Below are 57671 nucleotides of genomic sequence, written 5' to 3'. Positions count from 1 at the left end.
CAATCACCTACGGGCTCCGGGACAACTCATGAACAACTGTCTGACCCGGCTCTCGGTCGGAGGATGGATTCGAGGGCTCGAGCCTGATGAAACCGACAGCCAGGAAGAAATCCGCTTCCAACCTTCCTTCCCGCTCGAGAACCGCTCCATGGAGGATTTCCACAACGCTTTCATCTCAGACGGAAACAATCAGGGAGCCGAAATTCTCACTGAAGTAGAACCCGCTATCGGCAAATTTCAAAAGGGACTCTTAGTCGAAGACAGTCTAAAGATGCCATTCTCGGAGTTACTCCGCAAAAAACCAAAAGCTTAAGGTCAGCGGAACAACCCCTTCCGCAACCCAGTCCCGACAGCCAAACCACCCCAGTCAGCCCCACTCATCGCATGCGCCCGCTTGGGACGCTTGCCTCCAGAACTCTCGGTCTGAACATGCTCTTCCACAAAAGCAGCCGATCCCAGCACCATCCCGTCCGTAAAATACCGCACCCGGCACCGCAAAACCACAGACAGAGGCAATTTCCCCTTCTCCTCTTCCAACACCCGCACCGCTTCTTCCCGAGAGATCGACTTCTTCTCATCCTTCTCCCCAGCACCCGCGCCATACAAAGTCTGACGATACACAGCCAAATCCTTATCGACCACAGAAAGCCCAACCCGAGCCATCCGACTCCCTCCCAGTGCCTCGGCATACCCACAAAACCGATAATCCTTAGGATCCTCAACCAGCCCCGCCCGAACCGCATTCAGGTCAATATAGGCAGCCACCGTCCGCAAAGCCCAACGATCCCCTTCCACAAGGACACTCTTAAATCGCTCCGCCCACAGATGCCCAAAACGATCCCGCGACCGGTTAAACCACATTGCAAAACGCTGCTTAAGAGTCTTCATCATCCAGGAAACATCCCCCATCCGACGCAAAAGACTCTTCCGCAAATCCCTCCCTTCCGAAGTATTCTCCCGAAGATGCCCCTCTAACACCTCTGCCGGCATCGGATTCCAAGGAGTAGGCTGAGGGTAAAGCCGACGATACCTTCGCACCAACTCCTCATCCGAAATACTAACCTCCGCCGGCACCTCCACCAAAACATGAAAGTGGTTCTTCATCACCGCATAAGTAACCACCCGGATCCCCGAGAAATCAGCCACCTGCCAAATCATCTTCCGCAAAACCTCCCTCTCCCAATCTCCAAAGAGAGCCTCCCCATTCACCGTCCGACTCATTACATGGTAGTAACTCGTCTGCCCCTTGATAATCATCCGTTTCCGTCTCATGCTCAAAGTAGATAGATATATATTATTTCGGTCAAACATTAATGGGTCTGGTTTATAAAATTAGTTTGAGACCCTATATAACTGATTGGATTCACTATTTCCTCTTAATTTCGACAGCTACGTCGAGGTTCTGCTGGGTCACTCCTCGAAATGTTCCCCGAAAAGGAGCTACGTCGTGGTAATCTCTCCCAGCAGCTACCTTGATGTGCCGCTCACCGACGACTTGATTGTTGGTCGGATCCAGGCCCCACCATCGGTCTCCTGGGAGATTGATTTCTACCCAGGCGTGGCTGGCAGCGGCGCCGACTAGTTCGGAGTTGGGCTGGGTGGGATCGACGTGCTCGATGTATCCGCTGACATACCGAGCGGGAATTCCTCCTGTCCGAAGAATGGAGAGCATGACGTGCGCAAAATCCTGGCAGACCCCTTTTCTCATCTCCAAAACCTTCTCCAGGGGAGTGCTAACATCCGTCGCCCCCGGGACGTATTCAAAGTTTTTATAGATCCACTCGTTTAGAGAGAGCGCTGTTTCGATGATGTAGGCATTTGACGAGATAAATCGACGATTGAGGCAGCGGAGCACCTTTCCTACTGGAACCAGCCTGGTTGGGCGGCGGTAGTCGATCGCTTTCAAAGACGAGCGGGCAATGATTTGCCGGGCCTCGGCTACGGTGACGTCTTCACAGTATTCGACGGATTCCTGCGGAGAGGTTTCCACCATCGACGAGGAGGCTATTTTCAAGGTCGTGTGGCGAAAAGGGATCGCGAAATATTCCACGGAATTTCCCCAATAATCCTCGAACGATCCAACAGGCACCTCCGGCTCGACCAAGAGCTTTCGCGATTGAACGATCTGGCAGGGCCCGGACATGGGACACAAACGTAGTTCAGCCACGGACTCTGAAGCGGGCTGCGCATACTTATAAAAGGTCTTGTGGGACACCGAGAATCTCACTGGTGGAAGAGTGGAATTAGGCATCTCCAGTTGGCAACACGAATCAACGCGATTTCACACGAGTTCCTGATTCCGCTGTCCTTTTCTGTGCTTCGAAGATTCCCCCTCGATTCGTCAATTGATTATAGGTCTGATTGATAATCTGCAAAGAAATCTGCACTGACGTCTTGCCACTTTAGGCATGCCCGCCAAAGGTGCCTGCAATGCTGACCGTCAACGAACGTCCTTTTCTCAACCGCGAGCGCCCTGTCGATTGGTCGACTCTTACGCCCAACTGTCTAGTCGCGGACATACAGGAAGCGATTCAGATCGCTGAAGAGAAACTTGCTGCTATCGAGAACCTCTCATTGGAAGATTCTACTTATGAATCTGTGATCGCCGGGATTGATCGGGCTCTCCGTGATCTTTCGGACAGTTGGAGTCTTGCCGGTCACTTGAGCAGCGTTCGCACGAGTCCCGAGTTTCGGGAAGCCTATAACGAGGTGCTTCCTACCGTGAGTCATTTCTTTGCAGGGCTCTGTCTCCGCGAAAAGCTCTGGGAACGGGTGCGCAAAGTCGCCGAGTCCGGGCCGTTGCCGGAGGATGCCGTCGAGCTGCGCCATTTGCAGGAAACCCGACGTGATTTTGAGGAAGCGGGGGCACAACTCGATGAGGAGGGGAAAGAAAAACTTCGCTCCTTGGAGTCCAAACTCGCGGCGGTGACCCAAAAATTTACTGAGAACGTATTGGACTCTACCGAGAATTGGGAACTCATCGTGACCGACCGTTCGCGTCTCGACGGGATTCCGGAATCGGCTCTGCAAGCCGCTGAGCACGATGCCAAGAATCATGGCCACGGCTCCGGGGGAACGCCGGCCTGGCGTTTCTCTCTGCAAGCGCCTTCTTACCTCCCGATTTTGCAATACGCCCACTCGGACGATCTCCGCAAAGAAATTTGGGAAGCTGCCAGCCAGATTGGCAATGACGGTAAATTCGACAATCCATCCCGCGTTCTCGAGATTTTGAAACTCCGGAATGAGAAAGTGAATCTTCTCAATTTCCCAAGCTTTGCCGACTACACCACCAGCCGCCGGATGGTGAAAAAGGGCTCTGCCGCGATTGAGTTTGTCGAGGAGATGCACGAGAAAGTGCTCCCCTACTTCAAGAAGGAGATCGAGGAACTGGAAAAATTCCGCGCGGATGAAACGGATTCCGACATTCGTAAGCTCGAACCTTGGGAGGTTTCCTATTGGGGCGAGCGGATGCGTAAGAAGCTCTTCGATTTTGATGAGGAAGAACTCCGCCAATGGTTCCCGATTCGCTCCGTGCAAAACGGCCTTTTCGCTCTCGCAGAGAAAGTCTTCGCCGTCCGTATCGTTCCCAAAGAAGCGCCCACCTCGGAGTTGGTCTGGCATCCCGACGTCGAATTCTACGATCTTGAGGATTCCAGCGGCCACACGCTGGGGTCCTTCTACGCCGACTGGTATCCCCGCAAGGGCAAACGCGACGGGGCCTGGATGAATCCCCTCTTTACCGGCTCGCCTTTTGATCCGGACCAGCCCTCACCCCACTACGGAGTCATCTGCGGAAACCTCACGCCTCCTTCCGGCGACCGCCCGGCGCTCCTGACCCACCGTGAGGTCGAAACCATTTTCCACGAGTTTGGCCATCTCCTGCACCACCTTTGCAGCAAAGTGAAAGTCCGCGGGCTTTCGGGGACCAGTGTCGCTTGGGACTTTGTCGAACTGCCTTCGCAGATCATGGAAAACTGGTGTTGGGAACGCGAGAGCCTCGATCTCTTTGCCCTGCATTACGAAACCGGCGAGACTCTTCCTGAGGATCTTTATCAGAAGATGCGGCGCGCCCGTAATTTCCAGAGCGCGATTCAGACGATGCGCCAGCTTTCCTTTGCGAAAATGGACCTCGAGCTGCACAACAATCGCAGTTTCGCCGATGAAACGGAGCTATTCGCCTTCATCAACGAGACCTTGGCCGACTACCAGATTCCTCTCCAGACCAAGCCTCCGAGCATTCTTCCCCGCTTCACCCACCTCTTCGGCTCCCCGACTGGATACGCGGCCGGATACTACAGCTACAAGTACGCCGAGATGCTCGATGCCGATGCCTTCAGCCGCTTCCTCGATGAAGGGATCCTCAACTCCGACACGGGCAAGGAATTCCGCGAGAAGATTCTGGCAAAAGGGAATAGCGAACCGCCCGCCCAACTCTTCTCCAACTTCATGGGACGCGATCCCGACCCCGACGCCCTTCTGCGACGGGCAGGATTGCTCAATTCTGCGACGGATTGAGACGAACTGTCCCGCTCAAGCGAGCACGATCGTTCCTCCTGAGGGGCGAAAAGAGAAGAATGCAGTTTATAAGGCACTGTTTCCAAGTGCCTTGTGAAATCGTCCAAAATTCGACCGGCTCCTATTGAGCGGGGAACCGAATCTGCTAGAGTACGAAACAATCTTCAGAAACTGATCTCACTCTATGAACGTCCAACTCTATCTTTTCCTCATCATTCCGACCTTCATCCTGGCGTTTTGGGCCCAGCAACGAGTGGTGAGCACCTACCGTAAGTATTCTCAAATTCGTTCGCGAAGCGGAATTACTGGCGCGGAAGCAGCGAGCTATGTGATGCGTCAAGCGGGGATCAATGATGTGGAAATCGTGCCAATTCAGGGCGAGCTGACAGACCACTACGATCCCACTCGAAAACGCCTTTGCCTGAGTCAGCACAACTTTGGGGGGACTAGCCTCGCCGCCCTCGGTGTCGCCGCCCATGAAGCGGGTCATGCCATTCAGCACAAAGTGGGCTATTCGATGCTACAAACCCGCATGGCCTTGGGACCGATCACAAACATCGCTTCGCGAATGCTGCCACTGGTTGTCTTCGGCGGTCTTTTCTTTCACTTCAGTGGATTCATTCTTCTCGGAGTGGTGGTCTATGCCATCCTCACTGTATTTCAACTCATCACTCTCCCGGTCGAATTTGATGCGAGCCGACGAGCAACGGTCCAATTGGACAGCTTGGGCATCATCGAAAGCGATGAACTACCCGGCGTAAAGAAGACCTTGAACGCTGCGGGCTGGACTTACATTGCCGCCTTTGTGTCGTCGCTCAGCTGGCTGCTCTACTTCTTGGCCGCTTCGAGGCGGTAAGAATTATCGGGGACAGGGCAAGGCCTCTCATGGTTTGCCCCTGCCCGCTTCGAGGGTTCCGTCGGGGCGGAATCAATGCCGCGGTCCCTTAGGTCCACCCGAAGGATTGCGGTCGACGGCCGATCACCCGTAGAAAAGGGAATGAATTTTTCTACCCTCGGGGCTCTTTGTAATAAAACGTCGAACTTGTTGATCATCGGCTTGTCCGTTCTCCCTCTCTGGTCCGGCGGGCGGGAGTTAATGGAAGAATCTGCCACCCTCTCCATTGAAGAGCTGCCCGGCGCCGCCTACCGTGTTTCCATCATCGACCCGATCCAACCGTCGCAGAGCCTCGAATACGAACTCATCCCCAAAGGAGAGGCCAAAAATGAAAACACCGCGACTCGGACCATTCCGATTCCCGCGGAAAAAATCGTCTCCCTCTCCACGACCTACATCGGGCCCCTGAATGCGATTGGGGCTCTCGAGCAAGTCATCGCAGTCGACGATGTAGACTATGTTTTCTCGGAGCGAATCGGCGAAATGCATGCCAACGGAGAGGTAATCGAAGTCGGTGCTGGGAACAATCTGGATCTGGAGTCAGTGATCGCGGCGAAGCCCGACCTCGTCATTCTCACCCGGATCAATTCGGGGCAAGAGGCTCTGGAGACCCGCCTGCGAGACGCAGGCATTCCGGTTCTCGTCACCGCCTCCTGGAAAGAAACAGAGCCATTGGGCCGCAGCGAATGGATCAAGCTCTTCGGAATCATCACCGGGCATCGCGAGGAAGCCTTCGCCCTCTTTGAAGAAACCCAGGAGCGCTACCACGAGCTCGAAGAGATCGTATCCGCGGCTTCCCCGGATCAACCGAAAGTCCTGCTCTCAGCCCCCTTCGGCGGGATCTGGTATATGCCGGGAGGGGCTAGTTTCACGGCAGCATTCCTGGAGGACGCGGGAGCGCAATCGCTTTGGAAGGACAATTCCTCGACTGGAAGCTTCCCGATCGATTTCGAGTCCGCCTTGGCCAAAGGCTTCACGGCCGACTTTTGGCTCAACCCTGGGCGCTATGCCACGCTCAACGAATTGGCTACCTCCGACGAACGTTTCCGCTCCCTTCCCGTCTTCCAAGCTGGCGAAGTTTACAACCGCAACCTTCGCGTTCGCCCGAGCGGGGCAAACGACTTCTGGGAATCGGGCAGCGTCTACCCCGACCGTGTGCTGGCCGACCTCATTGCGATATTCCATCCCGAGCTCCTGCCCGGGCACGAATTCACCTACTACCAGAGACTGCCCTGAACACGGGGCATCTTCCGACAAAGAGAGAACACCTGCGCTTCGCAGCGCAAGATAGCGTCCCACCCCCTCGGGACGGAATGTGAATCCCGCCAGCCGAAGGGGCTGACTCAGAGTGGGCCTTAGGCTTGGCCGATTTCGGAGAGCAGTTCCTTGAACCAAGAAGCTTCGACGTCGAAAGGCTTGCCGCCCTTGATCCGGTCGAACTCGATGGCGCGCAGAACATTGTTCTGATCCTCGTCGTGACCAATCACGCCGCCCTCTTTCCGGAAGGCGCATTCAACGGCGAGATCGACGCAGCTCTTGATGAGACGAAGGTCTTCGATGTTAGCGGCCGCCGCACGGGCGTAGTAACCGCTCTTTTGAACGAGAACCTTTTCCGCTCCGAGAGCTTCCGCGAACTTTTCCCCGAAATATTTGCCCGGATTAACGGCATCGAGCTTCACGTGACCGAAGGCGTCGCGAGGGACTTCCTCACCCGCTTCTTCCATCTGGGCAACGATGCTTTCGACTCCGGCCCCTTCACTGATGAAAAGATTCACGCAGTCCTGATCGTCCATGACCATCTTCAGGCGAGCGGCTTCGGCTTTGAGGTCGAGATCCATTTCCGGGATAAAGACCCCGTGCACCTCGTGACGTTCGCGGCTCAATCCAAGACCCGGAACCCACTCTTTGCGATCAAGGATCTTGCGATACTCGGCAGCGGTGGCCGCGGTCAACCAGCCGCAGTTGCGACCCATGACCTCGTGGATGATGAGCATGCGGGGATTCGCATTGTGCTCGGCCACTACGTTTTCGAAATACTTGGCACCCTCTTCGGCCGCCGTCCAGGCACCCAGGCTCTGCGCGATCGGCACGACGTCGTTGTCGATCGTCTTCGGCAGACCAATGACGGTGAGGCTGTAATCATTTTCCTTGAGGAAAGCAGCGAGATCGGCGGCAGCGGTATTGGTGTCATCTCCTCCGATGGTGTGGAGGATGTCGACGCCATCGGCGATCAGCTGATCCGCCGCCTTCTTTTGGGGATCTTCCCCTTCCGCGACAAGGCCGCGCTTCACACAATCCTTCACATTGGTGAGCTTGACCCGGCTATTGCCGATAGGGCTCCCTCCGAAACGATGGAGAACCCCGGCATTTTTCCGCATCTCTGCATCAACGACCACGGAATCTCCGAGGAGAAGCCCCTTGTATCCGCTCCGGTAGTAAATGAGCTCGATCGACGGATCCATCTCCGTGTATCGCTCGATCAGTCCGCCCACAGCGGAAGAGAGACAAGGCGCGAGACCACCCGCGGTAAGGAAGGCTACTTTCTTAGGCTTCATATACCCTCGGGATAGCTAGAACCGGGCCTACTGTCGAGACTCGGTGTCGCAAAAAGAAAAAAAGAGAAGAAGTGTTACATCCCAGTATCTTTTGACCTTATCGCTTGCCGAAAACCCCGAGATTCGCTGGTTTTGTTCTTGAACCCGCACCCCCAACCCCTAGTTTTTATCGTTTCGTTTCAAGACTAACATCAAGAAGTACAACCAAGAAAACCTGATTTCTCCCCGTTTCTGGGGCTTTGAACCATGAACATCACACCAAAAGATCTCCTCGACGCAGGCGTACACTTCGGACACCAAGTCCGCCGCTGGAACCCGAACTTCAAGCCATACCTTTTCGACCACCGGAATGGTATCTCCATCATTGATCTGGAGAAGACCTACAACCAGCTCGAGAAAGCTTGCCAGTTCGTGACCGACACAGTCCGCACCGGGAAGAACATCCTTTTCGTCGGCACCAAGCGCCAGGCTCAAGAAATCGTTCGCGAAGCAGCTGCGGAAACCCGCATGCCCTTCACCGTAAACCGCTGGATGGGTGGCACGCTGACCAATTTCGCAACCATCAAGACCAGCTTGCAGAAGTATCGTCGTTTCCTCGCTATGGAAAAGGACGGTTCGCTGAACGACCTTCCCAAGAAGGAAGGCGCTGCAATCCGCCGCCAAATGGTCCGGATGAACCGCAACTTCGAAGGGATCATCGACATCAACGAAGTTCCTTCCGCTCTTTTCATCATCGACGTCAACAACGAAGAAATCGCTGTTGAAGAAGCCCGTCGTCTCGGCATCCCTGTGATCGCCCTCGTAGACACCAACTCAAACCCATCCTTCGTCGATTACCCGATTCCGGGCAATGACGACGCAGCCAAGTCGATCCGCATCATCGTGGAAGCGATCGTGGAAGCGATTCAGGACGGCCTCGAAAGCCGCGAGTCGGTTTCCATGCCGAAGTCCTCGGGTCCGGTCATCTCCCGCAACGTTTTCTCCGATGTGGAGAACGAAGGGGAAGTCACCCTTCCGGAAGGTTTCTCCTCTGAGGAAGGTTCGAAAGAATCGAAGGAGTCTTAAACCATCCCACTTTTTTATCTAAAAACCCAATTCTCATGAGTCAGATTAGCGCAAAACTCGTTGCCGACCTCCGTGCACAAACCGGAGCCGGACTAATGGACTGCAAGAAGGCCCTCCTCGAAGCGGCCGGAGACGCCGAACAGGCCATCGCGATCCTTCGCAAGAAAGGCGTCGCAACTGCGGCCAAGAAGGCAGGACGCGATGCAAGCGAAGGAATCGTCGAATCCTACATCCACCTCGGTGGTAAGGTGGGCGTCCTCGTCGAACTGAAGTGCGAAACCGACTTCGTGGCCAAGAACGATGACTTCAAGGCCATCGCCAAGGACCTCGCCATGCACGTGGCCGCAGCCTCCCCTCTCTACGTCAACCGGGAAGATGTTCCGGAAGAAGTGGTTGAGAAGGAACGCGAAATCGCCGTTTCTCAAGCCGAAGGCAAGCCACCGCAAGCCATTCAGAAGATCGTGGAAGGCAAGCTCGACAAGTACTTCTCCACCATCTGCCTGATGGAACAGCCATTCGTCAAGAACCCGGACCAAAGCATCCGCGACCTCCTCACCGAAAACGTTTCGAAGATGGGTGAGAACCTCGTGATCGGACGCTTCGCTCGGTTCCAACTCGGAGAATAAGTTTCGAACAGAACTTTCCGGCCGGCTTCCTCTGGGAGCCGGCCTTTTTTTGGGTAAGTTCCCGGGTCTCGCAGTCGATTAAAAACCGTCGAGGCTATCGGGAGCTTCCTCTTTGGCTCTCTCGAGATTCAACTCATTGATCCGTTGATCCAGCCGAGGGTCGTAGATAAGAACAGAATCCCCTTCGACATTGGCATAGACCCCCATGTCTTCCCGATAATGGTTTGCCGGAAAGACCTCGGGAGCGATAACCGAATCGTCATCGGTAGGAATCCTACCCTTCACCCAGCGTTTCCCCTCCGCATTTCGTAATAAAATCCCATCCTTCTCCAGTTCCGTAAGAGACTTGGAACGATTGTAGAGCTCGAGGACAGAGGTTCCGTTGTAGTAGACAACGTGAAGCATCCAGCCGGGAGGGTTCTGTTCGGGGCGATCACTGCGGCGCCCTTTGGAATCTTCTTTCCAGAGACGATTGCTGGACGGGACCAGATCGCCACTGACCTTGTAATAGATCACGTAGTCAATCCCCTCCTCCTCGTCAAGGATCTGAACCTTTTCAAAAACGGGGAATCTGGACCGATAAAACTCCTCAAGGTCGTTATCGGTCACCTCGAGACCACGATCGCTCTCACGCAAGAGTCTCCTCTCAAGATCACTCCGGGATTCTCCGATCCGAGCCGAAAGCGGCGATATCATTCCGAAAAGAAGGCAACTCAAAGTGAGGACACAAAAAAAGCGGGGAAGCTTCATAAACTGAAGCTACCCCGCTCAAATTGTCTCAACAATAAAAATCTAAAGAATCTTAGATCGTCATCGATGCGTAACCGCCATCGACGATGGTTTCCGTTCCGGTCATGAATGACCCGGCCGCAGATGCAAGAAGCAGAGTCGCTCCAACGAGCTCATCGGAGTTCCCGAATCGCTTCATCGGCGTATGACCCATAATCTGTGCGACGCGCTCCTCGGAGAGAATCTTACGATTCTGCTCTGCTGGGAAAAAGCCTGGCACGAGAGTATTCACCCGGATTCCCGAAGGCGCCCACTCGCGAGCGAGATTCTTCGAGAGATTGTGAACCGCCGCCTTGGTCGCCGAGTAAGTGAAGACCCGCGAAAGAGGAATCACCCCGGACATCGAGCCCACATTAATAATCGACGCAGGTTTATCCGCCTCAACCATCTTGGCCCCGAAAACCTGGCAAGTGCGGAAGACCGCTTTGAAATTCACATCAAAGATGCGATCCAATTCTTCGTCTTCGATCTCGAGGAACGGAGTGGCTGAATTGACTCCGGCACCGTTGACCAGGACGTCGACCTTGCCATGAGAGGCGAAGAGCGATTCGGCCAACTGACTGATCGACGACCGACTGCCCACGTCACAGGCCCGGAATTCCGCTTGCCCGCCCGCCGACTCGATCTTGCGAATGCGGCTTTCCGCCTTCTCTTGACTGCGTCCGACCAGGATCACCTTGGCACCTGCCGTGGCGATTCCTTCGGCCATCGCTCCACAGAGCTCGCCGGTGCCGCCGATAATGACGGCAACCTTGCCAGAGAGATCGAACGGAGTTCCCGCGTAGAGGTTTTTATCAGAAGACACTCTCTTATGCCTCCAATTGCGGACGACCGTCTACAGGCCAATCGATGTGGTAGAATTTGCCGCGTGGCTGATCGACGCGCTCATAAGTGTGGGCACCGAAGAAGTCGCGCTGCGCCTGCAGAAGGTTCTGCGGGAGGCGGGCCGAGCGGTAGCCATCATAGTAAGAGAGCGCGGAGCTAAACGTCGGAGCGGAAACACCGTGTGTCGCAGCGAGGGCAACGACCTTACGCCAAGCCGTCTGCCCCTTGGTGATCGCGTCGCAGAAGTACGGATCGAGCAAGAGATTGGCGAGCTTCGGATCGCGGTCGTAGGCTTCGGTGATCTTCTGGAGGAAACGTGCACGGATGATGCAGCCACCCCGCCAGATCTGAGCGATCTTCCCGAAATCGAGTTCCCAGTCATATTCTTCCTGCGCGTGGCGCATGAGCTGGAAGCCCTGTGCATACGAGCAAATCTTCGAGCAGTAAAGCGCGTCCCGAATCGCCGGAATAAGCTCGTCGGCCGAAGGAGCTTCGGATGCATCCGGTCCAGGGAGAATCTCCGAAGCGGCCACGCGTTCTTCTTTCACTGCGCTGAGGCAGCGGGCGAAGACGGCTTCGGCAACGGTCGGAGCCGGCGTGCCCATGTCGAGAGCGTTAATGCTCGTCCACTTCCCGGTGCCTTTCTGGCCAGCGGCGTCGAGGACAATGTCGACAAAGTCTTTTCCGGTGGCCGGATCCTTCTGCTGAAGAACGTCAGCGGTAATTTCAACGAGGAAGGAATCGAGGTCACCCGAATTCCACTCTTCGAAGACCTTCCCAATCGAAGGCGCATCCATACCGAGGATGTTCTTCATGAGATCGTACGATTCGCAGATCATCTGCATATCGCCGTACTCAATACCGTTATGGACCATCTTCACGTAGTGACCGGCACCGTTCGGCCCGATATAAGTGGTGCAGGTCACCCCCCCCTCAACTGGCTTACCCGGAGCAGCGCCCTCGAGAGGCTTGCCAGTCTCGTGGTCGACCTTGGCGGCCACGGCTTCCCAGATGGGTTGGAGCTCGCGGTAGGCACTTTCTTTACCGCCGGGCATGAGTGACGGACCAAAGCGTGCGCCTTCTTCCCCACCGGAAACACCACTGCCGATGAAGCGGAGTCCCTTGGCAGTCAGATCCTTTTCGCGGCGGATTGTGTCCGTCCACTTGGCGTTACCGCCGTCGATGATAATGTCGTCTTCATCGAGAAGCGGGACGAGTTCGTCGATCACCGCGTCGGTGCCGGCACCGGCCTTGACGAGGATGACGATCTTACGTGGCTTCCGGAGGGAATCGACGAAGTCCTTCAGCTCTGCTTTTCCAACGAGACCTCCCGGAGTGTCCGGGTGCTTGGAAACAAACGCTTCCATTTTCGAGGTCGTCCGGTTGTAAACGGAGATCTTAAAGCCGTGGTCGGCAATGTTCAGAGCGAGATTCTGGCCCATGACGGCGAGGCCGATCAGACCAATTTCAGAGAGTTCTTCAGACATAATTTGGTGATTCGAGTTAAGTAAGTGCTGGCGAAAGAAAAATCGGCGGACCGATGTTAGACATTCAGCGTCGTGAGCCCCGAGGTTTCAACCTTCAAGTTCGGCCCTGTGGCAAGGCTGTCACAGAGATTTCGTCCTTCGCACAGTCTTCTTCAAAATAGGATTGGTTAGCGGACGACGCGGGCTCCACCGCCACCCATGATCTTTTCGACTTCCTTGACGGTGACCATCGAAGTGTCCCCCGGAGTGGTCATGGCGAGCGCTCCGTGAGCGGCACCGTAATTGACCGCGGCATCAGCACCGGCGTCGGAAAGGAATCCGTAAATGAGTCCGGAAGCGAAACTGTCCCCCCCACCGACGCGGTCCATGATTTCCAAGCCCGGATATTCGCGGGAACGGTGGAACTTGCCGTCGCACCAGACGATGGCACTCCAGTCGTTGACGGTGGCCGTCTTCACACCACGCAGAGTGGTTGCAGTCACCTTGAAATTCGGAAACTCCTTCACCGCTTGGGTGATCATCTTTTCGAAGGCCCCGACGTCGATCTCGGAAATGTTCTCGTCCACACCCTCAACCTCAAAACCGAGACAAGCGGTGAAGTCTTCCTCGTTACCGATCATCACGTCGACGTATTTGGCGATCTCGCGATTGACTTCTTGAGCCTTGGCCAAGCCACCGATCGACTTCCAGAGAGACGGGCGATAGTTCAAATCAAAGGAAACAATCGTGCCGTGCTTCTTCGCAGCCTTAACCGCTTCGATCACCACCTCGGCCGTAGAATCGGACAGGGCAGCGTAAATCCCACCCGTATGGAACCACCGGGTACCCTCTTCACCGAAGAGCTTTTCCCAGTCGACATCGCCAGCTTTGAGCTGCGAAGCGGCAGTGTTCCCACGATCCGGAACCCCGACCGCGCCGCGGATTCCGAAACCACGCTCGGTGAAATTCAAACCGTTGCGAACCGTGCGGCCGATGCCGTCGTATTCTTTCCACTGAACCCAAGAAGTATCGACTCCCCCCTGGAGGATGAAGTCCTCGACGAGACGACCGACTTCGTTATCGGCAAAAGCTGTGACGACGGCCGTGTTTAGGCCAAAGCAGCGACGGAGTCCGCGGGTGACATTATACTCACCGCCGCCCTCCCAGGCCTGGAACTGGCGAGTCGTGCGCACGCGGCCTTCGCCGGGATCGAGGCGAAGCATGATTTCGCCAAGCGAAACGCAGTCGTATTTACATTCGGAAGCGGGACGGAGGGTGAGTTCACTCATAAGTCTTTCTGAAACAATATTTGGGTTTGATGGATTTGAGGTTGGCCTGCGCCCCAACGGGGACGACGAGCTTAGTTTCCAGCTTGCGGAAAGCTCTCGGGATTCCAAGAACCATCCCCACATTCTTCGGCAATTTCACTGAAGGCATCCAGTTCTGCCTTGGAGAACAGAAGGCCGCCGGCCTTCTCGGAAGCGTTCGCCGCGTTCGCCTCGATCTGCCCCGGAAGGAGACATCCTTCATTTCCGTTGCCGAGGATATCACCGAGGACTTCGCGCACGTTTTCACTCTGAGTCTTTCCGCCGGCAAAAAGTCCGGAAGAAATCGCCTCGGGGTGAATGACCTGGAAGAAGAAATTCGGGCTATGTTTTTCACCCGGCTCGGACCAGCGGGAACGAATCGTCGGCAGCGAACCTCCGATGAAGGCGCCAACAATCTCGTTAATCAAAGAAAGTCCGTAGCCCTTGTGAGCACCGAACGGAAGAAGAGCGACCGCCTTCTTGGGATCGGTCGTCGGATTGCCTTCAGAATCGACAGCGGCGTTGGCCGGCAGAGTCAATCCCTCGCGGGCAAACTGCTGAACCCGCCCCATGGCCACAACACTTGTTGCCCAGTCAACGACGATCGGGAAGCCCACGGAATCAACGGTCGGGAATCCCCACGAGTGAGGATTCGTTCCGAGAGTCGGAGTCTTGCCCATGAAGGGAACGACCTCGGCAAGAGCCGCCGTACAATTGGTGTAGGCGATATAACCACGACGGGCGGCGTCCATGACATACCCCCCACCCCACAGGTAGTGAAAGGCCCGGTCGACTGAAACCACACCCACGCCGTATTTATCGGCCAACTCAATGGCCCGATCAATGGCGTCAAAAGCGACGGCTTGACCGAGTTTCAAATTCGCATTCCAGACCTCGGTCGCTTCGAAGCGGGAAGGAATTTTTTCAATTTCGGCACCGGGAACGCATCCGCCGGACGCACTCCCGAACAAATGGTCGAGGTGCAGGGCCTTGATCGCGTTGTGAGTGCGGATCCCGTGACGGGAAGCCAGAGCCGCAAAACGGGCACCCGCATCGGCTTCGTCCTGGGTGAAACCGCGGTGCTGATAAGCCGCCGAAACCAGCGCGTTGTGCGCTTCTTCGGGGACGACGAAAAACTGTTCTTGATTACTCATGGAAATAATAGGGTTCGAGTTCGTGACTCGTTTGGAATGATTTATTCGGAGGCCGATTCAGCCGAGGCGACCCAATCAAATTTCGACGCGAGATCTTCAGCCGCAGCCGAAGGCTTGATCGCAGCCTTGTTCACTTGGGCCCGGGGCTTCTTCCCGGCGAGAGCGAGGATGAGATTCTCCACCGACTTCGTCCCCTGACGGACAACCGACTCATAGGTGCGCGATCCGATGTGCGGGGTGACCACGCAATTCGGGGCGCTGAGCAACGGGTGATCTGCGGGGGGCGGCTCCTCGTCGAGAACGTCCGTTCCATAACCTCCGAGTTCGCCAGCCTCCAACGCTTCGGCAACTGCCTTGGCATCGACCAGCTCGCCTCGGGCGCAGTTAATCAAAAGAGCTCCCGGCTTCATCGTCTTGATCCGGTCGGCATTAATCAGGTCGCGCGTGTCCTCGGTGAGGAAGAGGTGGAGAGAAACCACATCCGCTTTCTTCAAAACTTCCTCCGCCGACTCACAACGGGTGACGCCATGCTCGTTGGCAAAGGCTTCATCCCAGTAGGGGTCAAAGGCGATCACCGGCATCCCGAAAGCACGGGCACGAATCGTCACCTCCTTACCAATCCGGCCGAGACCGAGGATTCCAATCGTCTTCCCCATGAGCTCATGGCCGGTCTTGCGTTTCCACTCGCCGCGGCGTGCCGCAGTTGCCGCCTCCGGCAGGTCCTTGCTCAAGCAGAGCATCAGGCCGAAAGCGTGCTCAGCCACGGTGGTGTGATTCACACCCGGCGTAAAGAGGACGGGAATCTCTTTGGCCGAAGCGTGGTCTACGTCGATCTTATCAATCCCGATCCCGTACTTCGAAATCAGCTGGAGACGCGGGAGCGACTTATCAATGACCTCGGCCGTAATGGCGTCATCCCCACAAAGAAAAGCATCGAACTCGCCAGCGAGCTCCAGCATCCGTGATTCCGGCAGCGGTCCCCGCTCGCAGTGAACCTCAAAGCCAGCGGCTTCGAGGAGTTCTTGGTGCCCTCCGGGCGTGTCCTGAAAAGAGGTAGTCGTGAGGAGTATCTTCAACATAAGTGCCTCCCACTCCAAAACCCAACACGCGTTAGGTCAAGCCGAAAGATCAGACTCTCCGCTACCTTCCCTTAGTTTCCGACCGCCTGACCAGCCTCATGCGTTCGCCCAAGACCTCAGTAAAACTCGAGGACAACCACCGACAAGGAATCCATCCGCCACACAGTTCTCCCTTCGACCGGCGGACGCCGAAAAGGGTTCACAGGTGGACGACGATGCGACCACTGCGAAAGAACCGGAGGCAAAACGAACGCCGCGATTCGGCATCAAACTTCCGACATCGGTGGAGGACCGGAAACGAAAACGAACGACTCCCCTTCCCGATGAGACCGCTCAAAATTTCCACGATCCTTATTTTCCACAAACTCAAAACCGATCCTCATTCGGCTTCCAGCGGCCTCCCAAGTCGCTATTCCATTGACAGTCTGCGAGACAGCTATTTCCTCAACCCTTTTCCCACCTCGGAGAAACAGCCTTTCAGAAACCCAACACATACCAGTATGTCAGCAAAAAAAGCCACAAAAAAGACGGCCCGTAAAGGGGCCCGCAAAACGGCGAAGCGCGCAAAACGCGTAGCCACGCCCAAGAAGAGCATCTACGAGTTCGGCAAGAAGACCGACGGCAGCTCCAAGCTCCGTAACCTTCTGGGCGGCAAGGGTGCCAACCTGGCCGAGATGGCCCGCATTGGTCTCCCTGTTCCTCCGGGCTTCACCATCACCACCGAGGTTTGCACCTTTTTCTATGAAAACGGTCGTAAGTACCCCACTACGCTAGACAAGGAAATGCGCCAGTCGGTTGCTTCGATCGAGAAGCAGCTCGGCAAGAAGTTCGGCGCTTCCAAGAAGCCTCTCCTCCTTTCCGTTCGTTCCGGCGCCCGCGAATCGATGCCGGGCATGATGGACACGATCCTCAACCTCGGGCTCAACGACAAAACCGTCGAAGCCTTGGCGGAAGAATCCGGCAACGCCGCATTCGCCTACGACTGCTACCGTCGCTTCATCGGCATGTACGGAGACGTCGTCATGGGTGTACAGCCGCAGCACGAAAACGATCACGAACCTTTCGACGCATGCCTCGATGAGTTGAAGAAGGAAGTCGGCGTCGAGCTCGACAACCAGCTGACCGCGGACGACCTCAAGGAACTGATCAAGCGCTACAAGGCTCTGATCAAGTCCCGCACCAAGAGCGCTTTCCCGCAGGATGTTTACGAACAACTCTGGGGCGCAGTCGGAGCCGTCTTTAGCTCCTGGCAGAACGAACGCGCGATCCTTTACCGCCAGAAGTACAACATTCCGGCTGAATGGGGCACCGCGGTCAACGTTCAGGCAATGGTCTTCGGGAACATGGGCGACACCTGCGCAACGGGCGTGGCCTTCACTCGTGACCCCGCCAACGGTGAGAAGGTTTTCTACGGTGAATACCTGATCAACGCTCAAGGGGAAGACGTCGTCGCCGGTATCCGCACTCCGAACCCGATTGCCAAGCTGAAGGAAGAGATGCCCGCCGCTCACGCCGAACTCGAAAAGGTTCGCAAGCAGCTCGAGCGTCACTTCAAGGACATGCAGGACTTCGAGTTCACCGTTGAGGAAGGCAAGCTCTACATGCTGCAGACCCGCAACGGTAAACGCACCGGTTTGGCTGCGGTCCGCATCGCCGTCGAGCTCGTGAAGGAACGCCTCATCAACCAGAAGGTCGCCCTCACCAAGATTCCGGCCGACTCCATCTCGAGTCTTCTCGTGGCCGTCTTCGACGAAAAAGCCATTAAGAAAGCCAAGCTCCTCGCCACCGGTCTTCCGGCAGGCCCTGGAGCTGCCTCCGGTAAGATCTGCTTCACCGCTGAAAAGGCGGAAGGCGTTGCCAAGAGCGGCGGTCACGCTGTCCTCTGCCGCGTCGAAACCACACCGGAAGACCTTCGTGGCATGATCGCTGCCGACGGGATCCTCACCTCTCGCGGTGGGGTTAGCTCGCACGCAGCTCTCGTTGCCCGTCAGATGAACAAGGTTTGCGTCTGCGGTGCATCCGACGTCGTCATCAACTACGGCGCTCGCACCCTGACTGTTGGCAAGACCGTTCTGAAGGAAGGGGATGACATCTCCATCGACGGAACGACTGGTGAAATCTACGCCGGCCACGTCGACACCGCTCCTTCGGAAGTCGATCAGGTTCTCAGCGGCAAGAAGAAGCCTGAGTCCAGCTACACCTACCAGCTCTTCGACCAAGTCATGAGCTGGGCCGACAAGGCTCGTAAGCTCGGAGTCCGCACCAACGCCGACTCGCCAGAGCAGGCCAAGAACGCTGTTGCACTCGGAGCGGAAGGCATCGGCCTCTGCCGCACGGAGCACATGTTCTTCGAAGGCGACCGCATCACCTACATGCGTCAGATGATTCTCTCCTCGGACGAGAACGAACGCCGCGCCGCCCTCAAGAAGCTCCTGCCCTTCCAGCGTCGGGACTTCACGGGTCTCTTCAAGGCCATGGGTGGACGTCCGGTTACGATCCGCCTCCTGGATCCTCCTCTGCACGAATTCCTCCCGCACGACGAATCGGCCAAGCGTGAGCTGGCGAACTCTCTCGGAGTCGACATCGACATCATCACCGAGCGCGTTCATGCCCTTCACGAAGCCAACCCGATGCTCGGTCACCGCGGTTGCCGTCTCGGAATTTCCTACCCGGAAATCACCGAGATGCAGGCCCGTGCGATCTTCGAAGCGGCTGCAGCTTGCTACAAGCTCAAGAAGCCGATCAAGGTCGTCCCGGAAGTCATGGTTCCCCTCGTTGGTTTCGCCGACGAGCTCAAGAATCAGGCCGCCGTCATCCACCGCGTGGCTGAAGAAGTCATGACCGCCAAGAAGGTGAAATTCAAGTACCTCGTTGGAACGATGATCGAAGTCCCACGGGGCGCCGTCACCGCCGACGAGATCGCGGAAACCGCGGAATTCTTCAGCTTCGGCACAAACGACCTGACCCAGACTGGTCTGGGAATGAGCCGCGACGACGCAGGTTCCTTCCTCGGCAAGTACAAGGAGACGGAAATCATGCCGCAGAACCCGTTTGCTTCGATCGACACCAAGGGTGTTGGCAAGCTCGTCGAACTCGGCGTCAAGGGTGGTCGTTCGACCAAGAAAGACCTGAAGCTCGGCATCTGCGGAGAACACGGCGGGGATCCTTCCTCGATTGAGTTCTTCCACAATGTTGGTCTCGACTACGTCAGCTGCTCGCCACCTCGCGTGCCAGTAGCCCGACTCGCAGCCGCCCAAGCGGCTCTGAAGTAGTCCGCCTGAGACTCTTTCCTGCACCAAGCCCCCGGGATCTTCCCGGGGGCTTTTTTGTGTCTGCAGGGAAGCGCTTCGAAGCAACTCCCCAGTTTCCGTGCGGAATCCCCGACACGCCCCCTTCACAAACGACGAAAGGTTTGCCTTGTCCTTCTGCACTCCTTTCGGCAAATTCTCCAGTCCTGTGGAAAAAGAAGGTTCCTGTACGTCCGAATCGGACGGCGATCGAGAGAGTCGATCTCCGTTCCATTCACATGCAACAATATCAGCCGAACGGATCTCCGTGAGTCGAAGTCACTTCGACCGAGATCCTCGTGAATCCGGGGGCATCCGATGATGGGCGACGATCTAGTCTACCTCGTTCTCGCCGTTGGCTTCACCGTGTGCATTTCGGCCCTTTGTTCCGTGCTCGAGGCCATGATCCTCAGCACCACAACCACCGAGATCGAAGGCTTGAAACAACGCCATCCGCTCATTGGAGCCCGTCTCGAGCGTTTTAAGATCGAGATCGAGGAGACCACTTCGGCCATCCTCAGTCTGAACACGATTGCCAACACTGCCGGCGCCAGCGTCAGCGGGGCTCTGGCTGCGACCGCCCTCGGAGAAGAGAACGTAGTCTTCTTTTCGGCCGCCTTGGTCATGGGGATCCTGATTTTCTCGGAGGTCATCCCGAAAAACATCGGCGTCCTCTATCGCCCCGCCCTGCAGCCGATCCTTATTTATCCCCTGCACTGGATTCGCATCATTATGCTCCCGGTGTCATTCCTGTGCAAAATTGCGGTTCGCTTCTTCGTCAAACCGCAACCCTCGAATGAAACCCCAGACGAGGAAATCCTTCTGCTGGCGGAGAAGAGCGCGAAAGATGGTGATCTCACCGAGAGCGAAAGACGCATGATCTCCAATGCCCTGAGCCTCGACACGATCCCCGTCAGCGAAATCATGACTCCGCGGACGGTGGTCACTGCTTTGGAAAAAGACACCCCGGTCGAAGAAGTCATTCGCGATTTCAAGAACATCCCCTTCGCCCGAATCCCCGTCTACCACGACAACATTGATGAAATGATTGGAGTCGTGCGGCGCCGGGATCTCCTTGCGAAAATGGCAGACGGGGAAGGCGAATCGACAACCGTCGGCGACCTTATGTACGAGACCGTCTTTATCCCCGAAAACGCCACCGCTTCCGATGCTCTGCAGATTTTCCTCAAAAACCACCAGCAACTCGGAGTCGTCGTCGACGAATACGGTTCGGTCGCTGGAGTTTTGACCATGGAAGATGTGATGGAATCCATCCTCGGCCAGGAAATCTTCGAACACGACGATGTCGCGATCGATATGCGTGAACTCGCCCGCAAAAAGAGCGAAGCCCGAAAACTGCGGCGCACTTCCGATGCAGCCAAAGACAGCGTCGCCAAGAAACAATCTCGAGGCCAATGAGTAACGCCAAGTCGTTCGGAGACTGGGTCTGGCTAATCATTCGCTGGGCGGGGATCTTCCTCTACTACACTCTGGGCATGGTCCTCATCGGGGCGACCACCGGTTGCCTCGTCTTTCTAATTCTGGGACCCCTCTTCCTCAAGGATGAGACGACCTGGAATATCGCTCTTTACGGACTGAAGACGGGCACCATCCTCTCGGGAATTTGGGCTCCCGGAGTCGCCATCGTGAAGTGTTTCATGCGTGGAGCGAAGGAGCGGAAGGAGCGAAAGCAACCATGAAACAGTCACAACGAGTCCGAGTATTCGCCGGAGGATTCTTCATCGGCTGCGTCATTGCCGCCGGAATCGCGTTTCTCCGGAGCGCCTCCGATCACTCCAACGATCCGGCTCCCCTTTCCACCTTCGAGCGATCCGCAGAAGCCATCCCTCTCCCGGATTTGCCCTTCGAGCACGAGAAAGCCTTTTCGATCTGGGTCTCTCCGGAGACCGGGGAAACCCGCTGGCTCGTCCAAGACGATTCCAAAAATCTTTGGAGAGTTTCCCGCCTCGATGAGCAAGTCGAGATCCTCCGCGCCAACGAAATTCGAGTCGACGGGAACCCGGGTATAGAGACGCCAGCCCTCCGCGCAGGACTTGAGCACAACGAATTCGAGATCCTCACCTTCGATCCGCTGACCAAAGTAATCACGGTCAAGATCTCCCCTTTCCAACCGAATGCGATCGAAGAGAGCGTCCAACTGCTGATCAGCCGGGACCCCTATATTCTGGATGCCGGTCCGATTCCCTACGAGGAAACAAATTCTGAGGAATCACCCCCCAATTAGAATTGATTTCCCAGTCGGCAGTCCCAACATCCCCCTATGCCTTCGCTAAAACAGTTTGCCTTTGGTGGCGCGGGACCCGCTTCGACTGGATCCGAACTCGGACTCCTCGGACTCCGCGTCTTCACCGGGCTCGCCTTGGCCCTTGCTCATGGCGTCGGAAAATTTCCCATTTCCGGCGGATTTATTGACGGTGTCGAAGATCTCGGATTCCCTGCTCCCGTAGTATTTGCATGGGCAGCGGCTCTCTCCGAACTCGTCGGGGGCCTTTTCCTCGCTGCCGGTTTCTTGACTCGAATCTCCGCATTTCTCATTCTCGCAACCATGCTGGTTGCCGCCTTCGGAGTACACGGAGGTGACGGATTTGCCGATCAGGAAAAGGCTTTCCTCTATGCCGCCGCCACTCTCCCTTTCGTCCTCGCAGGTTGCGGGCGAGTGGGAGTCGATCAGCTCTTTCGCCAAAACTAATTCAAATCCAATCCAGTAATCATCCAACCATCCGGACCACCGATCTGCCTTCATGAAAATCATCTCCCTTCCGACACTTGTCATTTCGACTCTTACTTTTTCCGTCTGCGGCGCTTCCGCAGGTGCTTACATACAGGGCATTGTCCAATGGCTGGACACGGACTTTGACAACTCCACCGGCGTCGGGGCACGCCTCGGTTACGCCTTCGATGAAATGAATGCGATCGAGTTGGAGTTTACCCAAACCGACCTTCGCTCGATCAACACCTCCTACACCTACCAAGGAACCGACGTCGGCGTGGACGGAAAAGCCGATCTCAGCATCATCCTGGTCAACTACCGATTCACCTATCCCCTGACCGAACGCTTCCGCCTCCTCGCAGGCGCAGGCATTGGCGGAACAGTGGCCCAAGTCGATATTTCAACGAGATACGGTGACGGAGATGGCACCAACGGAGTCTTCACCGCCCAAGGCTTTGCCGGGGTTGAGTTTTTCATCCTCCCACAACTTTCGGTTCACGGGGCCTACCGCTTCATGATGTTCGACGACTTCACCTATAAGGGTGACGACTACTCAGTAACCATCGATCCGGGCAACGCCCAGATCTTTGAAGCCGGTGTGACCTTCTACTTCTGATCGGTCAGCTCAGAGCGTTCACGAAACCTTTTTTTTTTTGCGGGGATCGAGAGCTGGAAGCTCTCGCTACTTTGGCTCTTCCGTTGTCGCATGACTTTAGTCGTGCGATTCATCGAACGGACGCGGGGACTGACAATCTCGACAGTATCCTCATGGGTAAGTAGATCTGCATCGGCCAGGACGCAAATCGAGAGCTGGAAGCTCTCGCTACTTTGGCTTCTCCCGTTCTCGCATGACTTTAGTCGTGCGATTCATCGACGGGACGTGGAGGACTGACATTCTCGACAGTATCCTCTTGGGTAAGTAGATCTGCATCGGCCAGGACGCAAATCGAGAGCTGGAAGCTCTCGCTACTTTGGCTTCTCCCGTTCTCGCATGACTTTAGTCGTGCGATTCATCGAACGGACGCGGGGACTGACAATCTCGACAGTATCCTCATGGGTAAGTAGATCTGCATCGGCCAGGACGCAAATCGAGAGCTGGAAGCTCTCGCTACTCTGGCTCCTCCGTTGTCGCATGACTTTAGTCGTGCGATTCATCGACCGGACGTGGGGGCTGACATTCTCGACAGCCTCCCATTGGGTAAGTAGATCTGCACTGCGCAGGACGCAAATCGAGAGCTGGAAGCTCTCGCTACTTTGGCTCTCCCGTTCTCGCATGACTTTAGTCGTGCGATTCATCGACGAAGAATGGGGCTCCGTTTTCCGCCGATTTCGCAGAAGGTCCAAATCGGAGGGGAGAATCCCCCTTATCTCCCCCTCCCCCAAAAAAAGAAGCCGCTCCCGAAAAGGAAGCGGCTTCTTGCAAAGTTTAAGTGGCCTGGAGTCTTAGAAGGACTCGCTATCGACTTTTTCCGGGAGGTCGTTGTGGAACTCGGATCCCTTGGTGGTCTCGTTCACGTATCCGTTGCGGATGGTGAAGTCACCGAAGTGTTCGCCCTCTTCGCGATCCTTGGCGTAGGCCTCAATGATCGGCGAGATGACCTTCACCAGATTGGCTTCCGGGACATCGCGACGATAGAGCTTGTTTAGACGAGCTCCGTCAAATCCGGCACCTAGGTAAATGTTGTAAACTCCGGGTCCACGACCCACAAAACCGATCTCTCCAAGATACGGACGGCCGCAACCATTCGGGCAACCGGTCATCCGAATCTTGATGTCTTCATTGCGAAGACCGTTGGCTTCAATGATCTGCTCCAGGTTGCCAACCAGCTCTGGTAGGTAGCGCTCACTCTCAGCGAGTGCCAAACCACAGGTTGGGAGGGCCACACACGCCATTGAGTTGTAGCGCAGACCGGTACGGATGCGATCATTCGAAATTCCGTACTCCTCAAGGAGAGCTTCGATCTTCTCCTTGTTCTCGGGCTTCACACTTCCGATAACGAGGTTCTGATTCGCGGTCAGGCGGAAATCACCATCATGCACTTCGGCAATCTTGCGCAACCCGGTCATCATGCGAACGCCGGGTACGTCTTTGACCCGACCATTTTCCACGTAGAGTCCGTAGTGGAAGTTGCCGTCTGAACCTTCACACCAGCCGTAGCGATCGCCCGTGCCGGTGAACTTGAACGGACGCGCTTCCTCCAGCGAATAGCCCAAACGTTTTTCGACCTCGCCACGGAACCAGTCGAGACCGCGATCATCAATCGTGTACTTCAGGCGAGCGTGGGCCCGGTTCGAACGATCTCCGTAATCGCGCTGGACGAGAACCACCTTCTCGGCGACATCGACCGCCTGCTCCGGGGTGCAGAAGCCCATGACTTCGGCGAGACGAGGGAAAGTATCTTCCTTACCATGGGTCATGCCCATGCCGCCACCAACGGTCACGTTGTAACCGACGACCTTGTCGTCTTCGACGATGGCGATGAAACCGAGGCAGTGCGCGTAAATATCGACGTCGTTCATCGGCGGAACCGCGACGACGATCTTGAACTTACGTGGGAGGTAGGTCTTGCCGTAGATCGGCTCCACTTCTTCTTCCGAATCCGCCACCTTTTCGCCATCGAGCCAAATCTCATGGTAGGCTCGTGTTGCGGGAGTCAGGTGATCAGAAATTTTCTGCGCCATATCCTGAACCACTTCATGGTGCTTCGACTCATAGGGGTTCGGGTTGCACATCACGTTGCGGTTTACGTCCCCACAAGCAGCAATGGTATCGAGCAACGAATCGTTGATCTCCTTCATCGTGCGCTTGAGCACACTCTTGATCACCCCGTGAAACTGGAAGGCTTGGCGAGTCGTCAACTTCAGAGTGCCGTTGGCGTAGTCATTGGCCAGACGATCCATCTCCAACCACTGCTTCGGAGTGCACAGGCCTCCGGGCACCCGGACACGAATCATGAAACTGAAAGCCTTCTCCAGCTTCTTGCGACGGCGCTCTGCACGCACATCGCGGTCATCCTGCATGTAGGTGCCGTGGAACTTGGTCAACTGGGTGTCATCGGCTGAAATCGCGCCCGTCACCTCGTCGGCCAATCCCTCTAGAATCGTACCACGTAAGTAGTTACTCGATTCCTTAATGGATTCGTTCTGATGGAAATTATCTCCCTCGAAAAGATTACTCATGTTTGTCCCTATCTATGTACGCGATACCCCTCAGTAAACGTCCTGCTGGTAACGCTTGTCCTTCTTCAACTGCTTGACGTAGGCCGCAGCGTCTTCTTCCGACTTTCCGCCCTGCTCCACGACGACTTCCTGGAGAGCCTTCGCGACGTCTTTAGCCATCCGCGAGGCATCCCCGCAGACATAGAAATGTGCTCCTTCTTCAAGCCAGGCGTAGAGTTCCTTCGCCTGTTGCTTCATCTTGTGCTGAACGTAAACCTTGTCCGGAGTGTCGCGCGAAAAGGCGACATCCATCCGATCGAGAACGCCATCCTTCAGATAGTCCTGCCACTCGAGCTGATAGAGGAAGTCGGTTTGGAAATGCTGATCTCCGAAGAAGAGCCAGTTCTTCCCTTTGGCTTCGGTGGCGGCACGATCTTCGATGAACGCGCGGAACGGAGCCACGCCGGTTCCCGGACCGACCATGATGACCGGTGTATCCGGATTCTCGGGAAGGCGGAAATTCTTGTTCGCGTGGAAATAGATCGGAGAGGTGTCGCCCCGTTCAATCAAATCGGCAAAATAGGTCGAGCAGACTCCCTTGCGAGCGCGACCATGAGTGTTGTAACGCACCGCTGCCACGGTCAGGTGCACCTCATCCGGATGCTGTTTCATACTCGAAGCGATCGAGTATAGACGCGGAGGAAGCTTGCGGAAAAGATCGGCGAGGTCCTGCGGAGACAATCCCTTGATCGGGAACTCTTCGAGGATGTCGATCATCTGGCGGCCCCAGAGAAAATCCTTCAGAGCTTTGCCGCCTTCTTTCAAAACCGAACCCAGTTTCGAACTCTCAGCCTTCTCCTGATACTTCTCGAGCATCGGCTTGGAGAGATTCGTCACGTCCAAATTACGGAGAAGCGAGGCTCGCAGAGCCACTTTCTCATCATTGACCCGAACCAGCTCATCGCCGTCCAACCCAGTTACACGGAGCATTTCCCCGACGTATTGCGGGCAATTTTGCGGAAAGACTCCGAGAGCATCCCCCGCTTCGTAAGATAGACCCGAGCCTTCCAAAGAAAACTCAAGGTGCCAGGTTTCCTTGGCGGAGCTCCGGCCATTGAGATTGATTCGCTCCATGAGGGGCGCAGGAAAAGGATTCTTCTTCCCATAGGCTTCCCCAACCGGTGGGATTTGGGCTCCATCCGCCACGGCAACCTCTACGGGCCCGGGCTGGCCTACGTCCTGGAGGAGGACATCGATCGCCTCATCGAACCACTTCTGAAAGGGCTCTTCAAATTCCACATCGCAGTCGACGAGCGGGAAAAACCGATGTGCGCCGAGAGCTTCCAGCCGGTCGTCGAGGTCCTTCCCAAATTTGCAGAAGTGCTCATAGCTGGTATCTCCGAGGGCCAGGACCGAAAAGCGGGTTTTCTCGAGTTTCGGGGCTCCATCGGATTCAAACTTTTCGAAGAAACCAGTGGCACGATCGGGGGGATCGCCCTCTCCCCAAGTGCTGGCAATGACCAGAACATTCTCCATGCTGACCAGATCGGAGGGCTCAATCTCGCCCATATCGACCATTTTAGCCGCAAATCCCTTCTTCGATGCCTGCTTCTTCGCTTCATCGGCGAGGGCTTCTGCGTTGCCCGACTCGGTAGCGTAAATAATCGACAGCGGAACTTTTGCCTTCGAGGCCGCGGCGGGGGCAACCCCAGCGTTCGGAGCCGCAACGGCGCTACCCGCCGAAATGGCGCCCGCCAAATAACCGGACATCCACAAAATCTGATCATGGTTCGACGAGGCAACGAGCGAACTGAGAAGTTGCTGGTTTTCCGGAGTCAAGGGCGACTGAGGAATGGATGGTGAATTCGAATTGGTCATAAGCGGCGCTATCTTATCGGCACAAACGGTCTACGTTAGAGAAACCGATAAAGTTCATCAATGGAAAAGAGATCGTCAGGCAGAATTAGGATCTCGCAAATAAAAACACATAATTTCCAGATTCTGTGATACTTGTCATTCAGACAACTAATAGCAGTTTTCAGGCTAATTCACAGAAATTGTCTGTTCTGAATTGGTAAGATGAAAATAATGAGTATCCTCCTCAAAAGCATCCATGTTACGGCTCGTCTTCATCTCTCACGGCTCTACGGGCGATATCGTTCCGGTGATTCGTCTGGCTGAAGCCGCCGTACGGAGCGGACATGCCGCAACCCTACTGGCGAGCCATCACTGGAAGGACGCCACCGAGTCTCGCGGGATCCGCTTCCTCCCCATCCCTCCCGGAGGTCCGCAGGAAGAGCTTTCCGGACTCATGGAGCGCTACTCCTCCATCCGCAACCCCCTCAAACTCGTTGAAGCCATGTATCGTCATGTCGATGCATGGCAGGGAGAAATTCTTCCGGTTCTCGACGAGGCCCTGGATGGTGCCGACGCCCTCCTCTACTCCTACCTCTTCCCCCTCTACCAGTCGGCGGCCGACGCCCGCCAGATCCCAGCGATCTCGATTCACTTTTGCCCCAATACCTATTTTTCCCCCCTGCATCCCCCCGATAACTTACCCCAACTGCCCAGCTGGCTGCCCAAAGCCCTTCGCATCCAGTGGAACGTCCGCATGACTCATCTGGCAGATCGTTTCGTAACGCACCGCATCAACCGGATCATTTCCCGGCCTGACCAGCGAATCCGCAGTTGGCTCCGCTCTCCGTCAGACTATTCCCTGGTCTTGGCCCCCCCCGAACTACACCTCGACGAGACCGAGAACCTATCGCACCGCATCGCTTTCAGCGGTTTTGTTTCGGGAGGGTTTTCCTCCGGTGAATCTCAGACGGACTCCTCAATCGATAAGGTTCCCCTCCTCAATTTCGGGAGCGTTACGAATGATTCCATGGAAGAGGAGTTCCGAAACCTTTACCAGCATTGGCCGATTGACCAGCCCCTCGTCATTCAGCAGGGCTGGTTCACCCCACCGGCACCACCGGCCGAGAAGCAAATCCGGATGATCCCCCCTGGGCCGCATGAAGAACTCTTTCCCCAAGCCTCCGTGGTTATCCATCACGGCGGGGCGGGAACCACGACCTCAGCCTTTCTCGCCGGAACCCCTCAAATCGTGATCCCCCACTTTGCGGACCAAAAATTCTGGGGCCAAACCGTCACATCACTGAAGTGCGGCTCCTCGATCCGCAAAGCGGGCTGGGGTCGCCGGCTCTGGGGCGAGGTTCACCGCCTACGCCAAGATCCATCGATCACGAGGAACGCAGAGGCCTTCGGTGCCCGGCAACGTGCCTATCCAGGGGCACCGCAGGCCATTGAGCGCGTTGAATCGTGGCTGCAGAAATCGGATACCGAGCCAGCCTTTTCCGCCGACCCGGAGTCCGGCTCGACTGGCCTCCTCAGCCGCTAGGCCGCGTTGCGCGAGCCCTGCCCCACTCGTCGCGGAGCATTCTCCATTTTCGCGCGCCCTCGAGGTGGGTCGAGGAAGTCGACCTGTTGCGCCCGAAGCACGAGGCGTGAACGCCTTTCTCCCGACTTCGTCTCCCACTGGTCTTGACGGAGCGCTCCCGCCAAAAGGACCCGAGACCCCTTGCGAAGATACTCGGGCAGGTGTTTCTGATTCCATGCTTCGACCGGGAGGAACACCGTCGCATCCCCCTGGTTGCAAGCCACCGTGAACTTCGAGAGGTGTTTCTCCCCGACTTCCTTCACTTCGATATTCGCCGTAAGATTCCCGCTGATGACTGTCTGGTTCATTTGTTCTCCTTGGTTGCTGATTACAAGAATTGGCCTCGTTTAGCCAATTAGTAAACATATGTTCACCATTCATAAGCGAAGTCAACCCTTTTACGGAGCAACCCGCAATGCTATCGAATCAGGTTCTTGAACCGAAGAGAGCGGAACCGACGCGAATCAAGGTCGCTCCCTCCGCGATGGCCTCGGCCATATCGCCACTCATCCCCATCGAAAGCTCTGGCAATTCCTTACCGAAACGCTGCCGAAGAGACTCGGCCAATTCACGCAGCCGAGCAAATGCCTTCCGAGCCACCTCGTTCCCTCCTTCAAGAGGAGCAACCGTCATAAACCCATCAATCGAGAGATTTTCGAAAGTGAGCATTTCTTCGAATTCCTTTTCCAACCCTTCCGCAGCGAAGCCAAACTTCCGAGGATCCTCTCCAGTGTTGACCTGGATCAAGCAGGGCAAGATTAGGTCCGCTTCTCCAGCAAAGCGATCAAGCCTGCGGGCCAGCTTCACCGAATCGACCGATTGAATCCGCCCAAAGGTCGCCACTGCTTGAGCCGCTTTGTTTGACTGAAGATGCCCAATGAGCTCCCAAGTAACTGATGAATCCGGCAATTCGGCTGACTTTTCCGCCGCCTCCTGAACCCGATTCTCTCCCACTGACAGCAACCCTGCCCGCTCTGCATACTCGATCGCGTCCTTGGGGTGAGTTTTCGTCACCGGCAAAATCTGGATATCTGCCGGATCTCGACGATTTTCGACAGCGACTCGATTTACCTCATCACGAAGATTAGAAAAATTCCTAAAAAACTCATTGTAACTTATCATAATACGGATCTATTATTAGAGAAGCTTTTTTTCACCCCCATTTTAAATTGGATCATGCACATCGAGAATTTCAAAATCTTTTCAGACTTGGTTGAAAGCGAGAGTTTTTCTCGAGCGGCCAAGTTAAATGGCATCACCCAATCCGCAGTGAGCCAACAGCTGCGATCCATGGAGCGACACTTTAATGTTTTGATCGTCGACCGCAGTCAGAAACAATTCCGTCTGACCCAGGAAGGGCGCCGTCTCTACGAATCCTCCAAAGAGATTCTGCATCTCTACGAACGTCTCGACTGCGAGATTCAGGAAATGCGGAAGGTGATTAGCGGAAATATTAAGCTCTCGACCATCTATAGCGTCGGTCTTCACGAGCTGCCCAGTTATCTGAAGACCTTCATGCAGGAGTTCCCCTCGGTGAACGTCCATGTCGAATACCGCCGCTCGAACCACGTCTACGACGACGTTCTCCACAATGCTGTGGACTTGGGAGTGGTCGCCTTCCCGCTAAAAAACCGGCAGCTCGAAGTCATTCCTTTCAAAACAGACCAGCTGGTGGTCGCCGCCAGCACCGACCACCCTCTCGCGGGGCGTGAAGATGTGGCGGTCAAGGAACTCGAAGGCTTTGATTTTGTCGGATTCGACAAAGACATTCCTACCCGGAAGGCAACGGACGAGATTTTCCGTGAGGCCAAGATCTCCCTCGAGCCCAAGATGGAGTTCGACAACATCGAAACGGTGAAGCGGGCGGTGGAAATCAACGCCGGGTTCGCAATTCTCCCCGCCTCGACCGTAGCCCATGAAGGCAAGAAAGGCCTGATCTGCTCGATCCCCTTCCGCAAAAAGACTTTTACGCGTCCGATTGCCATCATTCATCGCAAAGGCCGAGTCCTCACTCCCGCGATGAAGCAGTTCGTCGCCCTGCTCACGGGCAATGAAGTCGAAAAGAGCGATTCCCAAGGAGAAGCTGCCAGCCCCTCCACGAACGGACGCAAGCCAGCAGCCAAAACCGCTTCCAAAAAATAATTTCGGCCTCGGGCGGCCCGCTCCAGCTTACGAGCGGAGGGCGAAAACGAAACGCCCCTGAGGAAACCGATTTTGCAGAATTGCCAGCCATGCTTTGGCTCCTCAAGGTTGGCCTCTTATGAATTGGGAGGTCATCTTCGTCCTCGCTCTCCTTTTGGGTGCGATCTTCAGTTTCACTCGGGAAAAGATCCCGGCGGACCTGACATCTTTGAGCGTATTCGCCTTTCTTGCCATCGGCGCAGCCTTCTTCCCCCAGTCGAAGCTTCCCTCCGTGCCGGAGCTACTGAGCGTATTTTCCAACCCAGCCCCAATCACCATTGCCAGCATGTTCATCATCAGCGCGGGCCTCGAGCGTTGCGGAGTCATCAACTCCCTCACCGTGCTGCTTCAGAAAACCACCCGCTTCGGGTATCGACGCTTCCTCCTTTTTCTGATCATCCCCGTGGCGTTGGTCTCAGCCTTCATCAACAACACGCCGGTGGTCGTGATTCTGCTACCGGTGGCCATCAGTCTGAGCGCAAACCTCGGAGTCCCCGCATCCAAGGTTCTCATCCCCCTCAGCTACGCCTCTATCTTTGGGGGGACCTGCACCCTGATGGGAACGAGCACCAATATCCTCGGCTCCTCCCTCCTCTCCTCTTCCGGCTACGAACCCTTCACCATGTTCGAGTTCGCCGCCGTCGCCGCCCCTCTTGCGATCATCGGAACTCTCTATTTAACCTTGTTCGGAAAATGGCTGCTGCCTGACCGCGAGAGCCTTGGCTCACTCATTCCGGCCGAAGCCCGCAAGGAATATCTGGCAGAGGCATTCGTCCGGGGAGATTCACCCTTGGTCGGGAAGCGCGTCGAAGAAACCAAAATCCTCAAACAGGCAGGCATTCGCCTGGTTGAGCTAATCCGTTCCGGGACCCCGATTCCGGGTGATCTCCGCAAGACCGTCCTCCGTGGCGGTGATCGCGTCGTCCTCGCCTGCCGCCCTTCTGGAATCGCCGAAGCCCGTGAGTTTGAAGGGATCATCCTCACCGCGGAGAAGGATGCCGACCTCGAACCGATCTCGGCTCGCCAAGCTTCGATCGTCGAAGCCATGGTCGCCCCAAATTCACCAGCAGCCGGCCGCACCATCGCCGAGATGAACTTCCGGCAACGCTTCCGCACCCTCATCCTCGCCGTCCACCGCGACGGAAAAAACCTCAATGCCGATTTCCAGAAAACGGTAATTTCGGCTGGGGATACCATCCTTCTCCTCGGACCAGACGAGTCTCTCGAAGCCCTGCGCCGCAGCGGAGACCTTGTCCTCCTCGACCAGCCCGCCGTGCCCGCCGATACCCGACGTCGCAAAGCCCCGATCGCCATCGGAGTTCTTGCCGGAGTCGTACTCCTCGCCACCCTCAATCTGGCACCCATCGCCGTTTCGACGATCCTCGGCGTCAGCGTCCTTTTCCTCACTGGCTGCTTGAAGCCGCAGGAGGGCTATCAATCGGTCGAGTGGAAAATCCTCATCCTCATCTATGGAATGCTGGGCTTGGGCATGGCCATGGAATCGAGTGGGGCCACCCATCTCTTTACCAACTTCACCCAACAGCTCGTCGAAGGATTTGTCGCGCCCTCTTGGCGACCATTTGTCCTTCTGGCCGTCATTTACCTCATCAGCAGCATCTTTACAGAGTTCCTTTCCAACAACGCAACCGTGGTCCTAATGGTCCCGGTTGCCATGTCTCTCGCGATCAGCATGGGAGTCGACCCCCGGCCCTTTGCCATCGCCTGCTGTATCGGCTCCTCCGCCAGTTTCGCCACCCCGATCGGTTACCAAACCAATACCTTGGTCTACGGGGTCGGTGCCTACCGGTTTACCGATTTCATGCGAATCGGACTCCCGCTCAATATTCTCTACGCGGTGGGCACCATCCTGCTCGTCCCCCTGATTTGGGGATTTTAGACCGTCCGTCCACGGAGGGCAGTCGCCCTCCGATGCTGGCGAACCATTTTTTGAGCGAGGAGCGGCGACCTGGAAAGGCCGCCACTCTCCCCTCCAAAATCAGGCAGGAAAACCGAAGTAGTCGCGAGCGTTCTCGTAACTAACCCGGCGAACAAGCCCGTCGATCAGCTCAGGATCGTTCGGGATCAGCCCCTCGTCGACATCGCGTCCAACCAAGTTGCAAAGAATCCGGCGGAAGTACTCGTGACGGGGGAAAGACAGGAAAGAACGGGAATCGGTCAGCATTCCCACAAAGCGCGAGAGCAGACCGAGATTGGAGAGGGCGTTCATCTGCGCTTCCATCCCTTCAATCTGATCATTGAACCACCAGCCGGAGCCGAACTGGATCTTCCCGGGGATCGTTCCATCCTGGAAGTTTCCAATCATCGTTCCGAAAACGTAATTATCGTTCGGATTCAGATTATAGAGGATCGTCCGAGGCAGCTTCCCCATAGTATCGAGCAAATCGAGGTGCCGACTCAAACGCTCTGCCTGTGGCCAGTCTCCAATCGAATCAAATCCGGTATCCGGACCGAGGTTCCGGAAGAGGCGGCTGCTGTTGTTCCGCATCGCCCCGAGGTGAAACTGACGGGTCCAACCCTTTTCAAAGTCCTTCTCTCCCATCCAAATCATTAGATAGGTGGCCAATCCTTCCGCCTCTTCGGCAGTCGCAGCCTCGCCCGAACGAACCTTTGCAAAGATCGCCTTGGCATCATCCGTCGAAATGTCATGCGCTGGCAACCAGCTCAACCCATGGTCGGAGAGACGGCAGCCCATCGAGTGGAAAAACTCATGACGGTCGCCAAGAGCTCGCAGAAGTGTATCCAAGGAATCGATCGGGCTGTTCACCCGCGCACTCAGCGAATCGACGAACGTATTGAAGACCTCCGGTTTATCCGCAGCCAGTACCTTGTCTGGCCGGAACGCCGGAAAAACTTTCGCCGGGAAATCCTTGCCCGCCAGCTGCTGGTGATACTCGAGGGAATCCGCCGGATCGTCCGTCGTGCAGACTATCTCCACCTTGAATTTTTTCAGAATTCCAGCGACGTCCAAATCTCCTCCTGTCAGCTGCTCGTTGGCCATCTCCCAAACCTTTGGCGCGCTCTTCTCATTGAGAATCCCGTCAAAGCCGAAATAGCGCTTCAGCTCAAGGTGAGTCCAATGATAAAGGGGATTCCGAATCGTGTGCGGAACCGTCTTCGCAAAGGCCAGAAACTTGTCATAGGGATCGGCATCACCCGTGCAGAAATCTTCAGTGACTCCATTGCTGCGCATCGCCCGCCATTTGTAGTGGTCCCCCTCGAGCCAAGCCTCGAAGAGATTGTCAAAACGGCGGTTCTCGGCCAAATCTTTCGGGGGAAGGTGGCAGTGATAATCAATGATCGGCAAGTCCTTCGCCACATCGTGGTAAAGGCGTTTTGCCGTAGGGCCCCGGAGCAAAAAGTCGTCGTGCAAGAATTCCATACCCAAAACCCTACACGAATTGGTTTTTGATTCCAACCGGATTTTCACCTCCCGCAATTTTCTCGCAAGCCCTTATCTTTAAAACCTTTAAAGGACCGAGAGCTCACCCAATCTCCCCGAAGGACACGAATGAAAGAAGCTTCGCCGGAAAAGATGGCCGCTCTCTGCAAGGCCGAAGAATGGGAGGAATTTCGGCATGACAAAGACTTTACAAAACCAGACGACTTTTCCGTTGGCTGAGAAATTGGAGGGGGATAATCTGCTACCAATTCTTTCCAGAAAATCTGCACCCGAAATAACGAAAACCTATGATTCGAAAAACCATTCCCACTCTTCTCGCAGGCTTGGCGACTCTCTCCCCTCTTACCGCGCAGACTGGCCTGACGATCTACAACGAAAATTTTGCAGTTATCCGTGACCAGGTCTCCCTCGATCTCGCCGGTGGGACTGAGGAGGTCTCCTACAGCGGAGTGACCAGTCAGCTCGAACCGCAATCCGTGGTTCTCCGCGATCAATCGGGGAAGGTCAATCTCCGGGTTTTGGAACAGAGCTATCGCGGGGATCCGGTGAATCAAGAACGTCTCCTCCAGATGTTTGAGGGCGAGACGATTCAATTCGTCCACACTCTGGGAGATTCTGAAGTGGCAGTGGACGGCAAGATCGTCCGCGCCCCGACCCGCTCTTCCTCCGGCTATCTCGAGCCGATTATTGAAGTTGACGGCCAATTGCTGATGCAACTTCCCGGCGATCCCCGCTTTCCAAGCCTCGGCGACGGGTCCATCCTCCAGCCCACCCTTTCCTGGAAAATCTATTCGGCGGATCCGGTTTCTCTTACCGCCGACCTCAGCTACTTAACGGGGGGCCTGTCCTGGGAGTCCGATTACAACCTCATCCTCCAAGAAGAAGGTGACGAAGTATCGATGAGCGGGTGGGTCTCAGTCCAGAATCGCAGCGGCAAGAATTTCGAAAAGGCAACGATCAACCTGATCGCTGGCAACGTGAATAAGGTCATTGAAAACGACGGAGGCGCTGCCAAAAACGAAATCGTCTCTCGCTCGTTTGTCGCGGCCGCCCCTCCTCCCTCGGTCGAAGAAAAGAAGTTCGACGAATTCCACCTCTACTCCCTCCCCGGCGAAATTGACCTTCGGGATCAGGAAACCAAGCAACTGGAGTTCGTCCGTGCGGATCCGGTCGCGACTACGAAAACCTATGTCTACAACGGTTCCGCCCTTCCCAACTACTGGCGAAACAACGGCGGGGCGATCGACAATCCCGGCTTTGGCCAGGGCAACCAGACGAAAGTCTCGATTTTCCGCTCTTTCAAAAACTCCGAGGAGAATAATCTCGGGATCCCCCTGCCCGCCGGAACCGTCCGATTCTACCGTGCTGATACCGACGGCCAAATCGAGTTCATCGGGGAGAACACCATCGACCACACGCCCAAAGACGAAACGGTCAAGCTCTACATCGGAGACGCCTTTGACCTTGTGGGCGAACGCAAACAAGTCGATTTCTTCCGCCACCGCACCCAAGACCTCATCCGCGAAACCTTCTCCATCGAAATCCGCAATCGCAGCGAAGAGGAAGTCACGGTTCAAGTCGTGGAGCCCCTCTACCGCTGGAACAACTGGGAAATCCTCTCCTCCAATATCGACTACAAAAAGATCGACTCAAGGACCATCGAATTCCCCGTCACCGTAGCCGCCGGCAAGACCCAAACCGTCAACTACACAGTCGAGTATACTTGGTAAATAGAGGAAGCCCGGTGGGGCATGGCTTTAGCCTTGCCCACGCAGAGCTCAACAAGGCTCCCGGCCGGGCTGAGGATTACCTCACACAAAAGTGTCTCTCTGAGACCATTCGTGGTAGGCGCTGAAGCGACCTACCCACTGTGGGGCATGGCTTTAGCCTTGCCCACGCAGGCTCAACAAAGCTCCCGACCGGGCTGAGAATTACCTCACACAATAGTGTCTCTCCAAGACCATTCGTGGTAGGCGCTGAAGCGACCTACCCACTGTGGGGCATGGCTTTAGCCTTGCCCACGCTGGCTCAACAAAGCTCCCGACCGGGCTGAGGATTACCTCACACAAAATGGCCCTCAAGACCATTCGTGGTAGGCGCTGAAGCGACCTACCCACTGTGGGGCATGGCTTTAGCCTTGCCCACGCTGGCTCAACAAAGCTCCCGACCGGGCTGAGGATTTCCTCACACAAAATGGCCCTCAAGACCAATTCGCGGTAGGCGCTGAAGCGACCCACCCACTGTGGGGCATGGCTTTAGCCTTGCCCGCGCAGAGCTCAGCAAAGCACCCGACCGGACTGAGGATTGCCACACACAAAAGTGTCCCTCCAAGACCATTCGCGGTAGGCGCTGAAGCGACCTACCCACTGTGGGGCATGGCTTTAGCCTTGCCCACGCTGGCTCAACAAAGCTCCCGACCGGGCTGAGAATTACCTCACACAAAATGGCCCTCAAGACCAATTCGCGGTAGGCGCTGAAGCGACCCACCCACTGTGGGGCATGGCTTTAGCCTTGCCCGCGCAGAGCTCAGCAAAGCTCACGACCGGACTGAGGATTGCCACACACAAAAGTGTCCCTCCAAGACCATTCGCGGTAGGCGCTGAAGCGACCCACCCACTGTGGGACATGGCTTTAGCCTTGCCCGCGCAGAGCTCAGCAAAGCACCCGACCGGGCTGAGGATTTCCTCACACAAAAGTGTCTCTCCAAGACCATCCGCAGTAGTCGCTGAAGCGACCTACCCACTGTGGGCATGGCTTCTGGCTTGCCCTGCAGCCAGAACTGCATTCCATCAATCTCAAGATGAGCCGCTCCATTTCCAGAGACAGCGCCCCTTTTGATTGGAGTACTCGTTTTCTAGGCATTTACCAAGACGACCTTCCTCATTGGGTTGTCGAACACGGGCGCTATTCCGTAACTCTCCGATGCGCAGGCAGTCTCCCCTCGACGACGATTCTTCAACTCGAGGAACAGAAACGATTTCTCCAGACCGTAGAACCGAAGAGTCCGGAGGCCGAGAAGGCTCGACGAAAGGTTTTTCTCTGTCTGGACGAATACTTAGACCGAGGATGGGGGTTCACTCCCTTTAGTAGGCTCGAGGTTTCCAAAGCCTTCGACGTATGGTTGCGAAAATACAAAGGAGACCAATTGGAACTCTCAGACTTCGTGATTATGCCTAACCATATTCACCTGCTCACTCGGCCTATCCATCTCCACAGCATTGAGGAATTCAAACGAATCTGGATGCGCTTCAAAGGACGTTCTGCTCGTTTCCTCAATCAATATTTAAATCGAAGTGGTAAATTTTGGCAGACCTACGGGTACGACCGATGGATTCGCAACGCTACGGAATACCAATCTTGGCAAAAATATCTGGCCCAGAACCCCGTGAAAGCCAACCTCTGCAGAAAGAGTGAAGACTATCCCTTCCTTCATCTAGAGACCTAGACTCTCACTGTGGGGCATGGCTTCAGCCTTGCCCGCGCAGGCTCAACAAGGCTCCCGAACGGGCTGAGGATTACCTCACACAAAAGTGTCCTTCCAAGACCATTCGCGGTAGGCGCTGAAGCGACCTAGCCCACTGTGGGGCATGGCTTTAGCCTTGCCCGCGCAGGCTCAGCAAAGCACCCGACCGGACTAAAGCTTACCACACACAAAAAAACCTCTCCAAGACCATCCGCGGTAGGCGCTGAAGCGACCTACCCACTGTGAGGCATGGCTTCAACCTTGCCCGCGCAGAGCCAGACGCAGGGCGCAGCTGAAGTTGCCGAGAGAAGCATGGGAGCCCTCCCTACTTTCGGCCCCACCGTTCTCGCATGACTTGAGTCGTGCGATTCATTGCGGCGAGAGACGCAATCCCCCGGACCACAGGCTTCCAGCCTGTGCCGCAAATCGAGAGCTGGAAGCTCTCGCTACTTTCGCGCATGGCTTTCAGCCTCGCCCGCTACACATCCTGCCCTTGGCGGTCGCGGGCGATGAGCATGTAGAGACTGGGGACGACGAAAAGAGTGAAGAGCGTTCCGATCGCCATTCCGGCGACGAGGGTGATCCCGATACTATTGCGGGCCGCGGCACCGGCACCCGTGACGAAAACCAGGGGCATGTGTCCAAAGACCGTTGCCGCGGTGGTCATGAGAATCGGGCGAAGGCGGATTTCGGAAGCCTCCTGGATCGCTTCGAGCTTTTCCTTGCCCCGCCGTTGCAGTTCATTGGCGAATTCCACCATCAGAATACCGTTTTTCGCAATCAGTCCGATCAGAGTGACCAACCCGATCTGCGAATAGATATTGATACTGGTGAAGCCGACAAAGGTGAAGAGCAGCGAGCCGGTGAGAGCGAGGGGAACTGACCCCAAAAGAATGATCAGAGGATCGCGGAAACTCTCGAACTGGGCTGCCAAAACGAGAAAGATAAAGATGATTGAAAAGAGTAGGATGTAGCTACCGCTCTTCTGCTCTTCCCGAAGCTGACGGGACTCTCCCGCGTAATTGACCTCAAATCCGCGTCCTTTCGGAAAGAGCTCCTGGGCCTGCTCTTGGAGATAATTTAAGGCATCATCATTGGAGGTTCCTGGCATGGGAGCTCCCTGAATCATCCCCGAATTCAATTGCTGGAATCGTTTCAATTGGCGGGGTTCCACCTTTTGCGAAACAGAGATGATTGTTGAAGCAGGATAAACGGAGCCATCGGCCGCGGTGAAGTAGAGGTCTCCCAACTGCTCGGGAACCAACCGCGCGATCCGCTCGACCTGAGGGATCACCTTGTAGCTCCATCCATCGATGCTGAAACGATTGACGTAGGCACCACCGAAGGCCGACCCGAGATTGTTCCCGATATCGCTCATGTTGAGGCCAAGATCCGCCGCCAATTCACGATCGACATCGACCTCGATCTGGGGGCGGTCGAACTTCAGATCCGAAAAGGCAAACATGAATTTCCCGCTGGCATTGGCCCGCTTGACCAGAGCTTCCGTGACCTCAAAAATTTCTCGCTGGGTAGCGGTGGATGTAACCACAAACTCGACCGGAAACTGACTGCCACCAGGAAGAGGCGAAGGGGTCACGGCCCGAACATCCAACCCCGCCACACCGGAAAGTTTGGCCTGAATCTCGGGAACCATCTCTTGAGTCGTCCGCGTGCGCTCACTCCAGGGGAGCGTGACCAGACCAGCAAAACCGGCCATCGGATTTCCAGGGACTCCGGCGCCTGGGAAGGAAATGGTAAAGGTCGATTCGGTCTCGGGAGCCGACTTGTAGATCTTCGCCACCTCGGGAGAATAAAGAAGCGTCTGCTCCAGAGTCCCGCTCGGCGATCCTTCCATGATTCCAAAAATAACCCCTTGGTCCTCCGGCGGTGCCAATTCCTTCTGCGAAAACATGAAGAAGGGGAAGGCTAGCAAAACGATAAGAACGGCCATGGTGATAACCACGGGGCGGGCGCCCAGAGAACTCGCCAAAACTTTACCGTATCCTCCACGGATCTTATCGAACCCCGCCTCGAGCCGAGCCACCAAGCCAGTTGACTTGAACTCTTTGGGGAGAATCTTCGAGCACATCATCGGTGACAGCGTCAGCGAAAGGATCCCGGAAACGAAAACGGCACCCGCCAAGGTGAAGGCAAATTCGCGGAAGAGTGCGCCCGTGAGCCCTCCCTGAAACCCAATAGGAACATAGACAGCCGCAAGGGTCAGGGTCATGGCAAAAATCGGCCCCACCAGCTCTCGTGCCCCGTCAATCGCGGCGTCGAAGCGACTCTTCCCCATGCGGATGTGCCGCTCGATGTTCTCCAAGACAACAATCGCATCGTCAACCACCAGCCCGACAGAAAGGACAATGGCGAGGAGGGTCAGCAAGTTGATCGTGAAGCCAAAGACCAACATCAGGAAGAAGGCCCCAATCAAGGAGAGCGGCATAACCACGACTGGAATCGTCACCGCCCGGACCGATCCGATGAAGAGGAAGATGACGACAATGACGATCGCCAGAGTTTCGGTCAGGGTCGATCCGATCTCGCTGATCGCATCCTCAATGTACTTCGTCGAGTCGTAGGGAATGCCGAGCTTCAAACTCCCCGGAAGGTTCTCCTCGATCACAGGCAGCGTCTCGCGCACCCCCGCGATCACATCCAGAGTATTCGCGGTCGGAAGAACGTGAATCCCCATGAAGATGGCACCCTTCTGGTTAAAGCGTACGTCGACATCGTAGTTCTCGGCACCGAGGACGACATTGGCCACATCGCCAAGGCGAATAATCGTTCCGTCCTGTTCCCGGACGACCAGCTTACGAAACTGCTCGGCATCCTGAAGATCGGTATTGGCAGTAATCGAGACCTGAATGAATTCACTCTTGGTCTGCCCGATTGCAGAAAGGAAGTTGTTCGCGGCCAGCGCTTGACGCACCTCTGCTGCCGTCAACTCGTAGGCTGCCATCTTATCGGGATCGAGCCAGATTCGCATCGCAAACGTCTGCCCACCGAGGATCTCCGCTTGCTGGACGCCCTGCACTGCGGAAAGGCGGGGCTGCACAACCCGAGTCAGGTAATCCGTGATTTCATTCCCCTGCAGCTCCTCCGAATAGAACCCCAAATACATTGAGGCGATGCTGCTGTCCGCCTGCTGAATATCGATAACCGGCTCCTCGGACTCAGGCGGGAGATCATTCCGCACCTGATTGATCTTCGAATTGATCTGAGTCAGGGCCTTGATCGGGTCGTAGTTCAACACCAGGTGAGCGGAGATGATGCTCACCCCGGCCGAACTCGTGGACTCAATATAGTCGATGCCCTCAGCGCTGGCGATGACCCGCTCCAAGGGAGTCGTGATGAACCCCTGCACCAGTTCCGCATCCGCCCCGACATACGTCGTGCTGACCGAAACTACCGAGACATCGGTTTGCGGATATTGTCGGACGTTCAGTCGGTAGATCGAGGCCAACCCGAGCAGGAGAACCAGAAGACTGACGACGGTCGCGAGAACCGGACGACGGATGAAAATATCCGTAAATTTCATACTTCGATCAGTGGAGCGGATTAACCTTCGGCGGGAGTCGGATGGGCTTTGGCATCGGGAAGATTCGAATTATCAATCTTCACCGGAGAACGGTCATTGAGCTTCGCAGCCCCCATAACGACGACCTGGTCCCCTTCTTCAATTCCTTTGCTGATGGCCACCAAATCACCCCGACGATCGGCGATCTCGACGAACACCTGCCGCACGCCTTTGAATTTAGTTCCATCCTCCTTTTCGAGTTCCTTCACAACATAGACCGCATTCCCGTAAGGATTGTAGCTGATAGCGGTGTCGGGGATCACGACCCAGTCATTTTCCTTCCCCAGATCCAAACGCAAGCGGGCAAACATCCCGGAACGCAGTTCCTTATCAGGGTTCGGCACAGCCACGCGGACCTTCACATTACGAGTGCGGGGATCGATCCGGGGGCTGATTGCCTCCACTTTCCCGGTAAAGGTTTTCTCTTCGTAAGCATCGACACCAAAGGAGACTTCCTGCTCGACCGCAATCCGACCGAGCTCACGTTGAGGCAACGAAAAATCGAGATAGAGAGGATCGGATGCCTCCAGAACGACGATCGCGGTATTTGCAGAAAGCAGTTCTCCAAGACTGACCTGCCGGATTCCCAATTGGCCGGAAAATGGGGCCTCGATTCGCTTCTTCTCGATGGCGGCATTGATCGCAAGCGCTTCCGCTTCCGCTCTCTGTTTCTGCGCATTGGCTGCGTCGAAATCCGCCTGCGCGATCGTGTCACGATCCAGCAGATCCTTCGATCGCTTAAAATCAACCTCGGCCAGGTCTTGGCTGGCTTTGGCCGCCGCCAGGTTAGCGGACTCCACTGCATGATCCTGGACAAGGAGGACATCGCCCTTCTTCACGTCCTGACCCGACTCAAAGTTGATCTCAACCACTCGCCCGGGGACTTCGGAAGCCAAGGTGACCCCTTCGCTCGCGGTCAGCGTTCCGATCGCCGGGATGATGATCTCCCATGCTTCCGTCTTCGCCTCGACCACCCCGACCGTTGGCGGCGGTGGGACCATAGATGCTCCCATCGCGATCGCTTTTTTGATCTGCGACGTCTTCAACACGGCCAATCCGCCCACCACGAGGAGGAAGACCACAAACAAAATAACAAACTTCACCCAGAGTTTCATGAGAATCCGCAAAATCTGATCACTCAACGGATTTCCCGCAATCGCAATTCCCGCTATTTTCAAACTTACCGTGGGGATTTTACCCATTTATTAAAATTAGTCTGCCTCTTGAGCAGTCCTGATTTGACCGCGAAGTGTCCCTGCCGTTCAAAAGATAGGGAGAAAAAAATGAAGTGAATTCGCAACCAAGACTCAATCCTTCTCATAGCAACGAGAATCCAGCTACGCGCGAGCAGGTCTCGGAAATCCTTCGTCATCGATTGGTCCCCGCTGATCGAGCGCGCCTCCTTTCACAAGAACAGGCAGAAAATTTGATTCGACGCCACCGGCGGGGAAGTGTCGGAGCCCGACTGATCCAAACCGTCGTCTGGATCTTCCTCCTCGCTGCTCTCGGCGCCATCGGCTTCTACCTATATCAAACCAAATTGGGGGGTCCGGTAGAATACTCCATCAGCACGGGGGAATGGAACCGCTACATTCAGCCTGGGCAACAGGTGTTGATACTGGATGAACTTCCCTCCGACCTCCGCAGCGGCCTGGAGCGCCAAAATGAGCTCCTCTCTCGCATCATCAATAATAACGGGAAGGACGGAAAAGACTCCCCAGCGGAAAAGCTTCAGGAGCTTAAATCCGATTTCCCCCCAAGTCACGACGTTCAAGTCAACTACCGCTACGACCGCTCGAGCTCCGACCCGACCAACTACTCCGACATTCGATCCAAAGGGGTGCAGGACTACTACGTTCGAAAATACAAGGCACGTTTCAATCAGCTAAAGCTGGCTCTTTTGCCCGAGCAGCTACCTCCTCTGGAAGATACCCTCAAACGGGATATTTCCGATTTAGCTGAACGCATCTCAAAGCAAAATAACTCCGGTCTTTCCGCCCAAAATCAAGCGACTCTGGCTTGGCTTCAGTCCAGACTTCTGCCCTACCTCGAAGAATTTGAGAGCCTCAGCGAATCCAGCGGAGTCGAAAAACCTCTCGATAGTTGGAGAGCCTTTGCCAGCAGCGAGTTGCCTGACCTTTATTCCAAGATCCATGCCCTCACTACGGACAAGATCACGGTTCCTCCCAACTCCACGATTCAGGCTCCGCGGAGCTGCGAACTCCTTTTCGCCGCAACCATGGGCTCGCAAGAGTTGATCATTCTTCCCGCCCTTCCGTGCGAAGTCCAAATCGCACGAAAAAAATAAGGTCCGCAGGATAGAACCGAAGGTATCGTTCGGAGTCTTCGAGTGGATCCGTTGGCTGGATTTCGGACGCCAAGAACCGAGGCGGGAACCGAGAACCGAGGCGGAGAGGCAACGCACTAGGCGCAGCTGAAGCTGCGGCCCTACTTCAAGTACCCGCTCAGCTTTAGCTGCGCGGCTCGGGCTGCCGACCGTCGACAATGGAACGAATTTCCTGAGCGCAAATACGCCGATCGACCAGCTCTATCGTAGAGCCCGAAAACACGAGCCGAGAGGCAACGCACAGGCGCAGCTGAAGCTGCGGCCCTACTCAATACCCTTTGACTTGAAAGAGGGAGGTGACGCTGGAATTGCCGTGAATCCGCTTGATGGCCTCTGCGAGGAGGGGGGAAACGGTGAGAACCTTGATTGGCAAATCACGGGGGTCTACTTTCACCGTATCGGTGGTGATAAGTTTGTCGATATGCCCCTGACGCAGCCGTTCGTAGCCGATTTCGTTGATGGTTCCGTGGCTCACGGCGGCCATTACGCGCCGAGCCCCCGATTCCTTGAGAAGCTTGGCGGCGGCTGTCAAAGTTCCGGCCGTTTCGGTCATGTCGTCAACAATGAGGATGTCATTGCCTTCGACATCTCCGACAATGTTGAAAGCCTCGACGGTTTCGGCGTTCATCCGGCGTTTTGCGCAGAATCCCAGCGGGCAGCCGAGGAGATCCGCATAGGCTGCGGCCATCTTCATCCCACCGACGTCGGGCGAGAAGACGGTCAGATTCTCCGTATCCATACTGCGGAGGTAATCGTATACGACCGGGGAGGCGTAGAGATGATCGACCGGGATATCGAAAAAGCCTTGGATCTGCTGAGCGTGAAGGTCCATCGCGAGAATCCGATTCGCTCCAGAAGCGGTCAGTAGATTAGCCACCAGCTTGGAGGTAATCGGCACCCGGGGCTGATCCTTGCGGTCCTGACGGGCATAGCCGTAGAATGGGATAACGGCGGTGATTCGCTTGGCCGATGCGCGACGAGCGGCATCGATCATGATCAGGAGCTCCATGATGTGATGGTTTGCCGGCACCGATGTGCTCTGGACAATGAAAACATCATCTCCGCGGATGTTTTCGTTGTACTTCACAAAAGTTTCGCCATCGGGGAAACTGGTGACCGTTGCTTCGCCGGCAGTGATGCCTAGGTAATCACAGATCTTTCTGACCAGCTCTGGATTCGAGCTTCCCGAAAATACTTTTAACTGGGTTTCTTTCATGATTCTACACGGTCTCGGGCGCTATCCTCCAAACGCTGGAAGCGAGCAAAGAAGTCGGGCAGCCGCCGTTGGAGGGCGGTGATGCGTTGGAAAAGTCGAATGTCCAGCGCCGGAGAGCCCTGAACTGCATGCCCCGGAGGGATGGACTTCGAGATTCCACTCTGGGCTCCGATGCGCACACCGGAACCAATCGTGATGTGGCCGACGATCCCCGTCTGGCCGCCGATCACGACATAATCCTCAATGGTCGTACTCCCACTAATTCCGACTTGGGCGACAATCAGGCATCCTTTGCCGATGCGGACGTTGTGGCCGATCTGAACCAAGTTATCGATCTTGGTCCCCTGCCCGATCCGGGTCTCACTGAAGCGGGCGCGGTCGATGGCCGAGTTGGCCCCCACCTCGACGTCGTCTTCGATGATGACTCTGCCAATCTGCGGCACTTTCTCATGGACCCCATTGACGGTCTCGTAGCCAAAACCGTCGGCTCCGATAACCACTCCGGGATTGAGAAAAACATTCTTCCCGATTTCGCAAAAGTCTCCCACCGTAACGTGGGTCATGATCCGGCTGCCTTCCCCGACGACCACATGGGCACCGAGGCTCACGTGCGAAGTCAACACCACTCCCGCACCAATTTGGGCACCGGAGGAAACCAGGCAATAGGGCCCGATTGTCGCTTTATCGTCGACTACGGCATCACGATCAATGACGGCGGTTGGATGGATCCCTACCGGGGGCCGAGGCCAGAAACGCTGCTCGAGGACCCCGCAAAACTGGCCCAAGGCGAAGGAGGGATTCTTCAAGCGGACATAGACCTGCCCGTCGGGTGGAGATCCCTCGAAACTTTTGGGAAGAAGGATGACCGAGGCGGCACTAGAGCGAACCTCTTGCGTGTAGCGGGAGTTTCCCAGAAAGGAAAGGTCCCCCGGCTGCGCATCTTTCAGCGTGGAGATCCCCGAAATGTCTCCGTCCCATTCACCTTCCACCTCACAGTCACCAAGGCTGCTGAGGAGCTCTGCTAGAGGAAAAGTAAACTTCATCTAAGGGCGACTCAATTTCCAGAGGTCGAATCGACCCGTTCCGGCTGGAGAGCGACGCCCTCCAACCGGCGGATCGGAAAAACGAAAGGAGACGGCAACATACGGCCCCGGGAACTTTCCTCAGAAAGCCCGGTCGAGAGGAATGATTGACTCACTCGTCCTGCCATTGCCGCTCCGCAAAAAGAAGATACCTCTACTCCTTACTCCGAAGCTTCGCTGAGCTGAGCAAGAACTTCGTCCGAGATCTCAAGGGAATCTCCGAAGTAGAGAACGATTTGATTCTGGTTGCTGAGCACCAGGTCCAATCCCATTTCTTCCGCGACCGTTGCGGTGGCACCGCGGACGTCGTCGAGAACCATCGAGAGCATGTTTTGCTCGCGCTGACCGATGGTGCGCTGGGCTTCGGCACGGAGGCGTTGGAATTCAATCGCCTTTTGCTCGAGCTCGGCCTGCAGCTGGCGGGCTTGGTTGCGTGCCTCCATCTGAGATTCTTCGCTGCTGGTCGGGTTATTGATGCGGTCGTTTACGGTTTGAATTTCCTGACGCAGGGAGTTGATGGAATCGACCATCGGACGCAATTCGGCATCCGCGCGCTCTTGCTGCTCCTTGAGCTTGGCTTTGGCGTCGTTGAACTGGTCATACTGCTGGAGGACCAAGTCGAGGTCGACGACACCCACTTTGGTAGCCTCTTGGGCGCTGAGAGTGAGGGATCCGGCCACGAGGGCGGTAAGAAGGAGGATGTGTTTTTTGATCATATGAATGTGGTTTGTGATTTTACAGTTTTTGGGAAATTTTCGACGAATGAAGGGAGCACGGTATCAGAATCGAGTTCCAAAGGAAAAATTAAACTGCATCCCGTCGTCATTGGTCGGGCTGGAGGTGATCGGGAACCCGAAATCCAGTCGCAGTGGAGCCCCGAGGATAAAGACTCGGAACCCAAATCCCCAGTCATCGTTGTAGGCGGAAGAGTTGAAATCCCAATCCTCAGAGTTCACGTACCCCCAGTCGTAGAAGAGGACGACTTCGAGCGGATCGGCCAGCTGGACCATATACTCAAAGGAAAGATATCCGAACGAGTTCCCCCCGATCGGCTCACCGGTATCATCGACCGGGCCTACATCGCGGTAACCAAAACCACGGAGGGTGTTCGGTCCACCGAGGAAGAAGCGGTCGAAGAACGGCACATCACTGTCCCCATAAGGGATAATGGTTCCGATCCGGCCATACATCGCAAATCCCTGGTTCAGGGTTTCAAAGGTTGGAATAAATTGGGAAGCCCAGATCTGATTTTTCCAGTAATCAACATCCCCACCAAGGATTCCCCCGGCGACCTGACTGTTCAGTTCGACGCGATTTCCTTTCCGGGTGATGATCAAACGGTCGCGTGTATCCCGAGTCAGGGTGCCCCCCACTTTCGAGATCAGCTTCCCCCCCTCTTCCTCTTTGATTTGGCTCGAGGCATCCTCAGAAACGTCGAAAATGTCGACATTCTCGAGACTGTAGCTCAGGCGTCCCTCGACCAACTCGAAGAGTCGCTTGCGGAGATAGACTTCGAAACCGGTCCGCAATTCGTTGTATTCCGAACTGTTGTAGTCGGTTTGCCGGCGGAAAATTTCAAAACCGAGGGCCAACTGCCGCTCGAAAAGCCAAGGTTCTTCGAAGGCGATGACGACCTCGTTACTCTTCGAACCGATCTGGAAACGAACGCGGAACTTTTGGCCGTCGCCCTGGAAGTAAGAGCGCCAGTTGAAGAGGTCAAAGTTCCCCTGGCTGATTTCGGCGAAGAAGACCGCACTTTCCAAGGAGCTGAATCCAGCCCCGAAAGTGAGGTTCCCGGTGCGCCCTTCTTGGACAGAAATGCTCAAATCCTTCTTCCCGGGAACGTTGGTCGACTCCGGACGCAGATTGACTGAATCGAAGTAGCGGGTGTTCTCCAAACGCATCTGGCTATTGCGCATCCGCCTCAGGTCGAAGGTTTCTCCCGGAGCCAAGGCCAATTCACGGATGATGACGATGCTCTTGGTCTTGGTGTTGCCCTGCAGATTGATCGATTCGACATCAAACTTCTGACTTTCGGAAATCTGATAAGTCAGGTCGATGGCCCCAGTCTCCAGGTTGGGTGTCCGCATCGCCCGCACGTATGTCTCGAGGTAGCCGTCCGATCCGTAGAAGAGGCGAATATCCTCAGTAGCCGCTGCCACTTTTGAGGGAGAGAACACATCGCCGGGCTCCAAATCGGTCTCGTCGAGGATTTCCTCTTTGCTGAACAAGGTATTTCCGGCCACGGCAACCGTCCCCACGGAATACTGTTTCCCCAGATCGACGTCAAAAGCGACGTTCACGACATTCTCTTCCGGGTAGGAGATCCGGATCCCGGTCTCCGGAATCTTTACGTCCAGATACCCTTGGTCCCGGATGTAGGCAAGGAGGGTCTGGCGGTCATCGACCAGAAGATCCGGGTCGAAGCGTCCTTTGCCAGTAAGCCAGGAGGTCCAAAAATTCCATTTCTTGAGCTGCATGACTCCCCGCAGTTTCGAAGCGGAGAGATCGCCGATCCCGGTGAAGCTGACATCCCCGACGTGAATCTTCGTCCCCTCCTGAATGAGGAAGGTGACGTCGACGAGGCCGGTGGTGTCATCGCTGACATAGTCGTAGTCAACATCGACATTTGAATATCCCTTTTTCAAATAGAGAGCGTAAATCGCATCCTCATCGGATTTCGCATTATACTCGTCGAAGAAATCCCCCTCGGAGATCGAGATTTCCTTCTTTAACCTCTTATTGCTGAGCTTGTCGTTCCCCTCGAACTTCACTTGCGAAATCCGATATTTCGGTTTCACCCGAAAAGTGACGATGACCTCGTCATTTCCGACCTCATCGATATCCGCGGCCAGGAACTCGAAAAAACCCGTCCGATACAGGGAGCGAATCGAGCGATCGATGGCAGCTTGGTCGAAAAGCTCCCCTTTCTGCACTTGAATATTTCCCCGAATCAACGCCTCACTCACCGAAGGGAACCCATCGTAGCGGACACGAACTTCGCGAACGGTGGTAGGAGTGGGTGCTTCCTGGGCGGAGAGACCAGAAACGAAGCCGAAACCCGACAAAAACAATAGCGCCGGCAGAATGGAAGTGAGGAACGAACGCATGGAAAACGGCGACATTGACGAACAGCCCCCGTCAAATCAACTCAATCCCTGTCTCTCACTCGATTTCTTTGCGAAAGCGAAACGGCGGACGCGGAAATCCCCGTCCATGAGACGGTCAGGGCTTTCGAGTCGATAACAGGAGCAAGCGGATCAGAGACTGCGGGCGGCGTAGGCGAGCGCGTCGCCCACCTTATCCAAATCCTCATCCGTGTGGCGGGCGGAGATCGCGGTCCGGACCAAGTCCTTGCCCGGCGGCACCCCAGGAGCCACTGACATCACAGTGAAGACCCCTTTTGAGAGAAGATCCTTCCAGAACGAGTAAACTTTCTCCTTGGTTCCGAGAACGATCGGCATCGCCGGAGTTTCACTCCCCCAAGTGTCGAGCCCCATGTTCTCGAGCATTTCCTTATAGCGCCGGGTATTCTTCCAGAGGCGCTCCAGGTGCTCTGGCTCTTCCTTCAACACCCGCAGCGAAGCGAGTGCACAAGCTGCCTGAGAAGGTGAAATCGCCGCGCTGAAGATCGTCTGTTTCGAGTGCGTCCGCAGGTAATCAATCATCGCCCGCGAACCAGCGACATAACCACCCGTGCTAGAGAGAGCCTTCGAAAAACTACCGGAAATGACGTCGATCTCGGACTCGAGCCCGAAATGAGCTGCCGTTCCCCGGCCTCCCGGCCCCATCACTCCAAACCCGTGGGCGTCGTCCATGACGGAGAACATATCGTTCTCGCGGGCGACCTCCATGAGCTCTGGCATTTTCGCCACGTGGCCCTCCATCGAATACACACCCTCAAAGAGGAGCAACTTCGCCCGATCCGGATCCTCGTGGATGAGCACATCGCGCAGATCATCCGGATTGTTGTGGATAAAGCGTTCAGCCGTTGCCCCGCTAAGGTGAATCCCCGACCAGAGAGAGGAGTGCACATTCTTGTCGACCACGATCAGGTCGCCGCGCTCGGCAAAAGTGGCCACCGCGGACATGCAGGAAAGATAACCGGCTGCATGAACGTGGCAGGCTTCCTTTCCGATAAAGTCCGCGAGCTCTTCCTCCAGCTCTGTGTGATAGGTGCGGCTACCATTGGCCAAGCGAGCTCCGGTGGTGCTGCTCCCCCACTTCTTCAAAGCTTCCCGCCCGGCCTCGACGACCTTCGGGTGATTGCCGAGGCCGAGGTAATCATTGCTCGAAAGCATGATGTAGGGCTTCCCCTCCCGCCAAACGCGAGTGCCCTCCTGCCGGTCAAAGGTATAGTAGTACGGAGCGTATTTCAGACGGAGCTTCGTGACGGAATCGTCCTCACACCGCCGGGCAATCCGGCTCTTCTGATTTTTTCGACTCGGGAAAATGGCCATAAATTTGGTTTTGTACGCGTGCTGGCAGTTAAAGGGGCAATCTCCGGTGAGAGGAGCGATCAGTCAAGTTTGTCTGCAACCGGAAAACTTCCAAGAACTTTCACGAGCGGGCAGGAAGCTCGCAAATGCTCCAGAACTTCGGCCACCTCCGGTGTCTTCTCGTGGCCGGCAAATTCGATGAAAAAGAGGTAGTCCCAGGCCTTCTTACGACTGGGACGGGATTCGATGCGGCTCAGGTTAATCCCCTTCTCGGCAAAAGGATCGAGCGCCGTCTGCAGGGCTCCCGGCTCGTCGGAGATGGAGAGAACCACCGCCGTCCGTGCCCGCTCCACCGGCACCGCCGGCGCCGTTTCGGGACGCCCGAGAACCAGAAACCGGGTATAGTTATTCCGGACATCCTGAATTCCTCGCTCCAAAACGGGGAGATTGAATTCAGCCGCAGCCAAAGCGCTGGCGATCGCGGCGGATCCAGCCTCTTCGGCGGCAATCTTCACCGCCCCCGCAGTGCTCGTCGCATCGATGAGTTCAGCCTTGGGCAAATTCTTCGCCAGCCAATCCCGGCACTGGCCGAGCGCCTGATCCTTCGAGTAGACCCGTTCGATTTTGTCCAACGGCTCGTTGGAGATCAAGCAGTGCTCGATGCTCAAACGGCGCTCGGCGATGATTCGCAGATCCACATCGACCAGGGAATCCAGCGTGGCGAAGACCGACCCCTGGATCGAATTCTCCACCGGAGCCACCCCATAATCGACCGCTCCTCGCTCCACGGCCCGGAAGATCTCTGGAATCGTCCGAAACGCCCGAAACTCAACACTCGAGCCAAAGCACTCCCGCGCAGCCTGATGCGTAAACGTCGCCTCCGGCCCCAGAAAGCCGATCACCAACTGCTTTTGCAGCGAGATCGAGGCCGAAATGATTTCGCGAAAAATCCGCCGCAGGGCCGATTGGGGAAAGGAACCATCGCTATTCGAGGACACCCGCTCCAGCACTTCCTCCTCTCGGGAAGGATCGAAAAACGGCACCCCGTCGCGAACCTTCGTTTTCCCGATCTCTGAGGCCAGATTTACCCGCTCATCCAAAAGCGCCACGAGATCCTGATCGATCTGGTTAATCCGTTTCCGCAATTCATTGAGAGCCTCGCTCACTTCACTTCCTCCGTTTCATCCTCCACGCGAATTTCTTCGGCCGACTCCCCCTCAGAAGCCGGAGCTTCCGCCTCGGATTCCGGCAAGCCCATATCGGCATTGTCGGGAGACTTCTCTTCGTCGTCTTCGCTCAGCCAGGCATCAAGCCGCGCCGGCGAAAGAACATCCGACGAGGGCAAATCCTCCACCGAGCGAATTCCACAAAAATCCAAAAACTTTTCCGTCGTTCCGTACACCGTAGGCCGGCCCGGCAATTCCGCCCGACCCTTCGCCTCAACCAAATCGTGCTCCGTGAGTCGGGATAAGGCGCTGTCTGCCGACACCCCGCGAATCCGCTCAATGTCAGACCGGGTCACCGGCTGCCGGTAGGCCACAATCGAGAGCGTCTCCATCGCCGCCGAACTCAGCCGCGCCGGACGAGGCTCTTTCCGCAACAACCGCACCGCATCCGCATACACAGGGCGCACCACCATCCGGAACCCATCGGCCGTTTCCGCCACGTCATACACCGAATCCGCAGCCCGCCACTCATCGCGCAGCTCCCGGATGATCTCCCGCAACCGCGAAGTTCCCGGAGGCGGCGGAATCGTCGCTTCCCCGCCAAAATCATCGTCCTCCGAATTCCCCTGATCATTCTCCGCGTCGGCCAACGACTGCTCATGCGCCTCCGCAAGCACCCGGTGCAACTCGCGCACAGGCAAAGCCTCCGAGGTAGAGAAAAGTAAAGCCTCGATCGTCTTTTTGAGGTCAGCGGACATAAAAGCGGTTTTTGATAGACGGGAATCCCTTGGGCGACAACTACTTTTCCACCCCGGCCTGTATTTGTCGGTTTACCGAGGGGCGGTGGGGCGGTGGTCGGTTGTCGGTGAGTCGGTTCTCGGTGATCGGTTGTCGGTGAGTCGGTTGTCGGTGGGGCTGTGTCGGTGGCCCCACAGCTCCAGTGGATCTTTAACGGACCGCGGAATTCATTCCGCCCCGATGGAAGGGCTTCTGAGGAGAAGCCCTGCCCTGATAAGGGCTCGGACCGCTGAGCGGGTTACGCTGAGCGGAATTCGCTGCAAATCCATTCCGCAGCCATCACAACGATCAAACCTTCCTAAATTCGGTATTATAAATCCAGCGGGCTCACCCTCTCTTTCTTCGTTTGGCTTTTCACCGTGTGGGTGTAGATCATCGTCGTCTTGATATCGGCATGTCCCAATAACTCCTGGATCGTCCGCAAATCCACGTTGGCCGCCAAGAGATGACTCGCAAAACTGTGGCGGAAGGTGTGAGGGGTTACCCGTTTCGAAATCTTTGCTTTTTTTACCGCAGCATAGATCGCCTTGCTCAAATATTGATTAAAATTGTGGTAGCGGCGATACGTTCCCTCATCGGGGACCAGAGTGAGCCCTTTGGCCGGGAAAAGCCATTGCCGAGGCAAGGTCTTCGCCTCCCGCTCTGCTCGTCGCCTCCCCATCGTCTTCGGCATAAAAGCCCCTCCGAAATCAGGGTGCTCCAAATCTTTTTTCAGCAATTTTTCAACTCGCCGCACCTGACTTTCGATCTCGGGCCTCAGTTTTTTCGGGAGCGGCACGGATCGATCCTTCTGCCCCTTTCCATCATGAACGATCACTAAATCCTCGGAAAAATCGAGATCCCCGACCCGCAACTCCAGACACTCGGATAGGCGAAGACCGCAGCCGTAGAGCATGGAAACGATCAAATCATAAGGGAACTTCAGGTTCCTCAGCACTGCATCCACCTCCGGCCTCGTCAGCACGGTTGGAATATACTTGGAGGTTTTCGCGCGGACGACCCGGTCTTCCATCTCATAGTCTCGCTTCAACACATGGCGAAACAGGAACAGGAGCGCATTAAACGCCTGATTCTGCGTCGAAGCGACCACCCGCCCTTCCACCGCCAAATTTGTCAAAAAGTCCCTGGCCTCCTCGTCCGACACCTTCTCTGTCGGCATGAAACGCGTGAACTGACCAAAACGACGCACCCAAGCCACATAACTACTCAAAGTGGCTGATGAGTAATTCCGCCGCTGGATCTCTCCTCCCATCATTTTCACCAACTGATCCCACTCACCGCGAGATCCCGACCCCGAATCCGGTGAACGACCATATCGGGAAAGCCCGTCGGTCGGGCCGCCCACTTCAACCTCCTCGGGGGACGGCTCTTCAACAACCCTCGTCTCGCCCGACATACCTTCCGCCCCTTCCCGATCCGATCCTGCACCCATGGCAAGATAGACCTCCACCGCGTGACGCGCCTGCTCACAGAGACGAGACGACTGACCCTTGCTCCTCAGCTTGGCCAGAAATTGGGGCAATATTTCCGCCTTCGGAACCCCACTCCCATACTTTGCCTCAAAGTCCAGGTAATACCGCACCCACTTCACATAATGGAGTCTCCCACGATCGGAGACACCAAGCTCCCCCAATCGGATCTGAAACCGATGAAAAGTTTCTTTGGACAGACGAATCATGATATTGAAATATGAATATCTCAATTACTAGAATGTTATTCCATAAGGTTTCAAGACATTTTGCTCCGAAATGATCTTGACGCGTCAATGAATGGAGGGGATATTCAGAATGAAGTACTAATACGTTGTGTGAATAATTTAAGAAAATGAATATACGCTGGAGGCTATCCCTTTCTTTAATTCAATTCGCGATAATTGTAGGCCTCTGCTTTTACATCACTGGTGATTTATTCACAAAGGAAACTTGGTTTATCGCAGGGCTTCTCTCGGTTATTATCAATCCTCAGTTGTTAGAGCCCTATTACTCACGGCCAACAGACGTCATTGTTAATACTATTTTCTTTGGGCTGCTAGCGCTTAATACACCAAAAACGACTACTGTATTTGGGTGGAGCATATTTGGGACAATCTTTGCTGTAGCGGCAATCCTTGCAACTCTGGCCCTTTTTCTTGGGGCAGGTCGCAGAAACAGTAAGTATAGCGGAATCGCGAATTCATTTCGCTCGTTATCTCAATTAGCAAGTGCGAGGATAATTTACTCAGTTGTCTTTGTTCTCGCAGCAATGGAAGAATTTCCCACCAACCAGTCGGATTTTTGGGCTATCATTGCAGTTTGGGTTACTATTCTCGTCTTAGGCAGAGTAAATTGGCAGTCACTCTGGTCCGTCAGTCGTGATGGTGAGGCATTATGTATCGTGGAAGGTATGGTTGGGCCGTCTTCACTCCTTATTTCTGCGCCTGATCTACCCGCAACAGGCAAGCCAGTGATTATTCGAAGTTCAAAAGTGAACACCGATGGCGTAATGATTCATCGCATTCGGAGAGTTGCTGATACTTGGGGCCAAATACACGTCCCTGACTCCCAAGCATGTGAATCAGTAGTTACAGGACAGACTATCTCAGTTTCCGAGAGCCCGGACGGCCTTTTGACTCCTGTAGGATCCGTGGACCAAGGTTCGACAGATAAAACTCTAAAATTTACCTCTGTGCAAAGTATGGAAATAGGGGATGTGGTTGTCGTCTCGCAAAATGCTCCGAATCCACCGATTCTATACCAATTGTCATCAGCCTACATTGACCGTCGAGATGTTAAAGGTGGGTCCCATCTGCTTGTGAACGCGTCGGCCAATCAACTAGGTGTCTTCAATTATAATGCGATGCGAATGAGCGCGCACAGGTGGGTTCCTCCTCCTGGTGCTCGAGTTTTGCCTAGCAGTGCAATAGACTTGGAAGGCAGAATCTCTATTCCTGAAAATAATATCGAAATTGGGAAGGTAATTGGAACTGACATCCCCATTACGCTGGATTGTAGAATTGCTGCTGAAGGCCATCTTGCAATCTTGGGAATGACAAAGATGGGAAAGTCGACATTCGCGACTCGATTAGCGAGGGAACTCTCTCAGGATCGGTGGGTAACAATTCTTGATCAAACTGGAGAATATGTTTCCAAGAAGGGACTAACTCCTTACGACTCTAATACGGATTTAAAGAAGCCGGGGCTCTCAGTATTCGAACCAAAACATGGAGAGGTTGCTGCTGATAGGGCTCTGGCTTTTCTCGAATACTTAATTAAAGAGGCTATTGCTGAATATAAAACTGGAACACCTCGTTCACGCGTGGTGATCATCGATGAGGCGCACCAATTTATTCCTGAGCCAGCGGGATTAGGATTCAATGCTCCAGGTCGAGATAGTGCATTTAAAATTGGATTGTTGATGATGCAGATTCGGAAGTATGGACTATCTGTAATACTGATATCGCAGCGCACTGCCGTGGTCGCAAAAAGCGCATTATCTCAGTGCGAGAATCTGATATGCTTCCGTAGTGTAGACCAAACAGGATTAGACTATCTAGAAGCTATAGCTGGTAGCAACATACGGTCGATGCTTCTATGGTGATTTATGGGTCAAGTCATAATCGCGATAATGTTATGTTTATTTTGAGCGATTGATCTTAGTGGTTTCCGCATTTGAGTATCCGGGGCTATGTAGCCCTCGGGACCAACTTCTATCCGTGCCGGTCTAGCCGGTCACCTGATGCCAAATACGCCTGATCGCAGGCTTGAATATGCGGTTTCATGATGACGCCAATCTACAAGAACGAGTGGGATTTACCATCTCCAGCATCGAAACGGGCCATCAATCCACCAAAGTCAGATAAAGCTCAGATAGTTTGATTGGTAAAAGTTCTCAGGCAGTCTCTTTGAGGAGAGCCCCAGCGGGGAGTTCGTCTTTTTCCAAGTACTTCCACAGAGCCACCAGTAGCTTGCGCGCCAGAGCGACGATGCCGATTCTTCGGCTGCGTTTTCCCCTGGCGAAGTTGTTGTCGAACCATTTGGCCAGATCCGACTGGGGTTGGTTCCTCAGCCACGACCAGGCCAGCTCGATCATCAGGGCCCGGACCTTGGCATTGCCGGCTTTACTGATGCCTTGTTCGTTCTTGCTGTCGCCGCTGTCGTAGGGGGAGCCATCCAGACCGGCGCAGGCGCCGACTTGCCGGACGTTGCGGAACTCTCGCCAGCTGAAGAACTCCTCGCTTAAGGTCATGGCGCTGATGACGCCAACGGCCTTGAGCCGGGTGAGCTTGTGGGCCTGTCGCTCGGCCTTTGTTTGGGGCTTTGCGATTCGGGCAGTCCGCGCACGTTCCAGAGCCTTGAGTTGGGTGCGGGCAAACTCCACGCGTTCGTATTCGCGGGCGATCTCGCTGCGTATATGTTCCGGGAGGGGGCGGTTGTCCCAACCGAGCAGCGAATCGAGCCGTGTATCGAGCTTGCTAAGTGAATCGAGGCGAAGTCCATGCAAAACAAGCAGGCTTTTGATCCGGGCTGTGCCCGCACCGATCTCCTTCTTCAGTCGCTTGATCTCTCGCTCGCGCCGACGCAGGTCTTCCTGCTCCACGCTCGGCACGCGCACGACAGACCAGAGCGTATGCTCACCGCCGTGGTAGCGAATCAGCTGACGCAGCAAGGCCTTGGCGTCCAGGCGGTCAGTCTTGGCTCGGCGTTTGCGGCGGTTCACCTCAATGCTGGCGGGATCAACGATGACGTTGTTGATCCCCAACCCCTCCAGCCAGCGGTGGATCCAGAAACCGTCCCGGCCCGCTTCGTAGACACTGAAAACCTCAATGTCTTCGCCTAGCTGCCACTTGTCCCGAGTCGCCTTCAGGGCCGATTGAAAGGCCAACTGATCACGAGCCTCGATCGTGATCAGCCGTATCTTCTCTCCCGTCGAGAAGGCCAGCTTCCATTTAGTATTGCTCAGTTCCAGCGCCATGTATAACTTCATTTTTTGAATCTTTCTTTCAGGTTCATTTTTTCAGGTCCGGGTCCTCTTAACCCGGGCCTGTTTAGTATCCGAAAGAAGAGGCCCCAAGAAAAGCAGATCCCTCGGATCCGCTCATAGCATCTAC

Annotated in this window: 45 protein-coding genes (1 of these 45 running past the window's edge); 19 read left to right on the top strand and 26 right to left on the bottom strand. The window is 55.5% G+C overall.

The window, feature by feature from the left end; translation table 11 throughout:
- Positions 1–313, top strand: the 3' portion of a protein-coding gene (locus H5P30_RS09105; RefSeq protein WP_185692636.1) for a YihY/virulence factor BrkB family protein. It extends 1217 nt beyond the left edge of the window; the window shows 313 of its 1530 coding nt (coding positions 1218–1530); the start codon falls outside the window, past its left edge; its stop codon occupies positions 311–313.
- 2 nt (positions 314–315) lie between these two features.
- Here the strand turns inward: H5P30_RS09105 and H5P30_RS09100 are convergent, their stop codons facing one another.
- Both H5P30_RS09100 and H5P30_RS09095 read right to left on the bottom strand, forming a co-directional pair.
- A complete protein-coding gene (locus H5P30_RS09100) occupies positions 316–1272 on the bottom strand; it encodes a transposase (RefSeq protein WP_185692635.1) in 957 nt (318 codons plus the stop codon).
- A 94-nt stretch (positions 1273–1366) separates the two neighbouring features.
- Positions 1367–2251 carry a transglutaminase family protein gene (locus H5P30_RS09095; RefSeq protein ID WP_246459558.1) on the bottom strand — a complete coding sequence of 295 codons (885 nt, stop codon included), beginning with the start codon at positions 2249–2251 and terminating at the stop codon, positions 1367–1369.
- A 179-nt stretch (positions 2252–2430) separates the two neighbouring features.
- Between H5P30_RS09095 and H5P30_RS09090 the strand changes: the two genes are divergently transcribed.
- From H5P30_RS09090 to H5P30_RS09080, 3 genes are all read left to right on the top strand, one after another.
- Positions 2431–4515, top strand: coding sequence for a M3 family metallopeptidase (locus H5P30_RS09090; protein WP_185692633.1), 2085 nt, complete (start codon positions 2431–2433; stop codon positions 4513–4515).
- 184 nt (positions 4516–4699) lie between these two features.
- The gene (locus H5P30_RS09085) at positions 4700–5371 is read left to right on the top strand and encodes a zinc metallopeptidase (RefSeq protein ID WP_185692632.1); all 672 of its coding nucleotides are present in this window, start codon (positions 4700–4702) and stop codon (positions 5369–5371) included.
- Positions 5372–5512: 141 nt separating this feature from the next.
- A complete protein-coding gene (locus H5P30_RS09080; protein ID WP_185692631.1) occupies positions 5513–6646 on the top strand; it encodes an ABC transporter substrate-binding protein in 1134 nt (377 codons plus the stop codon).
- A 119-nt stretch (positions 6647–6765) separates the two neighbouring features.
- On the opposite strand, the gene H5P30_RS09075 is transcribed toward H5P30_RS09080, so the two are convergent.
- A complete protein-coding gene (locus tag H5P30_RS09075; RefSeq protein WP_185692630.1) occupies positions 6766–7965 on the bottom strand; it encodes a pyrophosphate--fructose-6-phosphate 1-phosphotransferase in 1200 nt (399 codons plus the stop codon).
- A 246-nt stretch (positions 7966–8211) separates the two neighbouring features.
- Here H5P30_RS09075 and rpsB point away from each other — a divergent pair, with 246 nt between their 5' ends.
- Positions 8212–9030, top strand: coding sequence for a 30S ribosomal protein S2 (gene rpsB / locus H5P30_RS09070; protein WP_185692629.1), 819 nt, complete (start codon positions 8212–8214; stop codon positions 9028–9030).
- 35 nt (positions 9031–9065) lie between these two features.
- Positions 9066–9656 (top strand): translation elongation factor Ts, encoded by a 591-nt coding sequence (tsf, locus tag H5P30_RS09065; RefSeq protein WP_185692628.1) that lies wholly within the window; start codon positions 9066–9068, stop codon positions 9654–9656.
- Positions 9657–9734: 78 nt separating this feature from the next.
- On the opposite strand, the gene H5P30_RS09060 is transcribed toward tsf, so the two are convergent.
- The 6 genes from H5P30_RS09060 to H5P30_RS09035 all read right to left on the bottom strand — a co-directional run bounded on the left by H5P30_RS09060 (position 9735) and on the right by H5P30_RS09035 (position 16276).
- Complete coding sequence (locus H5P30_RS09060; RefSeq protein ID WP_185692627.1) at positions 9735–10292, bottom strand: hypothetical protein; 558 nt, start codon at positions 10290–10292, stop codon at positions 9735–9737.
- Between the two features lie 166 nt (positions 10293–10458).
- Positions 10459–11250 carry an SDR family oxidoreductase gene (locus H5P30_RS09055; RefSeq protein ID WP_343075440.1) on the bottom strand — a complete coding sequence of 264 codons (792 nt, stop codon included), beginning with the start codon at positions 11248–11250 and terminating at the stop codon, positions 10459–10461.
- A gap of 4 nt (positions 11251–11254) precedes the next feature.
- Positions 11255–12757, bottom strand: coding sequence for an NADP-dependent phosphogluconate dehydrogenase (gene gndA / locus H5P30_RS09050; RefSeq protein ID WP_185692626.1), 1503 nt, complete (start codon positions 12755–12757; stop codon positions 11255–11257).
- A gap of 167 nt (positions 12758–12924) precedes the next feature.
- Positions 12925–14025: a sugar kinase gene (locus H5P30_RS09045; protein ID WP_185692625.1), complete on the bottom strand. Its 1101-nt coding sequence runs from the start codon at positions 14023–14025 to the stop codon at positions 12925–12927.
- Between the two features lie 71 nt (positions 14026–14096).
- Positions 14097–15197, bottom strand: coding sequence for an Ldh family oxidoreductase (locus tag H5P30_RS09040; protein WP_185692624.1), 1101 nt, complete (start codon positions 15195–15197; stop codon positions 14097–14099).
- 41 nt (positions 15198–15238) lie between these two features.
- Positions 15239–16276: a phosphoglycerate dehydrogenase gene (locus tag H5P30_RS09035; protein WP_185692623.1), complete on the bottom strand. Its 1038-nt coding sequence runs from the start codon at positions 16274–16276 to the stop codon at positions 15239–15241.
- A gap of 500 nt (positions 16277–16776) precedes the next feature.
- On the opposite strand from H5P30_RS09035, the gene ppdK reads away from it, so the two are divergent.
- The 6 genes from ppdK (at position 16777) to H5P30_RS09005 (ending at position 22910) form a co-directional block, all read left to right on the top strand.
- On the top strand, positions 16777–19548 hold the full coding sequence (gene ppdK, locus H5P30_RS09030; protein WP_185692622.1) for a pyruvate, phosphate dikinase: 2772 nt from the start codon (positions 16777–16779) through the stop codon (positions 19546–19548).
- 336 nt (positions 19549–19884) lie between these two features.
- Entirely contained in the window at positions 19885–20982 is a 1098-nt protein-coding gene (locus H5P30_RS09025) for a hemolysin family protein (protein ID WP_185692621.1), read from the top strand.
- Positions 20979–21263: a hypothetical protein gene (locus H5P30_RS09020; protein WP_185692620.1), complete on the top strand. Its 285-nt coding sequence runs from the start codon at positions 20979–20981 to the stop codon at positions 21261–21263. Before H5P30_RS09025 ends, H5P30_RS09020 begins: the two co-directional genes overlap by 4 nt.
- Entirely contained in the window at positions 21260–21808 is a 549-nt protein-coding gene (locus tag H5P30_RS09015) for a hypothetical protein (RefSeq protein WP_185692619.1), read from the top strand. The genes H5P30_RS09020 and H5P30_RS09015 overlap by 4 nt, the downstream gene beginning before the upstream one ends.
- A gap of 36 nt (positions 21809–21844) precedes the next feature.
- Positions 21845–22273: a DoxX family protein gene (locus H5P30_RS09010; protein WP_185692618.1), complete on the top strand. Its 429-nt coding sequence runs from the start codon at positions 21845–21847 to the stop codon at positions 22271–22273.
- Between the two features lie 52 nt (positions 22274–22325).
- On the top strand, positions 22326–22910 hold the full coding sequence (locus H5P30_RS09005) for an outer membrane protein (RefSeq protein WP_185692617.1): 585 nt from the start codon (positions 22326–22328) through the stop codon (positions 22908–22910).
- A gap of 350 nt (positions 22911–23260) precedes the next feature.
- Here H5P30_RS09005 and H5P30_RS09000 read toward each other — a convergent pair whose 3' ends face one another.
- The 3 genes from H5P30_RS09000 to H5P30_RS08990 all read right to left on the bottom strand — a co-directional run bounded on the left by H5P30_RS09000 (position 23261) and on the right by H5P30_RS08990 (position 27331).
- Positions 23261–23590, bottom strand: coding sequence for a hypothetical protein (locus H5P30_RS09000; RefSeq protein WP_185692616.1), 330 nt, complete (start codon positions 23588–23590; stop codon positions 23261–23263).
- Positions 23591–23737: 147 nt separating this feature from the next.
- Complete coding sequence (locus tag H5P30_RS08995; protein WP_185692615.1) at positions 23738–25474, bottom strand: NADPH-dependent assimilatory sulfite reductase hemoprotein subunit; 1737 nt, start codon at positions 25472–25474, stop codon at positions 23738–23740.
- Between the two features lie 30 nt (positions 25475–25504).
- Positions 25505–27331 carry an assimilatory sulfite reductase (NADPH) flavoprotein subunit gene (locus H5P30_RS08990; protein WP_185692614.1) on the bottom strand — a complete coding sequence of 609 codons (1827 nt, stop codon included), beginning with the start codon at positions 27329–27331 and terminating at the stop codon, positions 25505–25507.
- Positions 27332–27566: 235 nt separating this feature from the next.
- On the opposite strand from H5P30_RS08990, the gene H5P30_RS08985 reads away from it, so the two are divergent.
- Positions 27567–28853 carry a glycosyltransferase gene (locus H5P30_RS08985; RefSeq protein WP_185692613.1) on the top strand — a complete coding sequence of 429 codons (1287 nt, stop codon included), beginning with the start codon at positions 27567–27569 and terminating at the stop codon, positions 28851–28853.
- Here H5P30_RS08985 and H5P30_RS08980 read toward each other — a convergent pair.
- Both H5P30_RS08980 and H5P30_RS08975 read right to left on the bottom strand, forming a co-directional pair.
- Complete coding sequence (locus H5P30_RS08980) at positions 28850–29200, bottom strand: single-stranded DNA-binding protein (protein ID WP_185692612.1); 351 nt, start codon at positions 29198–29200, stop codon at positions 28850–28852. The two genes, H5P30_RS08985 and H5P30_RS08980, sit on opposite strands and share 4 nt — an antisense overlap.
- Before the next feature lie 118 nt (positions 29201–29318).
- Positions 29319–30014 (bottom strand): YggS family pyridoxal phosphate-dependent enzyme, encoded by a 696-nt coding sequence (locus H5P30_RS08975; protein ID WP_221774331.1) that lies wholly within the window; start codon positions 30012–30014, stop codon positions 29319–29321.
- A gap of 54 nt (positions 30015–30068) precedes the next feature.
- Between H5P30_RS08975 and H5P30_RS08970 the strand changes: the two genes are divergently transcribed.
- Both H5P30_RS08970 and H5P30_RS08965 read left to right on the top strand, forming a co-directional pair.
- Positions 30069–31034, top strand: a complete 966-nt coding sequence (locus tag H5P30_RS08970; protein WP_185692611.1) for a LysR family transcriptional regulator — start codon at positions 30069–30071, stop codon at positions 31032–31034.
- Between the two features lie 118 nt (positions 31035–31152).
- Positions 31153–32970 carry an SLC13 family permease gene (locus tag H5P30_RS08965; protein ID WP_185692610.1) on the top strand — a complete coding sequence of 606 codons (1818 nt, stop codon included), beginning with the start codon at positions 31153–31155 and terminating at the stop codon, positions 32968–32970.
- Positions 32971–33069: 99 nt separating this feature from the next.
- Here H5P30_RS08965 and uxaC read toward each other — a convergent pair whose 3' ends face one another.
- Complete coding sequence (uxaC, locus tag H5P30_RS08960) at positions 33070–34473, bottom strand: glucuronate isomerase (protein WP_185692609.1); 1404 nt, start codon at positions 34471–34473, stop codon at positions 33070–33072.
- Between the two features lie 308 nt (positions 34474–34781).
- Here uxaC and H5P30_RS08955 point away from each other — a divergent pair, with 308 nt between their 5' ends.
- On the top strand, positions 34782–36224 hold the full coding sequence (locus tag H5P30_RS08955) for a DUF4139 domain-containing protein (RefSeq protein ID WP_185692608.1): 1443 nt from the start codon (positions 34782–34784) through the stop codon (positions 36222–36224).
- Positions 36225–37294: 1070 nt separating this feature from the next.
- Complete coding sequence (locus tag H5P30_RS08950; RefSeq protein WP_185692607.1) at positions 37295–37939, top strand: transposase; 645 nt, start codon at positions 37295–37297, stop codon at positions 37937–37939.
- A gap of 496 nt (positions 37940–38435) precedes the next feature.
- On the opposite strand, the gene H5P30_RS08945 is transcribed toward H5P30_RS08950, so the two are convergent.
- Both H5P30_RS08945 and H5P30_RS08940 read right to left on the bottom strand, forming a co-directional pair.
- Complete coding sequence (locus H5P30_RS08945) at positions 38436–41498, bottom strand: efflux RND transporter permease subunit (RefSeq protein WP_185692606.1); 3063 nt, start codon at positions 41496–41498, stop codon at positions 38436–38438.
- A gap of 20 nt (positions 41499–41518) precedes the next feature.
- Positions 41519–42739, bottom strand: a complete 1221-nt coding sequence (locus tag H5P30_RS08940; protein WP_185692605.1) for an efflux RND transporter periplasmic adaptor subunit — start codon at positions 42737–42739, stop codon at positions 41519–41521.
- 86 nt (positions 42740–42825) lie between these two features.
- On the opposite strand from H5P30_RS08940, the gene H5P30_RS08935 reads away from it, so the two are divergent.
- Complete coding sequence (locus H5P30_RS08935) at positions 42826–43845, top strand: hypothetical protein (RefSeq protein ID WP_185692604.1); 1020 nt, start codon at positions 42826–42828, stop codon at positions 43843–43845.
- Positions 43846–44152: 307 nt separating this feature from the next.
- On the opposite strand, the gene H5P30_RS08930 is transcribed toward H5P30_RS08935, so the two are convergent.
- The 8 genes from H5P30_RS08930 to H5P30_RS08895 all read right to left on the bottom strand — a co-directional run bounded on the left by H5P30_RS08930 (position 44153) and on the right by H5P30_RS08895 (position 54263).
- Positions 44153–45100: a ribose-phosphate diphosphokinase gene (locus tag H5P30_RS08930; protein ID WP_185692603.1), complete on the bottom strand. Its 948-nt coding sequence runs from the start codon at positions 45098–45100 to the stop codon at positions 44153–44155.
- The gene (gene lpxD / locus H5P30_RS08925; RefSeq protein WP_185692602.1) at positions 45097–46143 is read right to left on the bottom strand and encodes a UDP-3-O-(3-hydroxymyristoyl)glucosamine N-acyltransferase; all 1047 of its coding nucleotides are present in this window, start codon (positions 46141–46143) and stop codon (positions 45097–45099) included. The genes H5P30_RS08930 and lpxD overlap by 4 nt, the downstream gene beginning before the upstream one ends.
- A gap of 200 nt (positions 46144–46343) precedes the next feature.
- A complete protein-coding gene (locus tag H5P30_RS08920; protein WP_185692601.1) occupies positions 46344–46898 on the bottom strand; it encodes an OmpH/Skp family outer membrane protein in 555 nt (184 codons plus the stop codon).
- A gap of 63 nt (positions 46899–46961) precedes the next feature.
- Positions 46962–49292 (bottom strand): outer membrane protein assembly factor BamA, encoded by a 2331-nt coding sequence (gene bamA / locus H5P30_RS08915; protein WP_185692600.1) that lies wholly within the window; start codon positions 49290–49292, stop codon positions 46962–46964.
- Between the two features lie 150 nt (positions 49293–49442).
- The gene (locus tag H5P30_RS08910; RefSeq protein WP_185692599.1) at positions 49443–50642 is read right to left on the bottom strand and encodes an aminotransferase class I/II-fold pyridoxal phosphate-dependent enzyme; all 1200 of its coding nucleotides are present in this window, start codon (positions 50640–50642) and stop codon (positions 49443–49445) included.
- A 59-nt stretch (positions 50643–50701) separates the two neighbouring features.
- A complete protein-coding gene (gene pheA / locus H5P30_RS08905; protein ID WP_185692598.1) occupies positions 50702–51787 on the bottom strand; it encodes a prephenate dehydratase in 1086 nt (361 codons plus the stop codon).
- Positions 51784–52545, bottom strand: coding sequence for an SMC-Scp complex subunit ScpB (gene scpB / locus H5P30_RS08900; protein ID WP_185692597.1), 762 nt, complete (start codon positions 52543–52545; stop codon positions 51784–51786). The genes pheA and scpB overlap by 4 nt, the downstream gene beginning before the upstream one ends.
- Positions 52546–52895: 350 nt before the next feature.
- Complete coding sequence (locus H5P30_RS08895) at positions 52896–54263, bottom strand: integron integrase (RefSeq protein WP_185692596.1); 1368 nt, start codon at positions 54261–54263, stop codon at positions 52896–52898.
- A gap of 146 nt (positions 54264–54409) precedes the next feature.
- Between H5P30_RS08895 and H5P30_RS08890 the strand changes: the two genes are divergently transcribed.
- Positions 54410–56161, top strand: a complete 1752-nt coding sequence (locus H5P30_RS08890; RefSeq protein ID WP_185692595.1) for a helicase HerA domain-containing protein — start codon at positions 54410–54412, stop codon at positions 56159–56161.
- A gap of 291 nt (positions 56162–56452) precedes the next feature.
- On the opposite strand, the gene H5P30_RS08885 is transcribed toward H5P30_RS08890, so the two are convergent.
- Entirely contained in the window at positions 56453–57547 is a 1095-nt protein-coding gene (locus H5P30_RS08885; RefSeq protein ID WP_185691013.1) for an IS110 family RNA-guided transposase, read from the bottom strand.
- Positions 57548–57671: the final 124 nt, after the last annotated feature.

Origin of the sequence: Puniceicoccus vermicola, from assembly GCF_014230055.1 — a bacterium.
Lineage (GTDB): Bacteria > Verrucomicrobiota > Verrucomicrobiia > Opitutales > Puniceicoccaceae > Puniceicoccus > Puniceicoccus vermicola.
This window is presented reverse-complemented; position numbering and strand designations above follow the sequence as displayed.

Coding starts and splice junctions, on each gene's coding strand:
- lpxD (WP_185692602.1), bottom strand. CDS start 46,143: ATGAAGTTTACTTTTCCTCTAGCAGAGCTCCTCAGCAGCCTTGGTGAC.
- H5P30_RS08940 (WP_185692605.1), bottom strand. CDS start 42,739: ATGGGTAAAATCCCCACGGTAAGTTTGAAAATAGCGGGAATTGCGATT.
- H5P30_RS08965 (WP_185692610.1), top strand. CDS start 31,153: ATGAATTGGGAGGTCATCTTCGTCCTCGCTCTCCTTTTGGGTGCGATC.
- H5P30_RS08945 (WP_185692606.1), bottom strand. CDS start 41,498: ATGAAATTTACGGATATTTTCATCCGTCGTCCGGTTCTCGCGACCGTC.
- H5P30_RS09005 (WP_185692617.1), top strand. CDS start 22,326: ATGAAAATCATCTCCCTTCCGACACTTGTCATTTCGACTCTTACTTTT.
- H5P30_RS09020 (WP_185692620.1), top strand. CDS start 20,979: ATGAGTAACGCCAAGTCGTTCGGAGACTGGGTCTGGCTAATCATTCGC.
- H5P30_RS08930 (WP_185692603.1), bottom strand. CDS start 45,100: ATGAAAGAAACCCAGTTAAAAGTATTTTCGGGAAGCTCGAATCCAGAG.
- H5P30_RS09040 (WP_185692624.1), bottom strand. CDS start 15,197: ATGAGTAATCAAGAACAGTTTTTCGTCGTCCCCGAAGAAGCGCACAAC.
- H5P30_RS09080 (WP_185692631.1), top strand. CDS start 5,513: ATGAATTTTTCTACCCTCGGGGCTCTTTGTAATAAAACGTCGAACTTG.
- H5P30_RS09000 (WP_185692616.1), bottom strand. CDS start 23,590: ATGAATCGCACGACTAAAGTCATGCGAGAACGGGAGAGCCAAAGTAGC.
- H5P30_RS08885 (WP_185691013.1), bottom strand. CDS start 57,547: ATGAAGTTATACATGGCGCTGGAACTGAGCAATACTAAATGGAAGCTG.
- tsf (WP_185692628.1), top strand. CDS start 9,066: ATGAGTCAGATTAGCGCAAAACTCGTTGCCGACCTCCGTGCACAAACC.
- bamA (WP_185692600.1), bottom strand. CDS start 49,292: ATGCGTTCGTTCCTCACTTCCATTCTGCCGGCGCTATTGTTTTTGTCG.
- H5P30_RS08980 (WP_185692612.1), bottom strand. CDS start 29,200: ATGAACCAGACAGTCATCAGCGGGAATCTTACGGCGAATATCGAAGTG.
- ppdK (WP_185692622.1), top strand. CDS start 16,777: ATGTCAGCAAAAAAAGCCACAAAAAAGACGGCCCGTAAAGGGGCCCGC.
- H5P30_RS08890 (WP_185692595.1), top strand. CDS start 54,410: ATGAATATACGCTGGAGGCTATCCCTTTCTTTAATTCAATTCGCGATA.
- H5P30_RS08910 (WP_185692599.1), bottom strand. CDS start 50,642: ATGGCCATTTTCCCGAGTCGAAAAAATCAGAAGAGCCGGATTGCCCGG.
- H5P30_RS09085 (WP_185692632.1), top strand. CDS start 4,700: ATGAACGTCCAACTCTATCTTTTCCTCATCATTCCGACCTTCATCCTG.
- H5P30_RS09035 (WP_185692623.1), bottom strand. CDS start 16,276: ATGTTGAAGATACTCCTCACGACTACCTCTTTTCAGGACACGCCCGGA.
- H5P30_RS09075 (WP_185692630.1), bottom strand. CDS start 7,965: ATGAAGCCTAAGAAAGTAGCCTTCCTTACCGCGGGTGGTCTCGCGCCT.
- H5P30_RS09010 (WP_185692618.1), top strand. CDS start 21,845: ATGCCTTCGCTAAAACAGTTTGCCTTTGGTGGCGCGGGACCCGCTTCG.
- H5P30_RS09100 (WP_185692635.1), bottom strand. CDS start 1,272: ATGAGACGGAAACGGATGATTATCAAGGGGCAGACGAGTTACTACCAT.
- H5P30_RS08970 (WP_185692611.1), top strand. CDS start 30,069: ATGCACATCGAGAATTTCAAAATCTTTTCAGACTTGGTTGAAAGCGAG.
- H5P30_RS09025 (WP_185692621.1), top strand. CDS start 19,885: ATGGGCGACGATCTAGTCTACCTCGTTCTCGCCGTTGGCTTCACCGTG.
- H5P30_RS09045 (WP_185692625.1), bottom strand. CDS start 14,025: ATGAGTGAACTCACCCTCCGTCCCGCTTCCGAATGTAAATACGACTGC.
- H5P30_RS08920 (WP_185692601.1), bottom strand. CDS start 46,898: ATGATCAAAAAACACATCCTCCTTCTTACCGCCCTCGTGGCCGGATCC.
- H5P30_RS09015 (WP_185692619.1), top strand. CDS start 21,260: ATGAAACAGTCACAACGAGTCCGAGTATTCGCCGGAGGATTCTTCATC.
- H5P30_RS08950 (WP_185692607.1), top strand. CDS start 37,295: ATGAGCCGCTCCATTTCCAGAGACAGCGCCCCTTTTGATTGGAGTACT.
- H5P30_RS09095 (WP_246459558.1), bottom strand. CDS start 2,251: ATGCCTAATTCCACTCTTCCACCAGTGAGATTCTCGGTGTCCCACAAG.
- H5P30_RS08995 (WP_185692615.1), bottom strand. CDS start 25,474: ATGAGTAATCTTTTCGAGGGAGATAATTTCCATCAGAACGAATCCATT.
- uxaC (WP_185692609.1), bottom strand. CDS start 34,473: ATGGAATTCTTGCACGACGACTTTTTGCTCCGGGGCCCTACGGCAAAA.
- H5P30_RS08955 (WP_185692608.1), top strand. CDS start 34,782: ATGATTCGAAAAACCATTCCCACTCTTCTCGCAGGCTTGGCGACTCTC.
- H5P30_RS08895 (WP_185692596.1), bottom strand. CDS start 54,263: ATGATTCGTCTGTCCAAAGAAACTTTTCATCGGTTTCAGATCCGATTG.
- H5P30_RS08985 (WP_185692613.1), top strand. CDS start 27,567: ATGTTACGGCTCGTCTTCATCTCTCACGGCTCTACGGGCGATATCGTT.
- scpB (WP_185692597.1), bottom strand. CDS start 52,545: ATGTCCGCTGACCTCAAAAAGACGATCGAGGCTTTACTTTTCTCTACC.
- H5P30_RS09090 (WP_185692633.1), top strand. CDS start 2,431: ATGCTGACCGTCAACGAACGTCCTTTTCTCAACCGCGAGCGCCCTGTC.
- gndA (WP_185692626.1), bottom strand. CDS start 12,757: ATGTCTGAAGAACTCTCTGAAATTGGTCTGATCGGCCTCGCCGTCATG.
- H5P30_RS08975 (WP_221774331.1), bottom strand. CDS start 30,014: ATGATAAGTTACAATGAGTTTTTTAGGAATTTTTCTAATCTTCGTGAT.
- rpsB (WP_185692629.1), top strand. CDS start 8,212: ATGAACATCACACCAAAAGATCTCCTCGACGCAGGCGTACACTTCGGA.
- H5P30_RS08990 (WP_185692614.1), bottom strand. CDS start 27,331: ATGACCAATTCGAATTCACCATCCATTCCTCAGTCGCCCTTGACTCCG.